Genomic DNA, 48,141 nt, shown 5'->3' on the forward strand with positions numbered 1-48,141 from the left:
CATCGACCGGTACTGGGACCTGACGGCCGAGGTGATCAGCGCTCCCGGCGGCCGTCCCGAGCCGACGCCGGGGTCCGCGCACGACTGGCTTCTGACAGCGTTGGACGCCGAGTTGGAGGAGGTGGGGGCCGACCACGGCGACACGCCGGGCGGGTCCACCGGTGCGGGGCGGGATTCCGCCGCCCCCTCCCCCGTACCGGGCGGGGGACGGGCGGTCTCACCCCGGTGAGCGCGGCCCTTCGCGCTCCGTGACCGCCGTGTGCAGGAACTCCCGCAGGGTCAGGGCCGCCGGGAGCGGCGTATCGGGCAGTGCCACGTGCACGGTCCGGCGCAGGGTGGGGTCGGTCAGGGGGCGCAGGACGAGTTCGCCGGGGACCGCCGGCGCCGCCAGCGAGGGGACCAGGGCCACGCCGAGCCCGGCGGCCGCGTAGCCGAACTTCCCCGCCCACCCGGCGATCCGCATGATCCGTCCCGGGGTGAAGCCCGCGCGTGCGCAGGCGTCGGCGAGCATCGTGGGGCGGTCGCCGTACGCGCTCTGGATCCAGGTCTCGTCGCGGAGTTCGTACAGGTCGACGGCTTCGGCCCCGGCCAGGCGGTGTCGGCGCGGGAGGGCGACGAGCAGTTCGTCCTCGCACAGCACGGTCGTCGTGATCCCGTCGGCCGAGGGCAGACCGTACGGGTAGTCGCTCACGACCGCGAGGTCCAGCGTTCCGTCCGCCAGTTGCCGCATGAGCGTGCCGGTCGGGCTCTCGACGGCCGCCGCATCGATACCCGGCCGGGCGTCCTTGAGGGCTCTCAGCGCGGCCGGCAGGAGTGCGATGTTGGCGGTGGCGAACGCGCCCGTGCGGAGCGGCCCGCCGTCTCCGGCGTGCAGCACGCTCAGGTCCCGCTCGGCCCGGGCCAGGCGGTCGAGCACGTCCACGGCGTGCCGGTGCAGCACCTGCCCCGCGGGGGTGAGCCGTACGCCTCGCGGGAGGCGTACGAACAGCGGCCCGCCCGCCCGGTGTTCCAGCGCGGCGATCCGCCGGGAGACCGCGGACTGCGTGTAGTTGAGCAGGGCCGCCGCCCGTGTGAACGATCCGGTCCCGGCCACGGTGACGAGCAACCGGAGCGATTCGTTCTCCCACATGTCTTCCCCTCCCCTGCTCTTCGTTCTTCTCTCCGCTGCTCTGCTCTGCTCTGCTCTTCGCTGCGGTCTGCCGCCGTGCTTGTCGCCGCCCGGACATCCGCATCTTCGCCGATCGCATTCCTGCCACGCATGGGTTCCATGCGATTCAGTCGCTGGTGTCATGTCGTGGGCAGCCATAGCGTCGTTCACGCGGCGGCGCCGGAGGGAAGGGCGCGCAGCCGTCCGGGCCCGCCGCTCGCTCACCCCGAGGACGCGCGGGGCCGGTGGCCCCGATACCGAGAAGGCGGTTCAGCGTGCGACAGACCCGGAGCGGACCGGAGTTGGGGCAGCGGATCGGCACGTACCACGCCGTCGGGGTCATGGGCGCGCTCGCCCAGGCCGCGCTGCGGACCATCACGCTGCTGGTGGTCGCCCTGATCGTCGCGCTGGTGTGGATCAGGCCGGACTCCGCGCTGCTCAAAGGCATCGTGGCCGCGGCCGTGGTACTCGTGCTGTTCGGCCTGCGGCTGGTGTGGCGGACCGTCGTGGCCCGGCTCGGCGGCAACCAATGCCGGCTGCACAGGGGCGGCGTCGCCGTCACCGGCCCGTTCGGCGGGGTGCGGGACGCGGTGGTGTGGCGGGAGGTGACCGGTCTGCGCAGGACGAGCGGCGCGTCCGTCCTCATGGCCTTCCACCGCGTCGAGCTCGAACGGCGGGGTCGCCCGGCCCTCACCTTCACGGCGCTGGGCCTCGAACCCGCCGTGATCGCGGCCCTGTTGCGGCTGGCCGCACGCAACGGCCTGGAGTAGCGGACCCGGCCCGGCCGCGGTGGCGGACACCGGGCCGGGCCGTCGGGATCGAGGAGAAGGCAGCGTGCTCAGGCGGCGATGACCGCGGCGCCGACGCGCCCCCCGTCGACGTCCACCACCGTGCCGTGCACAAAGGCGGCCTCGTCGCTCGCCAGCCAGACGGCGGCGTGGGCGATGGCCCCGGGTGCCCCGATGTCGCCCGCCGGGGTGCCCTTCATCATGACCTGGCCGGGGTGGGCCCCGCTGTCCCTGACGGCGGGCGCGGCGATCACGCCCGGGGAGACGGCGTTGACCCGTACGCCCCGGGGGCCGAACTCGGCGGCCCAGGCGCGGGTGAGGGTCTCCATCGCGCCCTTGGTGGAGCTGTAGAGGGTGCCGACCGGGATGCCGAGGCGGGCGACCCACGAGCCGAGGTTGATCACGGCCCCGCCGCCCGCCCGCACCATGGCCGGGGCGACGGCCGCGGTCAGGAAGAACGGCGCCTTGACGTTCACCGCGTACACGCGGTCGAAGGTCTCCTCGTCCGTGTCGGTGGTCGTGGAGCCCGGGAAGACACCGGCGTTGTTGACCAGGACGTCGATGCGGCCGCCCAGCACCCGGGTGGCCTCCTCGGCGAGCCGGCCGGAGACCGCGGCGGTGCCGTCGAGGTCCGCCGCCACGAAGTCCGCGCGTCCGCCGGCCGCGCGGATCGACCCGACGACCGCGAGCCCCCGTTCATGGCTGCGGCCCGAGACGACCACGTGGGCTCCTTCGGCGGCGAAGGCTTCGGCGATGGCCTGCCCGATGTTGCTCGTCGAGCCCGTGACGAGCGCCGTCTTTCCCTGAAGTCGTCCGCTCATGGTGCGTCTCCTCATCTCGTGCGTACTCCCGCGTCCGGGGGCCTCGCCCGACCGGCTCCGCGGGGCGGTCCGGCGATCCGGACCACGCGACCGACTGTGCTCCGATGAAAATGGACCGGCAAGTCCAGTCCGGGCCGCCGCCGCGGCCGGCGCCCCGGTAGGCTGGACCCGTCGGTCCAGTCGAGGAGGATGCCGATGTCACGGGCTTCGACCGCGAAGGGGCGCGCCACCCGGGCCCGCATCGTCGAGGGCGCCGCGGAGGTGCTGCGCGAGCAGGGCGTCGCCTTCACCACGCTGGACGACATCCGGGACCGCACCGGCACCAGCAAGAGCCAGCTCTTCCACTACTTCCCCGGCGGCAAGGACGAACTTCTCCTGGCTGTGGCGGAGTTCGAGGCCGGCCGGGTGCTGGCGGACCAGCAGCCGCATCTGGACTGCCTGGATTCCTGGGAGTCCTGGTACCGCTGGCGCGACGCGGTGGTCGAGCGGTACGAGCTGCAGAACGACCAGTGCCCGCTGGGATCCCTGTTCCTCCAGGTGGGCCGTACGGAGCCGGGTGCGCGGGCCATCGTCGCCGAGCTGATGCGTCAGTGGCAGGAGCGCATCGCGGACGGTATCCGCACCCTGCGCGACCGCGAGCTGGTCCCGGCGTCCGTGGACGTCGACCGGAACGCCGCGGCGCTGCTGGCCGGGATCCAGGGCGGTGTTTCGATCATGATGTCCACCGGCAGCTCGGCCCACCTCAAGGCCGCGCTCGACACCGGGATCGACCGACTCCGCTCCACGCCGGCCGACGCCCACTGAGCGCCCCGGTCCGCCTGCCCGGAAAGGCGCTCTCCGGCCCCTCCTGCACAGGCTACGGGCCCGGAGCTCCCCCGGTCAGCCTGCCGTGTGCGGGCCGAAGCGTCCGGGGGCGAGGGTCGCCAGCAGCGAGGTGACCACGAGGTCGGTCGAGGCGGCCATGTCCACGGAGTCCGGCGACAGGAGCCACTGGACCTGGAGGCCGTCCATGACCGCGATGATGGCGTTGGCCGCGTTGTCGGTCAGGTCCGCCCGGTCGGCGGGCAGTTCGCAGGCCTCGCGCAGGGCGTCGGCGACGAAGGCGCGCAGCCCGTGGTAGCGGTCGCGGAAGTAGTCCTGGGCGGGGTGGTCGTCGGTGACGGATTCCGCCGAGAGCACCGCGTACAGCCGGACGATGCCCTCGCGTTCGGCGTTGAGCAACGCGGTGTTCACCAGGTGGCGCAGGAATTCCAGGCCGTGGGGACGGTCGGGGCCGAGGTGCTCGATGTCCTTCTGGTCGCGCAGTTCGAGGACGCTGGTGAGGAGCAGGGCCTTGGAGCGGAAGTAGTGCAGGACCCCTGCCTGGGTGAGGCCGACCCGGTCCGCGATCTCGGCGAGCGAGGCGTTGTTGTAGCCACGGGCGGCGAAGGCGTCCATGGCGATGGCCAGGATGTCCTGCTGTCGCTGCCGTGCTTCCGGGCTGCGCGGCGTGCGGGGCCTGGCCGGAGTGCGTGCCGCTCTGCCCACTGACTGGTTGCTCACCGGTTCAGCTTAAGCCTGCCGGGGGCCCGGCGAAGATCTTCCGGGCAGCGGGGACGACAGCAGGGAGGACAGCGGGGAAGAACACTGGAGCAGACTACTTACTAACCACTTAGTGGGTGTGCTTTCATGCCGTTGTCCCGCCCTCTTGTGACCGGCACGCCCGGAGCGAGGCGTCCGCCGCGCCCTCCGCCGGCCGGGGTGCCACCTGTCAGCAGGTACGAACCCAAGGAGAGCCGCAACCATGCCAAGCTCCACTCCCCCGCGTTTCAGAGCGCGCGCGGCAGGCGCCGCGCTCGTCATGGCCGTCGCCGCACTCGGCGTCCACGGCGCCGTCGGAACCGCGCAGGCGGCCGACCCCGCCGCACAGGTGTGGGTCACCACTCCCGACGGCGCCAAGAAGCTCACCCCGGAGGGGGACGTCCCCTTCGACGGGACCCCGCAGTCGGTAGACATCCGTATCGACGCCGACGACACGGGCCAGAGGTTCACCGGCGCGGGGGCCTCGGTGACGGGCGCCTCCGCCCATCTCCTCCAGAGCCTTCCGCAGGCGCAGCGCACCACGGTGCTGAAGTCGCTCTTCTCCACGGAGGGCGACGGCATCGGGCTCAACTACCTGCGCCAGCCGCTGGGAAGCACCGACTTCGACGCGGACACGGACGCGTACACGTACGAGGACACCCGGGGCGCCTTCTCCATCGACCGGGACCGGAGCCGGATCCTCCCGGTCCTGAAGCAGGCCACCGCCATCAATCCCGCCATCCGTTTCATGGGCTCCCCCTGGTCGCCCCCGGCCTGGATGAAGACCAACGACTCCCTCAACGGCGGCAGTCTCCGCACCGAGCATTACCAGACGTACGCCGACTACCTGGTCAAGGCGATCAAGGCGTACGAGCAGGAGGGCATCACCCTCACCGACCTCACGGCGCAGAACGAGCCGGAGTTCGCGACGAGTTACCCGTCCATGAGCATGACCTCGGCCCAGCAGGCGGACTTCCTGCGGGTGCTGGACCAGGCGCTCACCGCGGCGGGCCTGCCGACCAGCATCCTGGCCTACGACCACAACTGGGACCACCCGAACTACCCGCTCGACGTCTTCGCGCGGACGGGCGGCATCCAGCGGATCATCGGAGCCGCGTTCCACTGCTACGGCGGTGCGCCCGCGGCGCAGAAGCAGATCGCCGACGCCGGGAAGCGGGTCTTCTTCACGGAGTGCTCCGGCACCGACAGCGAGAACCCGGCGACGACGTTCGGCGACACGCTGAGGTGGCACGCCGAGAACCTCGTCGTGCAGAACATGCGCAACGGCGGTGAGACGGTCATCAACTGGAACCTCGCCCTCGATCAGAACGGCGGCCCCCAACAGGGGCACTGCACCAACCGCTGCAACGGCATCGTCGAGATCAACGGCGGCCAGGTGACCCGCAACGCCGAGTTCTACGTCCTGGGCCATGTCTCCAAGTTCGTCCGGGCGGGCGCGGTCCGGATCGGTTCCACCAGCCAGGGCGCGGGAGGGGTGCAGAACGTCGCCTTCCAGAACAGCGACGGCAGCCGCGCGGCCGTCGTCGTCAACACGGCTTCCGGAGCGCAGCGGTTCTCCCTGACGGACAACGGCAGGTCGCTCGCGTACACCCTGCCCGCCGGGGCCGTCGCCACCTTCACGTGGGACGGGAACGGCGGAACGACGGATCCGCCCGCGGGCTCCATCGACCCCGCCGCGTGGTACCAGGTGCGGAACGCCAACAGCGGGGCCTGCCTCGACGCGGCCGACTGGGGTACGGAGAACGGCACCGCGCTGCAGCAGTGGACGTGCGGGGCCGGGGCCAACCAGGGCTGGCAGTTCAGGCCGACCGACGGCGGCCACTACCAGGTGGTGAACCGGCACAACGCGAAGGCCTGGGACGTCGACGGCGGTCCCGGGGCGACCGCGGACGGCACCAGGGTGCACCTGTGGTCGTACGAGGGCGGCGTCAACCAGCAGTGGCGGCCGGAGGCCCTGGCCGGCGGCGGGCAGTACCGCTTCGTCGCCCGCCACAGCGGAAAGTGCCTCGCCGTCGACGGCTCCTCGACGGCCGATGGGGCCGGGCTCTCGCAGCAGCCCTGCTCCGGATCCTCCGCCCAGGCGTTCGCCCTGTCCGGCTGAGGCTCCGGGCGTGCCCGGCCGCAGCGGCTCTCCGGACGTGGGGAGCCGCTGCGGTGCGCGCGCCCGGCGGCTCCCATGTCCGGGGAGGGGGAGCCGCCGGGCGGCGCGGGTCAGGCGTTCCGCGCCAGCCAGTCGGCGTAGCGGGTGGGGGCGATACGGGCGCCGTTCTTCGGGGTGAGGACGTCGCCGTTGACGGCGGCGAACATCCCGGCGGTGTCGTCGGTGGTCACCGAGCGGCTGTCGCCCTTGGCGCGGAGTGTGACGGCGCCCAGTTCGTCCAGCGGGTAGGCGTCGGGCCCGGCGAGGTCGACGGTGCCCCGGAGCGGCTCGCCGACCGCGACCTCGGCGACGGTGGCGGCGACGTCCGCGGCGGCGACCGGCTGGATCCGGGTGCGCGGGAGGCGGACGGTGTCCTCGTCGGCGGTCCAGGAGAGGACGGCGTCCATGAACTCCATGAACTGCGTGGCGCGAACGATGGAGTAGGGCACGGGGCCGGCCTTGAGGATCTCCTCCTGGAGCGTCTTGGCCCGGTAGTAGTCCAGCTCCGGCACCTGGTCGACCCCGACGATCGACAGGACGACGAAGTGGCCGACGTCCGCCTTGCCGGCGGCGGCGACGAGGTGGTCCATCGAGGTCCGGAAGAACGCCGGCGAGGCGTCGTCGAACGTCGGTGAGTTGGTCAGGTTGACGACCACGTCCGCGCCGGCGAGGGCGGCCTCCAGGCCTTCGCCGGTGATCACGTCCACGCCGGTGGACTGGGAGTGGGGTACCGCGCGGTGACCGGCCGCGTCGAGATCCCGCACCACCTGGGATCCGATCAGTCCGGTTCCGCCGATGACGGCAATGTGCATGGCCTTGCCCTTCCTCGATGACGCGTCCCGTCCGGCTTCCGGGGGCTTCGCCGCCACCCGCACACCGAACGCGGACATCTCTTGTCCGAGATTCTACTCGGACATTCACTGTCCGGGTATCCGGGGGCCGTGGATTAGAGTGAAGAAGTGAAAATGTCTGGTGGCGTCGAGTGGGCACTGCACTGCTGCGTCGTGCTGACCTCGACGGAAGAACCCGCGCCGGCCGCGCGCCTGGCGGAGCTGCACGACGTCTCGCCCAGCTATCTCGCCAAGCAGTTGCAGGCCCTGTCGCGGGCCGGACTCGTCCAGTCGGTCCAGGGCAAGGCGGGCGGTTACGTCCTCACCCGCTCCCCCGCGCTCATCACCGTTCTCGACGTCGTCGAGGCGGTCGACGGCCCGGGGCCCGCGTTCGTCTGCACCGAGATCCGGCAGCGCGGCCCGATGGCCACTCCCCCGGAGGCCTGCACCGCACCCTGTGCCATCAGCCGCGCCATGGGCCGGGCCGAGGCCGCCTGGCGCGAGGCCCTCCGCTCGATCACCGTCGCCGACCTCGCCGCCGACGTCACCTCCGACTACGGGCCCGGCGCGCTGGGCAGGATCAGCACCTGGTTGAACCCCGCCGGCGCCTAGTGCTCCAGTGCGGTTTCGTGATCACGTGCGGGTCGACTGCGCCCAGACCTGCAGGAAGCCGGTTGAGTCGAGCCGCAGTTGTAGGCGGCTCGGTGAGCACACATATGGATGGTCGGGCCAGGAACCGAACTACTGGAGCACACGTCTCCCGCACCATGACCTCAAGCGAGCACCAAGAGCACCCGTTTTCCACCAGGCTGGTTTCACCATCCTCGGTATGTGTGGATCCGTCGAAGACCAACGACTACAACAGCTTCGCCGAGGCGTACACGGCCGCGAACGAAACCAACCTGGTCAATGCCTACTATGAGCGTCCCGCGATGCTGGCCCTCGCTGGAGACGTGGCTGGCCGGCGGATCCTCGACGCCGGCTGTGGCTCGGGGGCCTTGTTTGCCGCGCTGCGCGACCGTGGCGCCATGGTGAGTGGCTTCGATTCGAGCGCCGGGATGCTGGGGCTTGCCCGGCAGCGGCTCGGCGACGGTGCGGATCTGCAGGTGGCGGACCTGGGCAGCCCGCTTCCCTACCCTGATGACACGTTCGACGATGTAATGGCGTCCCTGGTGCTGCACTACCTGGAGGACTGGGGGCCAGCGCTGGCCGAACTGCGACGCGTACTCAGGCCCGGCGGTCGGCTGATTGCGTCTGTCGACCATCCCTTTGCCGTAAACCTCATTCACCGCGAGGCCGGTCGCGAGGCCGAGTGCGACTACTTCGACACCACCAAATGGACCGTAGAATGGAGCATGGGCGGCCAGACCACCCTGGTGAGTCGCTGGAACAGGCCGCTGCACGCGATGATCGAGGCTTTCACCGGGGCCGGTTTCCGGATTACGGTCATCAGCGAGCCGGAGCCTGATCCCGCCGCCCGCGAGCTGTTCCCCGAGGCCATCGCGGCCGAACCGCGCTTCCTGTGTTTCCTGTTCTTCGTGCTGCAAGCGGATTAGTACTCCGGTGTGCAGTCTCGCCATGGCCCAGGCGACGACGGCCAGTACGGCAGCGCCTGACGCTGGCGGCCGCCGCGAGATGATCAAGGGTTGTGTGGACTCCTGAAGATCGTGCGGTGGCCGCAGGCCATAGCGTAGACCCTGATTGATGGCGGGCGATGTTCGACCAGGTCATGGCCCGGATCGCGGGCAGGTTCGGGCGCGTTGAGCCCCGGGCGGCGGCCCGTTCCTACCTGCTCGGGCTCATGGCGGGCGTCGAACGGAAGAACTGCTGGCAGGTGGCCGAACGAGCGGGGCATAAGCGGCCGGGGCCCCTGCAGCGTCTGCTGAGGTATGTCCGATGGGACGCCGATGCGGTCCGCGACGACCTGCGTTCCTACGCCGCCGAACACCTCGGCACCGACAATGCTGTTCTCGTCGTCGACGAGACCGGTTTCCTGAAGAAGGGCCGGTCCTCGGCGGGAGTGCAGAGGCAGTACACGGGCACCGCCGGACGCATCGAAAACGCCCAGGTCGGCGTGTTCCTCGCCCTGGCCACCAGCCGGGGCCGGGCCCTGATCGACCGCCGGCTCTACCTGCCCGAGCGTTCCTGGAGCACCGATCCCGAGCGCCGCCGTGAGGCAGGAATACCCGAGAGGTGGAGCTCGCGACCAAGCCCCGTCTGGCCGGGGAGATGATCACCGCCGCGCTGGACGCCGGGATCGCCGCCTCACGGGTGACCGGCGACGAAGCTTACGGCCAGGACCCCCACCTGCGGACTGTCCTGGAAGCACGCGGCGCCGGCTACGTGCTGGCCGTCGCCTGTTCGGCCCTGGTGAGGATCAACCACGGGCGCACCACAGTCCGCGCGGACACCGTCGCCGGGCGCCTGCCCGCCACGGCCTGGCAACGACACAGCGCCGGAAGAGGCGCGAAAGGCTACCGCCACTACGACTGGGCCTGGATCCACATCGGCACCGGAAGCCACCGCCACCTGCTGATCCGCCGCAACCGGACCACCGGCGAACTCGCCTTCCACCTGTGCCGGTCACCCACCACCGCGACACTGGCCGAACTCGTCCGCGTCGCCGGTGTCCGCTGGAGCATCGAGGAGTGCTTTCAGGCCGCCAAGAGCCATGTCGGCCTCGACCACTATCAGGTCAGGCACTGGACATCGTGGCACCGGCACATCACCCTCGCCATGCTCGCCCTGGCCTTCCTGACCGCCGTCGCCGCCGACGCGGCCCCCGGCCGACCCGCCGACCGGAACTTCCCGACTCAGGACAGCGACCCGATCTCCCTGACCGTCCCCGAAATCCGCCATCCGCTCACCGCGGTCTTCGCCCCGCCAGCCGCGACCGCAGCCAGGCTGCTGCACTGGTCCATCTGGCGCAGACGCCACCAGGCAACAGCCCGGCGCAGCCACTACCAACGGCGGTCTCTCGACGAACCTACTGGATAGGCCACGAAACCAGACTGGAGTACTAGGACCCGCCCCCACGCCGAAACCCACGAAGATCGGGCGTGCCGGAGCCTGCCCCTGCCCGACGCACCCCCATATGCTTCGCCTTCTGCGTGTTCGCCCGCTTCAGGAGGTCCCGTGCCGGCCCGCGCCATGTACTGCTACACGTGTGATGCCGACGAGCGGCACCGCTCCCTCACCGCCGCCGAGAAGACCTGGCTCCGGGGCCGGACGGGCCGGCGGAGCGTCGACGAGTTCTTCATGTGCCAGGCGCCGAGTTGCCGCAATGTGCGCAGCGGGTTCAACAAGCACCCCTTCGACCCCGTGATCCGCGTGCCTCTGCCGGACTGACCGGCTGTCGGACCGGCCCCATCGCTCAGGGTGCCTCGACGGCTTCCTTGATGCGCCGTCCGAACGCCGGCGCGTCCTTGCGTGCCGCGCTTCCCGCGAAGCCGACCAGCAACTTGCCGACCCCGTGGCCCTCCAGGACGTTGAAGAGCCTCACCTGCGTGCCGCCGTCCGGCGTGCGCTCGAGGTCGTAGCCGCCCTCGGCCGCGGTGATGAGGTTCTTGGACTGCTCGTGCCAGCGGATACGGGTCGGGGCGGAGAGTTCGCTGATCTCGAAGTCGCGCCGGGTCGTCATGCCCGCGTCCTTGACCGTGCTGTGGAAAACGGTGCCGACGTGGGTCGGCCCGTCCGGTGATTTCTCGATGCGCTGCACCCTCGGGCTGAACTCGGGGTCGTGCGAGCCGTCCGCGAGGTAGGCGAAGACCTCTTCGATGGGCCGGTCGATGTCGACCGTGGCTTCGAAACGTGTGCTCATGGCTCTCTCCGGTGACTCTCCGGTCAACTGGGACGCGGCGACGCGCAGCGGGAGATACGACGGGAACGGTCACCGGTGGAGGGGCCGGGAACGGTCACCGGTGGAGGGGCGACCGCGCTCGGCGCGTCGCCCGGCCCACGCTACCGGAGCCGGGCGGGGTCAGCCTGTCGGCCGTCCGCCGGGCGCGAAAAATCCCCGGACCGTAATTGCGGTCCGGGGATTGTCCCGCGTATATTCGATTCTTCTGCGCACATGCAGAAAGGCCCCGCTCGGGGGCCTTATGATTACGAATATAACTGGCGGGGAGCCGTTTTGTCAAACCGGGAAAGCGACGAATTGCGGGAAGAGCAGGAATTCATCGATCGGCTCCATGCCCGGGTCGACGCCCTGCGCGGAGTCGCGGCCGACGGTGTCGAGCACGCGCTGACGCCGGTCGGGACGGGCCAGCAGGCGCGGCTGGAGCGCGACATCCTGGTGGCGGAGCGCTCGGGTCTGCTCGCCGCGCTCAACGCGGTGGACGGCTCCTTGTGTTTCGGCCGCATCGACCGCTCCGACGGGCTCGCGCACCATATCGGCCGTATCGGTATCCGTGAGGACAACACCGAGCACACTCCTGTTCTGATCGACTGGCGTGCGCCGGTGGCGCGTCCTTTCTATCTCGCCACGGGGCACACGCCGATGGGGCTGCGCCGGCGCCGGCACATCACCACCGAGGGCCGCACGGTCACCGAGCTCCATGACGAGATCCTGGATCTCGGGGACCGCGACCGCACCGGATTCGAGGACCCGAACGGTGACGCCGTGCTGCTCGCGGCGCTCAATTCCGCGCGCACCGGGCGCATGGGCGACATCGTGCGGACCATCCAGGCCGAGCAGGACGGCATCATCCGGGCCCCGCACCGCGGCGTCCTCGTCGTCGAGGGCGGCCCCGGCACCGGCAAGACGGCCGTCGCGCTGCACCGGGCCGCCTTCCTGCTGTACGAGCACCGCGAGCTCCTCGCCAAGCGCGCCGTGCTCATCGTGGGCCCCAACCCGGCGTTCCTGCGCTACATCGCGGAGGTGCTGCCCGCGCTCGGCGAGACCGGGGTGCTGCTCGCCACGCAGGCCGAGCTGTTCCCCGGGGTGCACGCCACCGGTACGGACACCCCGCGCGCCGCCACCGTCAAGGGCGGCGAGCCGATGGCCGAGGCCCTCGCCCTGGCCGTACGCGACCGGCAGCGGCTGCCGGAGCCCGGGGCGGCGATGGTGATCCCGCACGAGGACGGCGGGGATCTGATCCTGGACTGGGAGATCGCCTACGAGGCCCGGCAGGCGGCCCGCGACACCCGTCTGCCGCACAATCTCGCCCGCCCCCACTTCGTCTTCCGGGTGATCGACGCGCTCACCGCGCAGCTCGTCGAGCGCATCGGCGCGGACCCCTACGGCGGGCCCAACTTCCTCGGCCCCGACGACATGGCCCTGCTGGGCCGGGACGTCGCGCTGAGCAAGGAGGTGCACGCGGCGGTGGACGAGCTGTGGCCGCCGCTGACCCCCGAGGCCTTCCTCGCGGACTATCTGGCCGATCCGGTGTACGTACCGGAGGAGGACGCCGAAGCGATCCGCCGGCCGTCCGGCGCCGGGGCGTGGACCCCCGCCGACGTACCGCTGCTCGACGAGGCCGCCGAGCTGCTCGGCGTCGACGACAGCGCGGAGAGGGCGGCGGCCGAGGCGGCCCGTCAGGAGCGGGTCGGCTACGCGCAGGGCGTGCTGGAGCTGTCGCGGGGCTCGGAGAGTTACGAGTTCGAGGACGAGGAGTCCGAGGTCCTCGCCGCCCACGACATCATCGACGCCGAGCGGATGGCCGAGCGGCACGAGGAGGCCGATCACCGGACCGCCGCCGAGCGGGCCGCCGCCGACCGCACCTGGGCGTTCGGGCACATCATCGTCGACGAGGCGCAGGAGCTCTCGCCGATGGCGTGGCGGCTGTTGATGCGCCGGGCGCCGACCCGCTCGCTGACCCTGGTCGGCGACCCGGCGCAGACCTCCGAGGAGGCGGGCGTCGGGTCCTGGGAGAAGATTCTGGGGCCGTACGTCGGGGACCGCTTCGAGCACGTCACGCTGGAGGTCAACTACCGTACGCCCGCGGAGATCATGGAGCTGGCCGCCGGGGTCCTGCGGGAGAAGGACCCGTCGTTCACCGCCCCCGTCTCGGTGCGGTCGACCGGTGAGAAGCCGTGGAAGCGGGAGGCCGAGGGGGATCTGGCGGGCGCGGTGGCCGAGGCCGTCGTGGAGCTGACGCCCCGGGAGGGGCGGCTCGCGGTGATCGCGCCGCGTGCGCTGCACGCGGAGATCGCCGCACCGCTGGACGGCGTCGTGGCAGGCGAGGCACCCGATCTCACGCACCCGGTGGTGCTGCTGGATCCGCGCCAGGCCAAGGGGCTCGAGTTCGACCATGTGCTGGTGGTGGAACCCGCCCGGTTCGGCACGAGCGATCTGTATGTGGCGCTCACCCGTGCCACGCAGCGCCTCGGCATCGTCCACCGGGAGGAACTGCCCCCGGCGTTGCGGTGACGGGACCGGCGGGCCGCCCTCGTCGCGGTCGGCTTCGGCGGGCCCCGGGGGTGGCCGGGACACGGTGATCGAACCCATAGGGTGACGCCATGTCTTCGCCATTGAGTTCGACAAAGACCGCGGCCGCTCTCCGCACGTCGGCACGGGTCTCCGCTGAGCTGCTGCTGGTCCTCGTGGCGGCGGCGGTCTCGCTGTGGGTGCTGGGCCGGATGTGGTCGGTCGTATGGCCGCTGATAGTCGGTCTGTTCCTCACGACGCTGACCTGGCCGCTCGCCCGTTTCCTGCGCCGGCACGGCTGGCGGCCCGCGCTCGCCGCGTCGGCGGTGACGGTGTTCGCCCTGCTCGTGGGGGCGGGCATCGTGGCCCTGATCGCGGTGCCGGTGGCGGACCAGTCCGGGCAACTGGCCGACCGGGTGGTCGAGGGCATCGACAAGCTCCGCGCGTGGGCGGCCGGTCCGCCGCTGAACATCGGCGACGACCAGATCACCGGTGCCCTCGACACCGCGACCGCCAAGCTCCAGGACAGCGTCGGCAGTGTGGTCACCACCGCCGTCACCGGAGTGAGCACCGTGGTCAACGGGCTCGTCACCGCGGTTCTGGCGATCTTCCTGATGTTCTTCTTCCTCAAGGACGGCCCGCGGTTCCTGCCGTGGCTGACCCGTCAGCTTCCCGGCAGGCTCGCCACCGACATCCCCGAGGTGGCCGCCCGCAGTTGGGACACCCTGGGCGCGTTCGTACGGTCCCAGGCGTTCGTCGGTCTGCTGGACGCGGTCTTCATCGGGATCGGCCTGTGGATCCTGGACGTGCCGCTGGTTCTGCCGCTGGCCGTGCTGACCTTCGTCTCCGCGTTCGTGCCGATCGTGGGGGCGCTGTTCGCCGGATTCGTGGCGGTGGTCATCGCGTTGGTCTCGAACGGGCCGATGGACGCCCTGATCGTGCTGGGGATCATCGTCGTGGTGCAGCAGTTGGAGGGCAATGTGTTCCAGCCCATGATCCAGGGCCGCGGGCTGGGTCTGCACGCGGCGACGATCCTGCTCGCGGTGACGCTGGGCGGCAGCCTGGCCGGTGTGGTGGGCAGCCTGCTCGCCGTGCCGGTGGCCGCGCTGCTCGCGGTGGCCTGGAACTACCTGCGCGAGCAGCTCCTGGAGGAGCCGCGGGAGCCGGAGTCCGGGGCCGAGCCCGAGGATCTGCCCGGCGGTTCACCCGTCCCGTCGTAGCCTCCCGCACCGTCCCGTCGGGGGCGGCTCCGGGAGGAGTTCGTCGGACATGCCTGTGCCCACCGGGTCGCGCGAACCGGTGGGCACAGGCGTGCGCGGAGGGGATCTCCGGGCGGGCGAGGGCTCAGATGGTGGCCGTGTCGATGACGAAGCGGTAGCGGACGTCGCTCGCGAGAACCCGCTCGTACGCCTCGTTGACCTGGCTCGCGCCGATCACCTCGATCTCGGCGCCGAGCCCGTGCACGGCGCAGAAGTCCAGCATCTCCTGGGTCTCCTTGATCCCGCCGATCGCCGAGCCCGCGATCGACTTGTTGCCCAGGATCAGGGAGAAGAGGTTCAGCGAGATCGGCTCCTCGGGGGCACCCACGTTGACCAGGGTGCCGTCCGTGCGCAGCAGTCCGAGGTAGGCGCCGAAGTCCAGCGGGGCCGAGACCGTGGAGAGGATGACGTCGAAGGTGCCGGCCAGCTCCTCGAAGGTCCTGGGGTCGCTGGTCGCGTAGTAGTGGTCGGCGCCCAGCTTGAGCCCGTCGTCCTTCTTGCGCAGCGACTGGGAGAGCACCGTGACCTCGGCGCCGAGCGCGTGCGCGATCTTGACGGCCATGTGGCCGAGACCGCCGAGGCCGACGACGGCGACCTTCTTGCCGGGGCCCGCGCCCCAGCGCTTGAGCGGGGAGTACGTGGTGATGCCCGCGCACAGGAGCGGCGCGGCCTCGTCGAGGGCGATGCCCTCGGGGATGGAGACGGCGAACGCCTCGGTCACGACGATGTGCGTCGAGTAGCCGCCGTGGGTGGGCTCGCCACTGCGGTCGAGAGCGTTGTACGTCTGGGTGTTCCCCTCGGCGCAGTGCTGTTCGCGGCCCGTGCGGCAGGCGTCGCACTGTCCGCAGGAGTCGACCATGCAGCCGACGCCGACGCGGTCGCCGACCCGGAACCGGGTGACACCGGAGCCGGTCTCGGCGACGATCCCGGCGATCTCGTGGCCGGGCACCATCGGGAAGATGCCCTCGCCCCAGCCGTCACGGGCCTGGTGGATGTCGGAGTGGCAGATTCCGGCGAACTTGATGTCGATCAGGATGTCGAACTCGCCCACCGGGCGACGCTCGATCGTGGTGCGCTCCAGCGGGGCCTTGGCACGGGGAGCGGCGTAGGCGGCAACGGTGGTCATGCCGGAGGTTCTCCTCTGGTGATGCGGTAGGAACGTCTCCCAGCATCACGCCGCGACGGATGTTTACCCAGGTCACCGCTTTGCCTACGTCCAGCGGTCCTACTACTGACGGGGACAGGCTCCGGTGCGTACGACCGCGGAACACAGGAATAATGGAAAGCATGGATGATCAGCCAGAGGCCGCCGCCCCCGAGCCGCTGGACCGGCGGGCCGAGCTCAGCGAGTTCCTGCGCACCCGGAGGGCCAAGCTCCAGCCGCAGGACGTGGGGCTGCCGGAATTCGGCCGGGCCCGTCGGGTGCCCGGTCTGCGCCGGGAGGAGCTGGCACAGCTGGCCGGGGTGTCCGTGGCGTACTACACGCGCCTGGAGCAGGGCAACGGGCGCAATGTGTCGGCCGAGGTGCTCGACGCGATCGCGCGGGCGCTGCGGCTCACCGACGCCGAGCACGCGCATCTCACCCACCTGGCCAGTCCCGCGCGACACAAGAAGAAGCGCCGGCCGGCCAGGGTGCAGCGGGTGCGGACCGGGCTGTTGTATCTCCTCGACAGCATGGACGGCATCCCCGCGTACGTGACCGGGGCCCGCTCCGACATCCTCGCGTGGAATCCGATGGCGGCCGCGGTGTTCGGCGACTGGGGCGCGCTGCCGCCGGCCGAGCGCAACTGGGCGCGGCTCGTGTTCCTCTCCCCCGGCTACCGGGACCTGTTCGTGAAGTGGGACGCGAAGGCCTCGGACATGGTCAGCTATCTGCGGCTGTACGCGGGCTGCCACCCCGACGACCCGGAGCTGTCGGCGCTGGTGGGCGAACTCTCGGTCAAGAGCGACGAGTTCAGGCAGCTGTGGGCCACGCACAACGTCAAGGAGAAGGGCCACGGCGTCAAGCTGCTGCGGCATCCGCTCGCCGGTGACCTGACCCTGTCGTACGAGACGCTGAACCTCCCGGACGACGAGGAGCAGCATCTGGTGACCTACCACGCGGAGCCGGGCTCGGAGTCGGCCCAGGCCCTGCGTCTGCTGGCGAGCTGGGGAGCCGACGCGGGCCGGGCGGATGTGATCAGCGGCGTGGTGCGGGGTCCGGCCGACGAGCGGTGAAGACGGGGTTTCCGGCCGGAATCGCCGGGTGGCGTCGGAGGGCTTCCGCTCAGGCGCGTTCGACCGTCATGCGGGCGAACAGTGGGAGAGGGATCCAGGGTGTGCCGGTGACGAGGGTGCGCCGGACGGTGCGACCGGCGAACTCCGGGCGGGCCGCGACGGTCCGGTTGAGCGGCTCGTCGGACGTCGCGCGGAAGTCGTAGATGACGATTCGGCCGCCGGGGCGCAGGACCCGCGCCATTTCGGTGACGGCCTCGGGCACATCGGCCCAGTGGTGCATGCTCAGGGTGGAGACGACGGCGTCGGCGCTGGCGTCGGGGAGCGGTAGCGCGCCGGCCTCGGCGAGGTGGATGGTGACGCGGTCTCCGTAGCCGTGTTCCCGCATGTTGTGCCGGGCCCGCTCGGTCATGGAGGCCGAGACGTCGACGCCGTGCGGACGGAGGTCGGGCCGTCTGCGGGCGATGTCGAGGAGGAGCCGGCCGGGGCCGGTGCCGATGTCGAGGACGAGCGCTCCTTGCGGGGCCCGGCAGACGTCGTCGGCGGCCCGGCGGTAGATGCCGCTGAGCAGCCTTCCGGAGAGCCGGTCGTACGCCTCTCCGCTGATGCCCATCCCTCCGGGGTCGGCCTCGTGGGATCGGTGGTCGTGGCGCTGTCCGGCGAGGCGGTGGAGGCCCCGGTGGGCGGCGTTGAGGAGGATACGCATCAGCATGGCTTTCGGTGTGGAGGAGCGGCGGACGAGAGGACGCGTGGCCTCTCGTCCGCCGGTGGCCGGGTTGTTCAGGCGGCGCCGGGTCGGGTCGCTGTGCCGGCCGGGTCGTGGTCCTCGGTCCCGCCGTCGGTGCTCGGCTGCGGCGCCTGCTGACGCGGCAGCAGGCCGATGAGCAGCGCGAGCACCAGGGCCAGCGGCGCGCCCCAGACGAAGACGTCCGGGATGGCCGCCGCGGTGGCCTCGGGGGTCACCGGTCCGGCGCCGATCTCACGGCTGAGCAGGCTGCCGAAGAGTGCGACGCCGATCGCCATGCCCAGGCCGCGGATGGAGAGGTTGGCGGCGGTGGTGGCGGCCAGGTCGGGCGGTGCGGCGGCGTTCTGGGAGACCACCACGAGGTTCTGCATCAGCAGACCGAACCCGATGCCGAGGACGGCCATGGCCACGGCGACCAGGAGGTACGGGCTGTCGATGTCGAGCAGGCCGAGCCCCAGGAACGCGATGCCGAGCACCACGGCGCCGGTCAGGAGATAGGGCTTGAACCGGCCGCTGGCGCCCGCCTTTCCGCCGGTGACGGCGGAGACGACGAGGAAGGGGATGAAGTACGGGTTGAGCGCGAGGCCGGCTTCGGTGGCGCTCATGCCGTACGCCGCCTGGAGGAAGGTCGGCATGTACACCACGGACCCGTAGAGCAGCATGCCGAGGATGAGCGTGGCGGGCAGGACGAGCCGCAGTGAGGGGTTGGTGAACAGCCTCATCGGCAGCAGCGGATTCTCGGCCCGGCCCTCCCACCACACGAAGAGCGCGAACAGAGCGAGGCAGGCCGCGATCAGGCCGAGGATCGTGCCGGAGGCCCAAGCGTGGTCGCGGCCGCCCCACTGGGTGATCAGGAGCAGGCTGACCACGCCGCCGATGAGCAGCGCGGAGCCGGCCAGGTCGACCTTGCCCCCGGCGACCGGCTTCGGCACCCGCAGCGCGAACATGCACAGAAGGATGGACAGGATGCCCAGCGGAACGTTGATGTAGAAGATCCACCGCCATCCGAAGCCGTCCGTGATCGCGCCGCCCACCAGCGGGCCGCCGAGGCTCGCGAGGGCGAAGACGCCGCCGGTGAGGCCCTGCACCCTGCCGCGCAGATGCGTCGGGTAGAGCTCGGAGAGTGTGACGGTCGGGATGACGAAGAGCGCTCCGGCACCGATGCCCTGGAGCACCCGTGCGGCGATGAGCTGCGGCATGGACTGGGCCATGCCGCACAGCAGCGAGGCGACGACGAAGAGGACGACGGCGACGACGAAGACGCCGCGCCGTCCGTAGCGGTCGCTCAGCCGGCCGTAGAGCGTCCCGGTCGCGGTCGAGGCGAGTACATACGCGGTGACGACCCAGCCGGAGGAGCTCGCTCCGCCGATGTCGGAGGCGATGTCCGGCAGGGCGATGGCGACGACGGTCTGGTCGAGTACGGAGAGCAGCATTCCGAGCACGAGTCCGGCCGAGGCCAGCGGGACGTTGCTGCGGTGGGACGGTGTCTCGGAGCCGGCGCCGCCCGGACGGTGGGCGGGTGTTTCGGCAGTGGTGCCTTCGGACATGGTGAGTCACGCCCTCCCGGACGCAAACGGGTTGGGAAGTTTGAAGTCGACGCCGACGAGGTCCTGGTCGATGACGCTCCCGGCGACGGTTCCGCTGGCGGCGGCCACGACGGCGGCCAGGGGTATCGGCACGGTGGCGCGCCGGGCCATGTCGCCGGCGGCGTAGACGCCGGCGACGCTGGTCTGCGCGAACTCGTTCACCTCGACGCAGCCGTCGGGGAAGTCGTCGCAGCCGAGCCGCTCGGCGAAGTCGGCCCGCTGGTGGAGGGTCGTCTTGATGAAGACGGCGTCCCTCCCGATCGAGGAGCCGTCGTCGAAGACGATCCGGCGCAGCCGGGTGTCCTCGTGCTCCAGCCGGGCGAGCGGGGCGCAGTGCACGGCGACGCCGTTGGCCTCGAGGACGCTCTGCATGACGGGTTCGAGCGAGGCTCCGCCGGTGCACAGGGCTATGTCGTCGGTGAAGCGGCTGAGGTGGAGTGCCAGCCTGACCCGGTCCGGCGCGGCGCCGAGGACGGCGATGCGGCTGCCGCTGGCCTCGAAGCCGTGGCAGTAGGGGCAGTGGAAGGCGCTCTTGCCCCACAGCGCGTCCACGCCCTGGAGGTCGGGGAGTTCGTCGCGGAGGCCGGTGGCGAGCAGCAGCCGGCGTGATTCGACGAGCTCGCCGTCGGCCAGGGCGACCTCGAAGTGGTCGTCGGCGAGGCGGCGGACCGAGTCCACGGTGGTGGCGGCGGTCCGGACCGTCGGATAGTGCCGCAGGTTCTCGTGACCGAGGTCGCGCAGGGTCTGCGGTGGCGTGCCGTCGTGGGTGATGAAGTTGTGCACGGCGTCCGCGGGTGCGTTCCGGCCCTCTCCGCTGTCGATGAGCAGCACCGTGCGGTGGGCTCGTCCCAGGGTCAGCGCGGCGGACATTCCGGCGGGTCCGCCGCCGACGATGATCACATCGAGCATGATTCCTCCTGCCTCGGCGGGGACGGGGAGCGTCCCCTTGACCTGGGACCAACTCTGCAAGTTAATGTCAACATGAAGTCAAGTACCGATGAGACATCCATGACCATCGGCGAGCTGGCCGACCGTTTCGCGCTGCGCACGCATGTGCTGCGCCACTGGGAGGCGACGGGCCTGCTGTCCCCGGCGGAGCGGGTGAACGGCCGCCGTCGCTACAGCTCACGTCATATCGCGCGGGTCGCGATGATCGTCCGCGGCAAGGCCGCCGGCTTCAGCCTCGACCAGCTGCGCGGCGTGCTGGACGCCACGGACGCGGCGGAGCGGCGCGTGCTGCTGCTGGAGCAGCGCGCGGAGCTGGACCGGCGTATCCAGGAGATCGAGGCGTCGAAGACGCTCATCGAGCACGCGCTGGAGTGCCGGGCCAAGGACTTCACCGAGTGTCCCGGCTTCCGCAGGCTGGTGGAGCAGCTGGCGGACGGCACCGGGGTCGGACGTCCGGTCGGCTGACCTCTCGGTCAGCCGACCTCTGCCACCTGCGCCGTCTCCTCCGCCTCGCCGGCGGCGAACGCCGCGCGTGCGGGAACCCGGGTCGAGGCCGCCGCACCCGTGCCGGCCGGGTTCAGGAGCGGCAGGGTCTCCGCGGCGGCGAGCCGGGGCAGCAGCAACCGCCAGAAGCCGGTGAGCATGTACGGGGACAGCCACGCGGGATCGTGCCGGCCGAGCACCTCGAACCCGGCCGTCGCGGCGACCGTGGCGGCCGCCGCGTCCTCGCGGGAGACGTCTTCGGCGAGCGTTCCGGCGGCGGCCGCCTCGTCCAGCAGTTCCCGCACCCGGTGGTGCCACTCCAGCCTCAGGTCCGGGGCGGTGGCTCTCTCGCCGTCGCAGCTCAGCCGGAATCCGGCCCGGCTCACCGGGTCCTCGCGCAGGCGTTCGGCGAGAGCGTGCGAGCTGTCGACCAGTGCCTGCAGCGCGCTGTCCGTCCTGCGCCGGATCGCGCCGGACATGTCGCGCAGTCCCCGGGACGCCTCCGCCACCACCGCTTCCGCGACCGCGGCCTTGTTCTCGAAGTGGAAGTGCAGCGCGCCCGTGCTGACGCCCGCGCCGGAACTGATCAGCGTCAGCCGCGCCTGCGCGTAGCCGTGCTGCTCGAAGACGGTGGCGGCGGAGCGGATCAGCGCCTGGCGGGTCCGGGTGGCCCGCTCCTGTTTGGTCACCGGAGCCTCCCCGCGGGGAAGAAGCGGCCGGATACGGGACCGGAAAGGGAGCCGGCTCCGGTCGAGGGCTCCCCGCCGGAGCGGTGGGACGGCGTCATGGAGTTATCAAACCAACTTACCGGTTTCATTTCCAGGGAACGGAAGAATGCGGCGGAGCCGGACCGGAAAAGAAGAAAGGCATACTTTCGCACTTATCCGAGGTCTGTAAGGGGCTGCCGCACCCTACTCGCCCGTGAACACGTCGGCGTGATCGGCCGCCCAGATACGGAACGGCCTCGCCGGACGGCCCGTCAGTTCCCGGACCGTGGGCGCCACGGCCGCCTTCGCGCCCGCCCGCTGCCGCTCGGCGCTCTCCAGAAAGGCCTCCGCGACGGGCCGCGGGTACTTCGCCAGCAGGGCCGTGCGCGCGGCGTCCACGCCCAGTTCCTCGAAGCGCAACGGCCGCCCCAGCAGCCGGGAGAGCTCGGCCGTCTGCTCCCGCGCGGTGATCGCTTCCGGGCCCGACACCGCGTACGCCCTGCCCTCGTGTCCCGTACCGGTGAGAACGGCGACGGCCACCGCCGCGACGTCGCGCGGGTCGACACACGCGACCGGAGCGTCGCCGTACAGGGCGCGCACCACTCCCGCCGACCGGATGCCGGGCGCCCAGGACCGCGTGTTGGACATGAACGTCCTGGGGCGGACGAACGTCCACGGAACCCCGGACTCCCTGACGGCCTGTTCGTTCTCCCGCTGACGCCGGGTGATGAAGTCGTCGGCGCCCGGCTCCTCCACCGCCATCATGGACAGCTTGACCAGATGGCGCACGCCCGCCGCGGCGGCCGCCGCGGCGACCCGCTCGTCGTCGGGCTCCGTGGGGCTGTTCGTCACCAGGAACACCGAGGTGACGTCCCGCAGGGCCCGGTCGAGGGCGGGGCGGTCCCCGTACTCCCCCTCGACGACCTCGACCCCGTCCCCCCGTACCGTCAGCCGCTCGGGACGGCGCGCGAGAATCCGCACGGGGCCCGCCGCCAGTTGTCCGGCGACCTCGCGGCCCACCGCTCCGGTCGCACCCGTCACGAGAATCACTCGAGCAAACCTCTCAGCCGTCGGCCCGCGGGCCGGACAGGACCGTGGAGAACACCGGTTCATCGTCCTGATGGCCTGTCACCTGGACCGTCACCGTATCCTCGGCCGTCCCCGGCAGGACCACCGCCCCGATCCAGCACGGGCTGCCGAACTCGGCGTACCGGTGGAAGCGGGTGCGCGCCTCCGCGGGAACGACTCCGCCGGGCCCCGCCGCCAGGCAGGCCGCCTGGCGGGCCGCCTCCAGCAGCAGCATGCCCGGGACATGGTCGTTGGGGCGCTGGAACAGCGTCGGATGCCGGGTGTCCACGCGCAGTTCCCACAGCGCGTCCCGGCCGGTCTCCGACAGCACCACGTCCTCGGCCCTGCTCCGGCCCGCCCGGGCGGCGGGGACGGGTGTCGCCTCCGGTATCGATATCCCCTCGGTGGGGGCCTCGCCGCGCATCCGCCGGTACACCTTGGGGTTCGTGAAGCGGGTCGCGCCCGTTCCCGTCGCAGCCAGCTCCCCGTCGCGGTACACCGCCCAGCCCACCCGGCCTTGAACGGGCAGTCCGCCCCGCCACTTCAGGTCGGAGCAGAACACCTCCACGTCGATCTCGGTGGGGGCGTCGCCGACGCCCAGGTGGTCCAGGTGGCACACGTAGTCCAGGTCCGCCATCAGGAAGTGGTAGCCCAGCGGGACGCCGTACCCGGCGTGGAAGGAGAGCATGGCCGCCTGCCGCATCGCTTCCGCGACCAGCAGCGGGTCGTGCCGGTCGCCACCCACCGGGGCGAAGAACGGATGGTCGTGCGGCAGGACCGCCGCCACCGAGAACCGATCGTGCGCCAGGCGCACCCAGTTACGCGGAAAGGCGTCCTCCGGCCTGGTCCGGTGCACCATGTCGATCCCCACGGGATGCACCACCTCGGCCTCCGCATCGATAGCCGGCACCGGATCGGTCAAGACTGCTGCTTCGGGCATAACTCCCCCCAGGGGTCATGTGATGGCGAGCCGTTCCTGCGATGCACGTGCGCTGATAAGATACAGACTAAGCGGTTTTTTTTCTATCCCCGGCAGGGCCGTCCCCCCACAGCGTCCCGGCCGTTTCCCGGGCCTTCGCCCAGCAAAGGAGACAGGATGGCCAAGCAGGACCGGGCGATCCGCACCCGCCGGACCATCCTGATGGCAGCGGCGCAGGCCTTCGAGAAATATGGCTACCAAGCCGCGACGATCACCGAAATACTCAAAAGCTCCGGCGTCACCAAAGGAGCTCTCTATTTCCATTTCCCGTCCAAGGAGGATCTCGCGCTGGGTGTTCTCGACGCCCAGGAGCCGCCCCAGGCCATTCCGGACCAGGCGCTCAAACTCCAGCAACTCATCGACCTGGGGATGCTGTTCAGTCACCGCCTGCAAAACAGTCTCCTCACCCGTGCGGGCGTCCGGCTCTCCATGGACCAGGCGGCCCAGGGCCTCGACCGCAGCGGTCCGTTCATCCGCTGGCAGGAAGCCACCCATCACCTCCTGGCCCAGGCCAAACTCCAGGGCGAACTGCTCCCCCACGTCAACCCCACCGAGACGGCGGACCTGTACGTGGCCGCCTTCACGGGTACGCAGGCGGTCTCCCAGACTCTCACCGACTACCGGGACCTGCAGCGCCGCCACATCACGCTGCAGCAGCACATACTCCCCAGTATCGCCACGCCCTCCGTCCTCACCGCCCTCGATCTGACGCCGGAGCGCGCCGAGCGCCTCAGCCTCCTGCATCCCGTCGGCTGAACCGGCCGGGGGCGGCGCACAGGGCGGCGTGCGGTTCCCGCCCGCGGAGCGGGCGCCGGCCGTTCAGGCGTCCAGCGCCAGTTTCGCGCCGAGGCCGATCATCGTCACGGCGACCAGACCGTCCAGCACCCGCCAGGCGGAGGGCCGCGCGAGGACCCCGCTCAGCAGCCGGGCGCCGTACCCGAGCGCGACGAACCAGCACAGGCTGGCCAGGATCGCGCCGAGGCCGAAGGTCCAGCGCAACGGGCCCCGGTCGGCGGCGACGGATCCGAGCAGGAACACGGTGTCGAGGTACACGTGCGGGTTGAGCCAGGTCATCGCCAGGCAGGTCAGCACGACACCCCGACGCGATGTGGCCGGGGCGTCCCCCGCGTGCAGGGCCGAGGGGCGCAGGACGCGGCGTGCGGCGAGGAGCCCGTAGCCGATCAGGAACAGGCCGCCGAGCAGTCCCACCGCCGTCAGCGCCGACGGCCAGGCGACGACGACCGCGCCGACCCCGGCGACCCCCAGCGCGATGAGCACCGCGTCGGACAGGGCGCAGATCCCGACCACCGCGAGCACTCCGTCGCGGCGCACGCCCTGGCGCAGTACCAGGGCGTTCTGGGCGCCGATGGCGACGATGAGGGAGAGGCCGGTGCCGAATCCGGCGGCCGCGGTGGTGAGGGCGTTCGTCATGCGTCCGACGCTACGGAGCGGGACAATATGCTGTCCAGCTAAAGATTCTTACCTATCATTAGCTTTCATGATGTCCGAGCTTCCTCTCGATCAGGTACGGACGCTGCTGGCCGTGGTCGACGAAGGCACGTTCGACGCGGCGGCCAACGTCCTGCGGCTGACGCCGTCAGCGGTCAGCCAGCGCGTGAAGGCACTGGAGCAGCGCACGGGCCGGGTGCTGCTGATGCGCACGAAGCCGGTGCGGCCCACCGAGTCCGGTGAGGTGGTGGTGCGCTTCGCCCGCCAGCTGGCCCGGCTGGAGCGCGATGCGCGAACAGCGCTCGGGATGTCCGGGCCGGACGAGCCGACGCCCCTGTCGATCGCGGTGAACTCCGACTCCCTGGCGACCTGGTTCCTGCCCGCCCTGCGGCGGGTGCCGGAGGAGCTGGGCCTCTGTTACGAGCTGCACCGGGAAGATCAGGACCATACGGCCGCCCTGCTGCGGGAGGGGCTGGTGATGGCGGCGGTGACGTCGTCGCCCGAGGCGGTGACGGGCTGCTCGGTGCGCGGGCTGGGCCGGATGCGGTATCTGCCGGTGGCCAGTCCCGGTTTCGCGGACCGGTGGCTGGGGCGGCGGGAGGGCACCGCGCTGCGGGAGCTGATCGGCGACGCCCCGGTGATCGGTTTCGACCGGCGCGACGATCTCCAGGACGCCTTCCTGCGCCGGCTCGGCCCCGGGCCCCGCGCGAGCGCCCGGCGCCATCTGGTGCCCACGTCGGAGGGGTTCGTGAACGCCGTGGCGGCGGGCATGGGCTGGGGCATGGTGCCCGACGTCCAGGCGGAGCCCTTGCTGGGCGACGGCCGGCTGGTACGGCTCATTCCGGACGACGCACCGAACCGCAGCGTCGACATTCCGTTGTACTGGCAGCAGTGGAAGCTGGACTCACCGGCCCTGGCGACCGTGGCCGAGGCGGTGGCCGCGGGGGCCGCCGAGGCGCTCGACGGCGCGAGGCCCTTCCGCCCGGGTGACCGCACCAACGGGTGATTGCCACCCCACCCGGTGGAGGTTAGGTTTACCTAACTCAAACGAAAGGGGCGGGATATGACGGACAGTCATGACCAGAACTCCGACAACAGCCAGGATGCGACGGCGAGTTGGCAGGCACGGGGGACGGTGGCCCGCCTCGTGCTCGGCCAGATGGCCACCCAAGCACTGGGCACCGCGGTGCGGTTGGGGGTGTTCGACCGGATCGGACCGGGTGAGCTGGACGCCGACGGGCTCGCCGAGTCCCTCGGCACCCACCCGCGATCGACGCTGCGTCTACTGCGCGCCCTGGCCGGACTCCAGCTGCTGTCCGAGCCGGAACCGGGCGTCTTCCGGACCACCGCGGCGGGCGACGCCCTGCGCACCGACACGCCCGGCACGATGGTCGCCATGGCCCGGATGTTCACCGATCCGGTCATGCTGCGGGGCTGGGACCTGCTCGACGAGAGCATCCGTACGGGAGAGACCACGTTCGACACGGTGTTCGGGACGGACTTCTTCGGCCATCTCAAGGAACAGCCCGAGCTGTCCGCCGCGTTCAACGAGGCGATGAGCCAGGGCACCCGGCTGACCGCCGCGAACGTGCCGCACCACTACGACTTCGGGCGCTTCGAGACCCTCGTGGACATCGGCGGCGGCGACGGCACGCTGCTGGCCTCGGTCCTGCGCGCACACCCGAAGCTGCGGGGCGTCCTGTTCGACACGGCCGAGGGGCTCGCGCAGGCTCCCCGGCGGCTGGCCGACGAGGGCCTGACCGGGCGTGTGGCCCTGGAGACCGGCGACTTCTTCGCCTCGGCCCCGGCCGGCGGCGACCTCTATCTGCTCAAGAGCATCATCCACGACTGGGACGACGAGAGGTGCGCGGCGATCCTGCGGCACATCCGGGACGTCATCCCCGCCCACGGGTCCCTGCTGATCGTCGAACCGGTGCTGCCCGCCACCGTGCCGCCGGACCCGTCGGGGGGCGTGTACCTCAGCGATCTCAACATGCTCGTCAACGTCGGAGGCCGGGAACGGACCGCGGACGACTTCGCCGCCCTGTGCACGGCGGCCGGCTTCGCCCTCCGGAGCGTGACGCCGTTGCCCGCGCCCGACATCTTCCGGATCATCGAGGCCTCCCCCGTCTGACAGCCTCACCGGCCGCCTCGGGGCGGGTTCCCTGGACGCCTTAGGATGGCGGGTCTCTCCCCCTGGAACGACATCGGAGGCGTCCTCACCGTGCGTGTGCTGCTGGTGGAGGACGACGACGACCTGCGGGAGGTGATCGCGTCCGGGCTGCGGGACGGGGGCTTCGCCGTGGACTGCGCGGCGGACTGGCCGGAGGCGGACGTACTGCTGCACGTCACCGCGTACGACTGTGTGGTGCTGGACCGGATGCTGCCCTCCGGCGACACTCTCGTCCCGTTGGAGGCCAGGCGCCGGGCCGGCTGGTCGGTGCCCGTGCTGTGCCTCACCGCCCTGGACTCCCTGCCCGAGCGGCTGCGGGGACTGGAGAGCGGGGCGGACGACTACCTGGCCAAGCCGTTCGCGATGCGCGAGCTGGTGCTGCGGGTCCGGGGGCTGAGCCGGCGGGCGCCGGCCCGCCTCCCCGCCTTCCTGGACTGTGCGGACGTGGTCATGGACGTGGCACGGCACGAGGTGCGGCGTGGCGGCGTGCTGCTGTCGCTGAGCCCGAAGGAGTACGCCGTGCTCCAGCAGCTCCTCGTCCACCGGGATGCCGTCGTCACCCGTACCGGGCTGCTGGAGCACTGCTGGGACGAGATGGCCGACCCGGTCTCCAACGTGGTGGACGCCGTCGTCGCGGGCCTGCGGCGCAAGCTCGGCTCCCCCGGCCTCGTGCACACCGTGCGCGGTCAGGGGTTCCTGCTGTCGGCGGAGCCGGGGCCGGGGCCGGCCTGATGGCGAGGCCCGTACGGCGGCACCGCTCCCCGGCCCGGAGGCGGCTGCACCGGCTGCGGCTGCGGCTGACCGCCGCGTACACGCTGATCACCGTCGTCGGGCTGGCCTGCCTGTCCTGGCTGGTGATCCGTACCGACGACCGGGCGCGGCAGGACGCCGAGTACGACGAGATGCGCCGCCGGGCGTCGGTCGCGGCCTCGCTCGTCTACTACGAGGACGACCGCATCCGGCTGGACGGCCTCGACGACGACGAGGCGACCTCGGGCACCCCGCAGATCCTGGTGCTGGAGAGACGGCCCGGCGGGGAGCCGGTGACCGTGTTCCGGGGCCGTACCGAGCAGTTCGCCATAGCGGCCGGGGTGGTCCGGGCGGTGACCCGGTCGGCGATGGACGAGGAGGGGCCGGTGCGGGCCGAGGCGCGCGACCGCACGGGAGAGCCCGTGCATCTGCTGGCCGTGCCCTTCTACCACGACGCCACCGACGAGGTGGCGGGCGCGGCCGTCGCGGTCGGGGATCCGGAGCGCGGCGCGGCCGGGCATCGCAGTCTGGTCCTCTCCCTCGTCGTCGGGGCCGGTGCGCTGACGGCGCTGGCCGCGCTGACCGGGCATGTGCTCTCCGGGCGGAGCCTGCGGCCGGCCTGGCAGGCGCTGGAACAGCAGGAACGGCTGCTGGCCGACGCGGCGCACGAGTTGCGGACCCCGGTCGCGGTGATGCGCGGATCGGTGGAGGTGGCCGCAGGCTCCCCGGGTGGGCTGGAGGCCCACCTGCCGCGGATCCGGCGGGCGGCGGACCGGATGGCCGACGTCGTGGAGAACCTGCTGACCCGGGGGCGGTTGGAGGCCGACGTGGACGGCGTACGGGCGGAGCCGCTGCGGCTGGACCAGCTCGTCGAGGAGGTGTGCGCGGAGCTGCCGGAGAACGGCCACCGCCTGGAGCTGCGGCTGGAGGAGTCGGTGGCCGAAGCCGACGCGGGCCTGGTGCGGGTGGCCGTGCGCAACCTGCTGGACAACGCCGTACGGCACGGCCGGACGCCCGACGTGCCGGACCGGGCCGATCTGCTGGTGACCGTGCGCGGTCCCGAGGTGTGGGTCGCCGACCGGGGTCCGGGCGTGGATCCGGCCCGGCTGCCGGAGCTGATGGAGCGGTTCAGCTCGCCGGGCGGGGGAACGGGCATCGGTCTCTCGCTGGTACGGCGGGTCGCGGAGGCCCACCGGGGAACCCTCACGGTCCGCGACCGCCCCGGCGGCGGCGCGGAGTTCGTCCTGCGGCTCGCCCCCGCCGGGTCGCGGCGGGAGCGCCGGCGTGGCACGGTGCGGACGCTCACGATTCGCTCATGATCGGTCGTCCATGATGCGGGGGCAGGTTCCGAAGTCCACCCACGGGAGTCACGTATGCCCCAGCACGCCGTCCCTCCGTTCCTCCGCCGACGTAGCACGCTCGCCGCTCTGGCCTGCGGGGTCGCGGTCGCGACGGGAGCGGGGCTGCTCCTGTCCCACGCCTCCGCCACGGGATCGACGGCCGGGGCCGCGCCTGAGGTCGTGCCGCCCACGGCGCATGTGCGCTTCGACTACCAGATCGGCGGCGCGTACACCCCGCCCGCCGGGGTCGGGGCCGTATCGCGGGACCGCGGCGACCGGCCGGCCGAGGGCCTGTACAACGTCTGTTACGTCAACGCCTTCCAGACCCAGCCCGACGCGCTGGACCAGTGGCAGAAGGACCACCCCGATCTGCTGCTGCGGGACGGCGACGGGGAGTTGGTCAGTGACGAGGCCTGGGACGAGGTACTGCTCGACACCTCGACCGCGGGCAAGCGCGCCCGGCTGGCGGAGATCGTCGGGGACTGGATCGACGGTTGCGCGGAATCCGGCTTCCAGGCGGTGGAGCCGGACAACCTGGACTCCTTCGAGCGCTCCGACGGCCTGCTGACCAGCGCGCACAACGCGGCGTTCGCGAAGCTTCTGGCCGACCGCGCGCACACCGCCGGGCTGGCGATCGGCCAGAAGAACACCACCGATCTGCTGGACCAGCGCGAGGAGATCGGGTTCGATTTCGCCGTCGCCGAGGAGTGCGGCCGGTACGACGAATGCGCCGACTACGCCTCCGCGTACGACGACAGGGTGTTCGTCGTCGAGTACACCGACAGCGACTTCACGAAGGCGTGTTCGTCCGTGGGGGCGACGGTGTCGGTGGTGCGCCGGGACCTCGACGTCCGGCCGGCCGGAGAGCCGGGGTACGTGTTCCGTACCTGTTGAGGATCCTTCGGGGGCGGGCAGGCCTCAGGGGGCGTCCGGCGGGTGGGCGCAGACCGTGAAGATGCCGCCGTCGGGGTCCCTGATCACCACTTCGGTTCCGTCGGCGGGCGAGTCCACCGGCGGTCCGGCCGCTCCGCCCGCCGCGCGCGCCGCCGCGGTGACCGCTTCCAGATCCGCGACCTGGAAACGGACGTGCCAGCGCGGGCGCAGCCGGGGGTCGGGGGACGACGCGTCCCCGCCTCCGCGCAGGGTGGCCACGGTGCGGCCGCCCTGCCGTACGACGACCGCGTCCTGCTGGTACGCGTAGCCGACCTCGCAGCCGCCGGGTTCCTCGTCGGCCCAGCCGAACACCCCGGCGTAGAAGATCGCGGAGTCGAAGGCGTGGCTGGTGCGCAGTTCGAGGGAGGCCGGCACGTTGTCGCGGCCGAACGACCAGGGCGGGGTCCGGCCTTCCCAGAAACCGAATCCGGCCCCTTCGCGGTCGGCGGCCACGGCTCCCCGGCCGGGGCCCAGCCGGATCGGGCCGACGGCGATGGTGCCGCCCCGTTCCCGGACCCGGGATGCGGCGGTGTCGACGTCCGCGACGGCGAAGTACGGGGTCCAGGAGACGGACGTCGGCAGACCGGGGGCGATCTGTCCGATCCCGGCGACGGGCAGGGCGTCGACGTGGGCGACGGTGAAGCCCTCACCGAGGGTTCCGGAGCGGAAGGTCCACCCGAGAACGGTCCCGTAGAAGTCCTGGGTGGCCCGCAGGTCCCGGGTCATGAGGCTGACCCAGCACGGAATCCCGTGCACCGGGGTGCTCTGCTCTGCCGCGGTCATCGGGATCCGTCTCCTCGTCCCCGGTGGTGAGCCGCCGGACACGGGCGCCGGTCCGGCGGGTGGGCCATGTGGTCACCGGCCGTTCGCAGGCCGGTGCGCTCCGTGGCGTCATGCGTCCTCCGGAGCGGCACGCCTCCATACCTACGCCGCCGGGGTCGCCGCCGCCACCCGGGCCGGGTCCCGGACCGGACGGAGTACGACGTCCGCCGCTCCCCGACGCCGACCGGCACGAATCTCCTCGGCGAGGCGGGGGCGGCGGGGTAGCCGCTCCTCCGGGGGCACGCCGCCCGTTCAGGGTCCGGTGAGCGCCGCGGGTTCGCCGAGGTGGTGCGCGGCGGTGCGCCAGGCGGCGGTGACGGCTTCGCGGGCCGTGGCGGTCGCCGCGCCGACCTCCGGCGGGAGGTGCAGCGGGGTGCCGATGTGTACGTGGAGCCGGGGGCGGCGGGCCGGAGCGGTGAGGAGCCCGGAGATCTGTTTGACGCACGGGCCCGAGGTCACCCGGCGGGCGCCCGCCTGGCCGAGCGGTACGACGGGCGCCCCGGAGGCGTGCGCGAGGCGGGCGAGGCCGCTGCGGAAGCTTTCCGGCGGTGCCTCCGCGGCGTCCGTGCGGCCGGGCAGTCGTCCTTCGCCGTAGATGAGCAGATGGCGGCCGTCTCCGAGCGCGGCGGCCGCCGCGTCGAGGGCGGCCGCCGCCCGGGGGGTGTCGCGGTGGACGGGCACATGGCCGCCGCGCTCCAGGAGGCGGCCGAGGACCGGGATGCGCCACAGGCCCGCGGTGGCCATGACGACGGGTTCGACGCCGAGGCGCCGGAGCGCGGCGAGGACGATGCCCGGGTCGGCCAGGGAGGTGTGGTTGGCGACGATGATGCTGCCGGCGGCCGGGGCCGTGGCGTGGTCGGAGGTGACCGTGAGGCGTCCGAGCGAGGGGACGACAGTGGCGGCGATGCGGCTGAGCACGGTTCTCCCGGGGTCCGGCGGGCGTGGCCGTCCCGGTGGACGGCGGTGCGGTCGGGCCCGCCTTCCTCGGCCCGGCCCGCCACGCCCTCATCGTCGCGGCGGCCGGGGCGCGGGGCCTGAGTGCGGGTACTCAGGCCCTCCTGCGCCGATCGCCCCACGTCGTGGCGCTCCTGGGGTGGCACCGGCTCCCCCGGGCGGTGAGCCGGTCACGTACGGTGGACTACCTTGTTGCACATAGGTTGCAATTGACTCTGGATGGCAAGGAGGCTCCCGTGGGCTCTCCCGTGGTGCTCGGTATCGAATCGTCGTGCGACGAGACCGGGGCGGGGCTGGTGCGGGACGGGCGGCTGCTCGGGCACGCGCTCGCGTCCAGCATGGACGAGCACGCCCGGTTCGGCGGTGTGGTGCCCGAGATCGCGGCGCGGGCCCATGTGCACGCGTTCGGCCCGGTCGTCCGGCAGGCGCTGGAGAGCGCCGGGCTGCGCATGGCGGACATCGGCGCGGTGGCCGTGACCACCGGACCTGGGCTGTCCGGGGCGCTCCAGGTGGGGCTGGCCGGGGCGAAGGGCCTGGCGTACGCGCTCGGCGTTCCGCTGTACGGGGTGCATCACCTGGCGGGCCATGTCGCCGCCGACACCCTGGAGCACGGGCCGCTGCCCGACCCCTGCGTGGTGCTGATCGTCTCCGGCGGCCACACCTCGCTGCTGCTCGTACGGGATCTGGCCCGCGACCCGATCGTGCACCTCGGGGACACCGTGGACGACGCCGCCGGGGAGTGCTTCGACAAGGTCGCCCGGGTGTTCGGGCTCCCCTATCCGGGCGGTCCGGCCATCGACCGGGCGGCGCGGGAGGGCGACCGGCGTGCGGTGGCGTTCCCGCGTCCGATGACGGGCGCGCGGGACGCCCCGTACGCCTTCTCCTTCTCCGGGCTCAAGACGGCGGCCGCCCGGTGGGCCGAGCAGCAGCGGATCGCGGGCCGGGAGCTGCCGCTGGCGGACGGTTCCGCGTCGCTCCAGGAGGCGGTGGCCGATGTGCTGACCCGTAAGGCGGTGGCGGCGTGCCGTGATCACGGGGTGGGCACGCTGGTGGTGGTCGGCGGGGTGGCCGCCAACTCGCGGGTGCGGGAGCTGGCGGAGCGCCGGTGCCGGGCGGCCGGGATCACGCTGCGGGTGCCGCCGCTGAAGCTGTGCACGGACAACGGCGCGATGATCGCGGCCGTCGGGGATCTGCTGGTGCGGGCCGGTGCGGAGCCCGCTCCGCTGGAGGTGTCGATCGACCCTTCGGCGCCCCTGGAGTACGCGGCGCTGCACCCGGTGGCGCGGCGCGCGGGCCTGGCCGCCTGAGGCTCGGTCCCCCGGGTTCTCCCGGTTCCGGACGCCGGGGGGCGTCCGGAACCGGGCTTTTCCAGGTGTCGCACCGCGGAGTTCTGGACGTTCGAGGTTCCTGCGGTCAGCGCCGCAGCCACACCGCGGTGTCGGACGGCAGGCAGCCGTCGGCGTCCAGTGGCCCGCTCGCCAGCAACTGTTCTTTGTGTACGGGCAGTTCGACGCTGTGGTCGAGCAGGTTCACCACGCACACCAGGCCGTCGGTGCGGGCGAAGGAGAGCACCCCGTCCTGGGAGGGCAGCCAGGTCATCGGGCCGTCGCCGAAGCCGGCGGTCTCGCGGCGCAGGCGCAGGGCCGCGCGGTACAGGCTGAGCATCGAGTCGGGGTCGGCGTTCTGCCGGTCGACGGCGTACGTCGGCCAGTCGGCGGGCTGGGGCAGCCAGGGTTCGGTGGTGGAGCCGAAGCCGCCGTACGGTTCGGCCGCCGCCCAGGGCAGCGGGACGCGGCAGCCGTCGCGGCCGGGGTCGGTGCCGCCGGAGCGGGAGTGCATCGGGTCCTCGATGCGGTCGAGGGGGATGTCCGCCTCGGGCAGGCCCAGCTCCTCGCCCTGGTAGAGGTAGACCGAGCCGGGCAGGGCGAGGGTCAAAAGCGCCGCGGCGCGGGCGCGGCGGGTCCCGAGCTCCAGGTCGGCGGGGGTGCCGAACGCCTTCGTGGCGAAGTCGAAGGCGGTGTCCGTGCGGCCGTAGCGGGTGACCGTGCGGGTCACGTCGTGGTTGCACAGGACCCAGGTGGCGGGGGCCCGGACGGGTGCGTGCTCGGCGAGGGTGTCATCGATGGTGCGGCGCAGGCGCTCGGGGTCCCAGGGACAGGCGAGGAAGGTGAAGTTGAAGGCGGTGTGCAGTTCGTCGGGGCGCAGATAGCGGGCGAAGCGCTCGGAGTCGGGGAGCCAGACCTCGCCGACGAACACGCCGTCGTACTCGTCGGCTATCGCCCGCCAGGAGCGGTAGATGTCGTGGATCTCGTCCTGGTCGATGTACGGGTGCGGGTCGACGCCCTCGGTGAAGTCGGGCAGGTCGGGGTGTTTGGTGAGCAGGGCCGCGGAGTCGATCCGGACGCCGGACACGCCGCGTTCGAACCAGAACCGCAGGACGTCCTCGTGTTCGCGGCGGACGGCGGGATGGGACCAGTTGAGGTCGGGCTGTTCGGGGGCGAACAGGTGCAGGTACCACTCCCCGTCGGGGACCCGGGTCCAGGTGTCGCCGGAGAACTGGGAGGGCCAGTTGTTCGGGGGCAGTTCACCGTTCTCGCCGCGGCCCGGGCGGAAGTGGAAGAGCTCGCGCTCCGGGCTGCCGGGTCCGGCCTCGAGGGCGGCCCGGAACCAGACGTGCTGGTCGGAGAGGTGGTTGGGGACGATGTCGACGATGACCTTGATACCGAGGTCAGCGGCTTCCGAGATCAGCTTCTCGGCCTCGTCGAGGGTGCCGAAGGCCGGGTCGATGGTGCGGTAGTCGGCCACGTCGTACCCGCCGTCGACGAGCGGCGACAGATACCACGGGGTGAACCAGACGGCGTCCACGCCGAGCGCGGCGAGATACGGCAGGTTCGCCCGGACCCCCGCGAGGTCCCCGGTGCCGTCGCCGTCTCCGTCCGCGAAGCTGCGGGGGTAGATCTGGTAGATGACGGCGTCTCGCCACCATGTGTCGGTTCGGGAGAGGGGCACAGCTGCCACGTGACGGTCCTTTCGGGCAGGTGGGGACTCCGCCGCCGGTCGCGGCGGGGCATGGATGACGTGACCGGCGGCGGAGAGCGTGTCGATGGTGGGGCGGAAGAGAGGTGAGGGGTGCGGATCAGCCCTTGAGGCTTCCGGCGGTGAGGCCGGCCATGATGCTCCGCTGGAAGAAGAAGAACACGATGATCATCGGGATGCTCGCGATCACCAGACCCGCCATGATCTGGTTCTGTGTGACGGCTCCCGCGGTCTGCGAAAGCCCCACGCTGATCGTCATCTTCTCGCTGTCCGGCAGGACGAGCAGCGGCCAGACGAAGTCCTTGAAGACCAGGACGACGGTGAAGATGGAGACCACACCGAGGATGGGCCGCGAGATCGGCAGGATGATCGAGACCAGGACGCGCCACGGGGGTACGCCGTCGATCTCGGCCGCTTCGAGGATCTCGTCGGGTATCGAGTCGAAGAACCGTTTGAGCAGGAAGATGTTGAAGCCGTTGGCGGCCACCGGGAACCAGATCGCCCAGGGCGAGTTGAGCAGCTGCCAGCCGAAGATCGGCACATCGGTGACCGTGATGTAGGCCGGAATCATCACGACGATCGGCGGGATCATCAAGGTGGCCAGCATCGCGCCGAGGATCACGTTGCCGAACATCGGGCGCAGTTTGGACAGCGCGTAGGCCGCGGTGACATCGACGGCGAGGGCGAACAGCCAGGCGCCGACCGCGTAGAAGAGGGTGTTCTTCAGCAGCAGCCCGATGTCGAAGAGCTCCCAGGCGTCCGAGAACACCGAGAAGTCCGGGGTCTCGGGCCACAGCGTGGGCGGCATCTGGGCTATCTCCTCGCCCGACTTCATCGCCCCGGTGACCATCCAGTACAGCGGGAAGACGAAGACCAGGGTGAAGACGAGCAGGATGGCCACGAGGACCGTCCAGTAGATGCGGCTGCCCCAGCGGGACTTGAGTTCCAGGGGCGAGACGATGGTCCGGGCGTGACCGTCGGCCCACGCGGCGCGGCGCCGCTTCTTCCTGTCGTGCGACGGCGGTGGTGTCACCGTGCGGTTCTCTCCCGCCGTATCGGAGTGGGCTGTTGTGTGGACTGCGTTGGCCACGGGACTACCTCTTCTCGTCACGGGTCAGCCGGAGCTGCACCGCGGCGACCGCAAGGAGAACGATCATGAGCATGAGGCCGAGCGCGCTGCCGGCCCCGTAGTTGCCGCCGTACACGAAGGCGTACTGGTACATGAGGTACGCGACGGTGACCGTCGCGTTCTCCGGTCCACCGCCGGTGAGCATGTACGGCTCGATGAACACCTGCATCGTGGCGACGATCTGCAGCATCAGCATCAGGAGCAGAATCAGCCGGGTCTGCGGGACGGTGACGTTCCAGATCCGTTTGAAGATCCCGGCTCCGTCCAGCTCCGCGGCCTCGTACAGATCGCCCGGGATGTTCTGCAGGGCGGCGAGGTAGATCAGGACGCCGGACCCCATGTTCATCCAGGTGGAGACGATCACCAGGGAGATCAGCGCGGTGTCCGAGGAGTCGAGCCAGGACAGTGCCGGCAGGCCGACGACGTCCAGGACCTGGTTGAACAGGCCCGGTCCGGGATCGTAGAACCAGCGGAAGAGCAGCACCGAGACGATCGGCGGCAGCATCACCGGCAGATAGACCACGAAGCGCAGGTAGCCGCGGGCGTGCCGCAGTTCATTGAGCACGATCGCCACCGCGAACGGGATCACATAGCCGCAGACCAGGGCGAGCAGGGTGAAGACGACGGTGTTCGTCCAGGCCTGTCCGAAGGCCGGGTCCGCCACCACCGTACGGAAGTTGTCCAGGCCCACCCAGGTGGGCTCGTCGACGAGGTTGGTCTCCTGGAAGGAGAGGACGACCTGCCTGATGATCGGCCACCAGGCGAACATGGCGAAGCAGAACAGCGCGGCGCACAGGAAGCCGTACGCGGTGATATTGGCCTGGACCGCCCGTTTCCGCTTGCCCGCCGGTCTGCGGGGCGGCCTGGATGGCCGCTTCGGTTCGATGGTGCGTGTGTGCATGGTGATCTCCCGTTCCCCGCCTCTCCCGCCGGCCCTGCTCGGGTGCCGCTCTCCCCTCCTGAGCGGCACCCGGGACAGTCGCCGTCAGCCCCTGGCCAGAATTCCGTTGGCCTTGGACTCGGCGTCCTTGAGCAGCTTGCCTATGTCCGCGTTCTGCCGCGTGAGGACCGCGGACATGGGCACGTCGAGCACCGCGTAGAGCTCCTGGGCCTTCGCCGGCTCCAGCTTGAGCTCGACACCCCGGGAGGTGTTCACGTAGGGCTCGTAGTACTCGACCGGCAGGACGGCGTTGGCCTCGCGGTCGTCAGCGATCCGCTGGCCGGTCGGGGAGTCACCCATGTAGTCGTTGTTGGGCACGCCGACGGCCTCGCCGTTGGCCTTGCCGCGGGCGTAGTCGTGCCGGCCCTTGCCCGGGGTGTTGAACTGGAAGTCGATCCATTGCATGGCCGCCTCGGTCTCGGCGGCGTTCGCCTTCGGATCGACCATGTAGGCCTCGCCGCCGGTCAGCGACGCCTCGCCCTCGGGGATGCCGGTGATGCCGTAGTCGTCCTTCTTCCCCTGGAACTTCTGGACCACGTCGGAGATGACGTCCGGGGCTCCGAGCATCATGCCCGTCTTCCCGGCGGCCATCTGCTGCATCAACGTCTCCCAGCCGATCAGCACCTTCTTGCCGACGCTGTCGTCCTTCCAGCGCATGTCGTGCAGCGTCTGCAGCACGGCCTTGCCCTCCGGGCTGTTGAACGCGGCCTTGCCGTCGACGACCATCTCGCCGCCCCGGCTGAAGATGGACTGCGCGAAGTGCCAGCCGCCGACGTTGCCGCCGCCGTACTCGCCGTATCCGACGTAGCCGTCGCCGAGGCCGGCGATCTTCTTCGCCGCGGCACTGACCTCGTCCCACGTCTTCGGCGGGGCGTCGGGGTCGAGACCGGCGTCCTTGAACAGCTTGCGGTTGTAGACCAGGCCGACGCTGTAGCTCACGTTGGGGACGCCGTAGGTCTTGCCGTCCTTGATGACCATGTCCCTGACGTCCTGCTTGATGTCGCCGTAGTTCTTCACCAGGTCGGTGACGGCCGTGATGTCCTTCGCCTGCTTCTTGGAGATCACGTCGGCGTAGTTGGTGACCGGCACCATGAAGACCGTCTCCATCTGTCCGCCGGCGAGCTTCGCGGCAAAGCTCTTCGGGTCGAAGCACGGCTGCTGGTCGGTGCTCTTGACCTTGACCCCCGGGTGCGCCTTCTCGAACGCGGCGACGTCGTCGTTCCACGCCTCGCGCTGCTTCGGTGCGGTCTTCGGTGGCTGACAGGCCACGGTGATCGTCACGCCTCCTCCCGCGTCGGACTCCGAGTCGCTGCCACAGGCAGCGAGGCTCATGACAAGACCTGTGGTCAGCAAGATCGCAAGATTGCGGGGCTTCATTACGGCTCCTCCGGGGTGACGCCCAAGCACTGCCTTGATCGGAGCGTCACGATAGAACGGCAGGCAGACGTACGCAATATTCCGATCCAAATTTGCAAGATTGCGACTGCATCACGCTCTCCGGTACCGATGGGTCGACCTCCGAGCCCGGGCCGATCAACAGCTCGCGATCATCCCCACCGCATGCCGGACCGAAGGGCCCTCACCGCCCGGGACCTGGACAGCGCGATGAACGTCGCCGTAAACCGCAGTCGGGCGATGGTGGCGCCCTGTCGCGCCTGCGGACCGATCGAGAGGCACCTCCGCCGACGCGTGTCCGCAAGATGCCATGACCCTGGCGTAAATCATTGACAGATCGTGCCCTGTCGGGGATCCCTGGAGACGGAGGGAACCGCGGGAGCGGAAGGGGGCACCTGGAGAACCCCGCCGGAGGCCGCTCCGGAAGTCCGGGAGGGGGGAGGTGGGTCCGGGCACCGCGCGGGGCGCCGGACCTGCGGCGTCCGCCCCCGGCGGCCGGCTGGGAGCGCTCTCCACGCGGTTGCGTGGACCGCTCACCGAAGCACGGCCGCCGGGGCGGTCGCGACGGGTGGCCGGGGGCCGCGGTGGCATCGGGCGCCGTGTTCGGACACCCGGCCTACCGCGGCCTCACCCGCTTCCACTGACGACGGCTGTTCAGCAAACCATCGCGCCGCGAACGCAAGAATATGGAAATAGTTGCGGGACATTTATCGTCCCGTGATGGACCTGTCCGCCCCTGGGCGGCCGGGTCCGGGGTTCCGGCTCGTCGCTAGCGGGCCGCGGCGGCCGACCGGACGGCGCCGAAGTCGATGGCGCGGTCGGCCTCGCGCAGGACTTCCTCGGCCACCCGGCGCACTTCGGCGAGCACGTCGCCCTGCTCCTCCACGAGGCCGGCATAGATCGGTGCTTCGGTGCTGTCTGCGGAACTCATACGGTTTTTTCCCCGTCGGTCTGGTGCGAAAAGCCCCGGCCGGTCGGCGGAGGCGGGGGCGAGTGTACGTGGTGGGTGGCGGCGTGGGCGATTCGTTATCAGCTGCCGGGACCACCCCGCACCTGCTGGAACGGTCCCCGCCACGCCGCGGGCGGCCGCTCCGTCACTTCCTGCGGCGGCCCGCGCCGAGGTGCAGCACGGGAAAGCCCGCACGGGCGGCGAGCGCGGTCAGCTCGTCGGCACGGGCCGCCCGCAGGCCCACCACCGGATAGCAGTCGGACTCGATGTCGAGAACGGCCAGCGCCGCGCCGATCTCCCGGTAGCGGCGGCCACAGGCATGCAGGAACCTCTCGGTCGGCAGGAGCATCTCCTCCGCGTCGACGAGCACCCACGGGTCCACGGAGGGCCGTGACTCCAGCTTCCGCAGCCGGCCCCGGATCTCCTGCGCGTCCTCCTTCCAGTCGAACTCCGCGAGCAGACCGTGTGCGTCGAGCGCGTCGATGAGCGCGATCCAGGCGAGGTTGTCCACCGGCTCCTCGATGCCCCGGCCCGCCAGGCGGCCCGCGAAGGCGCTCACGTAGTCGTGCGGGCTGTCGTGGGCGCGCAGCACCTCCTCGGCCACGGCGGGGCGCGCCGGGGCGAGCAGCGAGGCGATCTCGGCCAGGGACGTGCGGATGGCGCCGGTGTCGTGCGGGTCGGACATGTCGAGCTCTCCTCCTGCGGCCGGGTGGCCGGGGTACGGGGTTGTGGGGCTGGGGCTGGGGGGGGGTGCGGTGGGGGGCGGGGCGGGGCGGCGAGCCCGGCATGATCCGGACGACAGGCCCTAGGCTCGTCGCCGCCGGGCCGCGGGCAGGGGCCGGTGGCCCTCGGTCCACTCGTTGACCCAGCCGCAGCCCGAACAGGCGTACCGCCCGTCGAGGCCCGCGATCAGGGTGCCGCACCGCGCGCATCCGATGTACGTGATCTCCGGGTGCTCCGTGGCCGCTCCGTCCCGGGACCGCCGCTCCGGGCCGGGCGGCGGGGTCGGCATCGTCACGCGTCCTTTCCCGCGGCGTCCAGCAGGATCCCGGCGAGCTCACGCGGCTGCGAGAACATCGGCCAGTGGCCGGTGTCCATGGTGACCAGCCGCCACCGCTCGCTCGTCAGCAACTCGGCCACCACGGGGCTCGGCTCGGGCCAGTCGAGCAGGCACTTGACGTACGTCGCGGGCAGCAGGCCCAGGGGGCGGGTCAGGGCGGCGGGCTCGGTGAGGGTGGCGCCGGGGTGGGGTGTCGAGCCGGCGAGGAACCGGGCGAGCTGTTCGTCGGTGAGGCCCTGGTCCGCGCAGTCGGCGGCGGCCGGCGGCGGCCAGAAGCCCCCGTTGGCGGCGATGGCGGCCCGCACGCCGGCCCCGCCGTCCGGCTGGGCGGAGACGAAGGACCCGCCGTCGGCCGGGACGTTGGAGTCGACGAACACGACGTGGGCGAGCCGGTCGCCGATCCGCTCGGCCGCCTGCCCGACCGGGATGCCCGCGTAACTGTGTCCGGCCAGCACCACATCGCGCAGGCCGAGGCGCTCGATCTCCTCGACGATGTCCTGGACGTGCGTCTGCTGCCCCGCCGCCGCTCCCTGCTTCTCGGCGAGGCCCGACAGCGTCAGCGGGTGGACCCCGTGACCGGCCTCGCGCAGGACGGGCTCCACGTCGCGCCACGCCCACGAGCCGAGCCAGGCCCCTGCCACCAGTACGAATTGCGTCATGCCAGCAACGTAGTGCAGGGGTCTGACAGCGCCTCCCCGCAGCCGTGGCCGCCCTGCCCTCCGCGCCGCCCGCCGTACCGCCGTCCCGCCCGCCGCCCGCCGTCCCGCCCGCCGCCGGTGCTTCGCTATCTTCGCCGGACACGGAACGGTGCGGCGGGCCCGGTTGATCGCCGTCGCCCGGCCGCCGACCGAAGGAGAACACCTGTGCGCTCCCCCGCCACCGCCCCGACCGTGGGCGTCCTGCTGCCGCGCGACCTGCCCGCCGACCGGATCCTGCCGTACGCACGCCGGGCCGAGGAGCTGGGGTTCGGCGCCGTGTGGGTGGTCGAGGACCTCGGCTTCCGTGGCGGGATCGCCCAGGCGGCCGCCGTGCTGGCCTCCACCGACCGCCTCCGGGTCGGCATCGGGCTGCTGCCCGCCGGGGCCCGCAACGTGGCGTTCGCGGCGCTGGAGGTCGCGTCCCTGGCGCAGTTGTTCCCGGGCCGGGTCGACGTCGCCGTGGGGCACGGCATGCCCCACTGGATGCGCAGCGTCGGCCAGTGGCCCAGGAGCCCGCTCGCCTTCCTCCGCGAGTACGTCGACGCCCTGCGGGCCCTGCTGCGCGGCGAACTCACGCAACGGCGCGGCCAGTACGTGCACCTCGACGGCGTTCGGCTCGACCCCAGCGCGCTGCCCGACGTCGTGCCCGACATCCTGGCGGGCGTCCGGGGCCCCAAGTCCCTGGCCGTGTCCGGTGAGGTGGCCGACGGGACGGTCCTCGCGGAGCCGGTCGCCCCCGAGTACGCGCGGGCGGCGCTCGGGCACATCGCCGCGGACCGCCCCCACCGGCTGGTCGCGTACAACATCGGGTCCGTCGACACCGATCCGCAGGCCGCGCTGGCCGCCGCCCGCCCGGGGCTGGAGTGGATCGGCGAGCCCGACTGGCACGCGCACATCGCCCCGCTCCCGTTCGCCGGCGAGCTGGTGGAGCTGCGGGCCGGGTGCGCGAGCCGCGAGGAGTTCGTCCGGCGCATGCCCGACGACTGGGTCGCGCGGCTCGCCGTGGCCGGGACTCCGCAGGAGGCCCGTGCCCGCCTCGCCGGGCTGCGGGCGGCGGGCGTCACCGACACCGTCCTCGCGCCGGTGGGCCCCGATCCGGTGGGGGCCCTGGAGTCACTGGCCGGCGTTCTCGACGTCTAGGGCACGCCAGGGGGGGCCTGGGCACACCATCGGCTTCCGGTTCACGATCGGCTTCCGGTTCACGCCGCTTGCCGATCGAACAGGATGCATTGTCGGCCGTTTCTGACTGCTTTTCGCTATGAACGGAGGCGGTGGGCCACGGCGAGGCAGGATGTCCCCGTGATGGGCAACCTCCCCGTCGTGACGACCAGTTTCGTGGGCCGCGACAGCGAACTGGTCAGCGTCGAACGGGCACTTCGAGATCATCGGCTGGTCACGCTCACCGGCCCCGGCGGGGTCGGCAAGAGCCGGCTGGCCCTGCGCACCGCCGAGCGTGCGCGGGACCGCTACGCCGACGGCGTCTGGTGGGCCGATCTTTCCCATCTGCACGACGAGCAACTGCTCGCCACGACGGTCTGCGACGGCGTCGGGCTCCTGGACCACAGCCCCCGCCGGCCGGTGGCCGCGCTCGGTGAGTGGCTGTCCGAACGGCGTCTCCTGCTCGTCCTCGACTGCTGCGAGCGGATCGTCGGCCCCTGCGGGCAGCTCGTCGCCGAACTGCTCGCCGCGGCCCCGGGGCTGACGGTCCTGACCACCAGCAGGGAGCCGCTGGGCGCGGCGGACGAGCTGTGTGTCGAGGTGCCCCCGCTGTCCGCGGGCGACGACGGCGACGAGGCGGTCCGGCTCTTCCACGAGCGCGCGGCCGCCGTCGCCCCGGGAGCCCCGCTCGACGACCCCGCGGGCGCGGCGGCCGTCGCCGAGATCTGCCGTCGGCTCGACGGCATACCGCTCGCCGTCGAACTGGCCTGCGCCCAGCTCCGCGAGAGCAGCCCGCAGGAGATCACCGGGCGGCTGGCCTCCCGGATGGAGAACCTCACCGACGACACCCTCTGGCCCCGCCGCCACCGTGCCCTGCGCACCACGATCGGCTGGAGCCACGAGCTCTGCGCACCGCTGGAGCGGCTGCTGTGGGCGCGGCTCTCCGTCTTCCGCGGCGTCATCACGGTCCCGGACGCGGAGGCAGTGTGCGCGGGCGGGCCGCTGGAGGCCGGGGCCATCGCCCCCGCCCTGGAACGCCTGGCCGACCAGTCCGTGCTCCGGCGGACCGGGGACGGCTACCGGATGCTGGACACACTGCGCGAGTACGGGGCGATGTGGCTGGCCGAGCTGGCGGAGGACGTGCTCCTGGCGGACCGGCACGCCCGGCACTTCGCCCATGTCGCCGTCCAGGCGTACGCGGGCTGGCTGGGACCGTCGCAGGTCCTCTGGTACCACCGGATCGCCGACACCCACGCGGACCTGTGCGCGGCCCTGGACCATCTGCTGGCCGAGGACCCGGAGATGGCGATGGAGATGGCCGGGTGCGCCGGTCTCTTCTGGAGCTGCTGCGGCCATCTGCACCAGGCCCGTACGTATCTGCGACGGGTGCTCGCCCTGCCGCTCTCCGCCGGTCCGCACCGCACCCGGGCGCTCTGGGCCCTGGGCATCACGCTGACCCTCCAGGGCGACCACGAGGCGGCCCGCCGCGTCGGCGAGGAGTGCCGGCACGCGGCCCGCCGCGACGAGGACCCCGAGGCCATGCTCCTGGCGGCCCACTCCATGAGCTTCACGTATCTGATGATGGGCCGGCCGCTCACCGCGCACTCCGTCAGCGACCGCGCGCTGCGCCACCACGCGGGCGACCCGGCGGACGCGCCCTCGCAGCTGCGCTGCCGGGTGATACGGCTGTTCGCCCTGTCCGCGCTCGGCCGGCTCGACGAGGCGTACGAGGAGGCCATGCGGCTCCAGCGGATCAGTCTGCGCTTCGGCGAGCACTGGGCACGGGCCTACGCCGATCATCAACTGGCCCTCATCCACCTGCTCCAGGGGCGTCCCCGGCACGCCGAGAGCCATGCGCGCGCGATGCTCGCGAGCAAGCACGAGCTCCATGACAGCCTCGGCATAGCGCTCGGCCTCGATCTCCTCGCCGGAGCCATCGCCGCCCAGGGGAACGGGGTGGCCGCGGCCCGTGCCTCCGGTACGGGACACACGTACTGGCGCATGATCGGCCACCCGCACCGGGGCACCCCGGAGCTCGGGGCGATCCGCGAGCAGTGGGAGCTCCGGGCCCGGCAGGCGGCGGGCGACTCGGCGTACGAGCGGGCCTACCGGCACGCCTCGGCCGACGACGCCGAACGCGGCCTGGCCCACGCGCTGGAGCGCGGGCAGCCCGGATAGCCGGGGCCGCGGTCCCGGCGCTCCGGCGGCCGCTCGCCGGACACCCGGGGAGACACCGCCTAGCATCCCGGTATGACGTCCATCAGCCGGCTCCGTCCCGACCACGCCGAGGCTCTGCTCGCCTTCGAGCGGGAGAACCGGGCCTATTTCGCCGCGTCCATCTCCGACCGGGGCGACGACTACTTCGCCGCGTTCGCCGAACGCCACCGCGAGCTGCTCGCCGAGCAGGACGCGGGGCTCCACCACTTCCACCTCATCGAGGACGACAGCGGCGGCGTCCTCGGCCGGATCAACCTCATCGGGGTGCGGGACGGTTCGGCCGAGCTGGGCTACCGGATAGCGGAGAAGGCGGCGGGGCGGGGGCTGGCCACCTGGGCGGTCCAGCAGGTCTGCGTTCTGGCGGTCCAGGAGTACGGACTCACCGCGCTGCGCGCCGAGACGACGCTGGACAACACGGGATCCCGCGCGGTGCTGGCGCGTACGGGGTTCGAGCCGCTGGAGGACGTCATGTTCGGCGACCGCCCCGGGCGGCGCTACGTCCTGGATCTGAGCGGGGGTGCTCCCCCGGCGCACTGACCGGCCCGGTGCCGGAAGACACGAGCACGGGCATTGGCACGGGCACGAGCGCGGCGGATTGACCGGAGCGCGGCCCGCCGGCGGTATGGCGGTGATCGGCCGGATGGTCCACCTCGGGGGCAAGCCCCGTCCGGCCGCCCGATGCTGGGGCTCGCGGGAGCGGACCGTACCGCTCCGGCCACCGACGCCCACCGCCTTCAGGAGGCCCCCGTGCCCGCACGTCCCGTTCCGGACGCCCCGCTCCCCCGCAGGAGACCTCTGCGGCGAAGAGCCGTCGTCGCGGCCCTGGCGGCCGCATCGCTCGCCGGTCCGATGACCGGCCCGGCCCACGCGGGCGGCGCGACGGGCGGGAGCGGGGGCGACGGCACGCACGGCACCATCGACCGCACGCTGGAGCGAAGGCTCCAGGCGCTCGTCGACACCCCGGGTGGGCCGCCCGGTGCCATCGCCGTCCTCACGGCGGGCGGCAGCAGCGAGGTGTACCGGGCCGGCACGTCGCAGCTCGGCACGGACCGCCCGCCCCGGACCACCGACCACATGCGGATCGCCAGCACGGCGAAGGCCTTCAGCGGCTCGGTCGCCCTGCAACTGGCCGAGCGGGGCGCGCTCGGCCTGGACGACACCCTCGGCCGGCGGCTGCCCCGGCTGCCCGCCGCCTGGCACCGGGTGACGCTCCGCCAGCTCCTGAACCACACGAGCGGGCTCCCCGACTACACGGAGGACCCCACGTTCATCGCCGAGCTGACGGCCGACCCGCGTCGGCACTTCGACTCCCGGCGGCTGCTGGACTACGTCGCCGGGGACCCCCTGCGGTTCCGGCCGGGCTCGGCGTACCGCTACTCCAACTCCGACAACATCGCCGTGGCGCTGATGGCCGAGGCGGCGACGGGACAGCGGTACGAGAAGCTCCTCGCCGAACTCGTCTACCGGCCGCTCGGCCTGCGCGACACCACCCTCCCGCAGGGCTACCGGCTGCCCGAGCCCTATCTGCACGGCTACGCGGTGGACCCGCCGAACGCACCGGAGGACGTCAGCACGGCGCTCGGCGCCTCGGGGGTGTGGGCGTCGGGCGGCATCGTCTCCACGCCCCGGGACCTGGGGGCCTTCATGCGCGGTTACGCCGGGGGGCTGGGGCTCGGCCCGGCGGTCCGCCGGCAGCAGCTGTCCTTCGTGACGGGCAGCTCCGAACCCGCCGGTCCCGGACGCAACAGCGCCGGGCTCGCGGTGTTCTCGTACGCGACGCGCTGCGGCACCGTGTACGGCCACACCGGCAACTTCCCCGGGTACACACAGCTGGCGGCGGGGACCAAGGACGGCAAGCGGTCGCTGACCGTCTCCCTCACCTCCCAGGTGAACAGCGCGACGAATCCACGGCTGCTGGCCACCCTCCGCGAGCTCCAGGAAGACTTCGTCTGCCGGCTGCTCGATCCCGAAAGGCCCGGCGGTGCGTACCGGTAGCCGGTAGTCGGTAGCCGGCAGCATGGAGAAGGGGTACGCCGGACTTCCGGCGTACCCCTTCTCCCTGTCGGTGGGGCGGTCAGTCGTTGTCGGTCTCCTCGCGGACGATGGTGTCGTTCTTGGCGTCCACGTCGAAGGTCGTCTTCTTCCAGTCGGAGCCGACCACGTCGACCTGCCAGATGACGCCGTTGCCCTCGTTGTCGTCGAGGCTGACGGAGGTGACCGTCCCCTTCTTCTTCTCCGTGGCGACCTTGGCCGCCTGCTGCGGGGTCTGGGTGGCCTGGGCGAGCCGGTCGGCCGTCTCCTTCTTGTCGTCCGCGTCCTGATCCGCGTCGACACGGGCCTCGATCACCTTGCCGTCGACCGCGTTGATGCGGACGGTGTGGATCGTGCCGTCCTTCTCCGCGACCTCCGCGACCCAGACCGGTCCCTCGGCACCCGGGCTCGCGCTCGGGGAGCCGGTCGGGGAGCCGGTCGGGCTCGCGGTTCCGGTGGGACTGGCCGTCCCGGTGGGGCTGGCCGTGCCCGTCGGGCTCCCGGTCCCGGTCGGGCTGGGGCTCTCGTCGCGGTCGTCGTCGTCGACACCCTCCAGGTCGATGTCGACCAGCTTGCTCCCGGCGACCTCGCCGGTGGCGGTGGTGGCCGCGTCGTCGAAGGTGACCTTCGTGGCGTCGAGTACCTGCTTGCGCTCCTGCTGGTCCTCGGTCAGCTCGGCGGTGGCCGAGGGCGACGTCGTCTGCTTCTGCGGGACGACCTTCGCGGCCTCGGAGGTGGCCGCGCTCGTCGCACTGTCCGAGCTCTGACCGCATCCGGTCATCAGCATGGCCGTGGCGGCGGCCAGGCCGAGGGCACCGACCGCCTTGAGGGTGCGGGAACGGGAGGAGGCACTGTTCATTCGTCGAGGCTCAAGTCTCATGCACGCATGCCTAGCCCTCCAGACCACCGGTCATGTTGTCCTACCGGGCGGAGTCACCCGATCGACCGGGCGGCTCCGCCCGTTGGCTTCGCTCCCCGGGCGGCGCGCGCCCGGGTGCGAAACAATGGCGGCAGGGCCGTATTCTCCGCGCCCGGCCGGGAGGCCGTCATGGATCACATGGTGCACACCGAGCGTTACGAACTCATCTTCCAGATGTCCGGCGCCGCGGACGACGTGGTCTCCGTCCGGATGACCGACCGGCTGGGGGCGGGCGGATCCCCGGTGTACGAGGACGAGACGGGGATCGTGCGCGCCGAGATCAGCGACCGGGGCGAGGTCCGCATGCTCGCCAGCGGCGGCCATCAGGTACCGGGGGCTCCCCTGCTGGCCCGCCCCCTGAGCGCGGGCGCACCCGGAACGCCGTAGCCGGACCCGGTACGCAGTGACCGGACCCGCCGGGGGGGGGGGCCCCGGCCGGGGGGGGCCCCCCCCCCCGGGGGGGGGCCGGGGGCGCCGCCCCCCCCCCCCCCCCCCCCATGGCCCCAACGCCCCCCAAATTGTTTT

47 protein-coding genes and 1 pseudogene (1 of these 48 only partly in view) are annotated in these 48,141 nt (G+C 71.8%); 24 read left to right on the plus strand and 24 right to left on the minus strand.

Features of this window, described 5'->3' with window-relative positions:
- Positions 1-229, plus strand: the end of a protein-coding gene (locus tag ACIQPT_RS33000) for a MerR family transcriptional regulator (protein ID WP_401161432.1). The gene continues 857 nt to the left of window position 1, outside the view; only the last 229 of its 1,086 coding nucleotides appear in the window; the start codon falls outside the window, past its left edge; the stop codon is at positions 227-229.
- On the opposite strand, the gene ACIQPT_RS33005 is transcribed toward ACIQPT_RS33000, so the two are convergent.
- Positions 218-1,129, minus strand: coding sequence for a LysR family transcriptional regulator (locus ACIQPT_RS33005; RefSeq protein ID WP_401161345.1), 912 nt, complete (start codon positions 1,127-1,129; stop codon positions 218-220). The genes ACIQPT_RS33000 and ACIQPT_RS33005 overlap by 12 nt on opposite strands.
- A 293-nt stretch (positions 1,130-1,422) precedes the next feature.
- Between ACIQPT_RS33005 and ACIQPT_RS33010 the strand changes: the two genes are divergently transcribed.
- Positions 1,423-1,917, plus strand: a complete 495-nt coding sequence (locus ACIQPT_RS33010) for a hypothetical protein (protein WP_401161347.1) — start codon at positions 1,423-1,425, stop codon at positions 1,915-1,917.
- A gap of 68 nt (positions 1,918-1,985) precedes the next feature.
- Here the strand turns inward: ACIQPT_RS33010 and ACIQPT_RS33015 are convergent, their stop codons facing one another.
- Complete coding sequence (locus ACIQPT_RS33015) at positions 1,986-2,756, minus strand: SDR family NAD(P)-dependent oxidoreductase (RefSeq protein ID WP_401161349.1); 771 nt, start codon at positions 2,754-2,756, stop codon at positions 1,986-1,988.
- Between the two features lie 195 nt (positions 2,757-2,951).
- Here ACIQPT_RS33015 and ACIQPT_RS33020 point away from each other — a divergent pair, with 195 nt between their 5' ends.
- Positions 2,952-3,560, plus strand: coding sequence for a TetR/AcrR family transcriptional regulator (locus tag ACIQPT_RS33020; protein WP_401161351.1), 609 nt, complete (start codon positions 2,952-2,954; stop codon positions 3,558-3,560).
- A gap of 75 nt (positions 3,561-3,635) precedes the next feature.
- Here ACIQPT_RS33020 and ACIQPT_RS33025 read toward each other — a convergent pair whose 3' ends face one another.
- Positions 3,636-4,298: a TetR/AcrR family transcriptional regulator gene (locus ACIQPT_RS33025; RefSeq protein ID WP_401161352.1), complete on the minus strand. Its 663-nt coding sequence runs from the start codon at positions 4,296-4,298 to the stop codon at positions 3,636-3,638.
- 241 nt (positions 4,299-4,539) lie between these two features.
- Here ACIQPT_RS33025 and ACIQPT_RS33030 point away from each other — a divergent pair, with 241 nt between their 5' ends.
- Entirely contained in the window at positions 4,540-6,438 is a 1,899-nt protein-coding gene (locus ACIQPT_RS33030; RefSeq protein WP_401161354.1) for an RICIN domain-containing protein, read from the plus strand.
- 110 nt (positions 6,439-6,548) lie between these two features.
- Here ACIQPT_RS33030 and ACIQPT_RS33035 read toward each other — a convergent pair whose 3' ends face one another.
- Complete coding sequence (locus tag ACIQPT_RS33035) at positions 6,549-7,289, minus strand: SDR family oxidoreductase (RefSeq protein ID WP_401161356.1); 741 nt, start codon at positions 7,287-7,289, stop codon at positions 6,549-6,551.
- 153 nt (positions 7,290-7,442) lie between these two features.
- On the opposite strand from ACIQPT_RS33035, the gene ACIQPT_RS33040 reads away from it, so the two are divergent.
- The 4 genes and pseudogenes from ACIQPT_RS33040 to ACIQPT_RS33055 all read left to right on the plus strand — a co-directional run bounded on the left by ACIQPT_RS33040 (position 7,443) and on the right by ACIQPT_RS33055 (position 10,655).
- The gene (locus ACIQPT_RS33040) at positions 7,443-7,919 is read left to right on the plus strand and encodes an RrF2 family transcriptional regulator (protein WP_401161434.1); all 477 of its coding nucleotides are present in this window, start codon (positions 7,443-7,445) and stop codon (positions 7,917-7,919) included.
- 155 nt (positions 7,920-8,074) lie between these two features.
- The gene (locus ACIQPT_RS33045) at positions 8,075-8,863 is read left to right on the plus strand and encodes a class I SAM-dependent methyltransferase (protein WP_401161358.1); all 789 of its coding nucleotides are present in this window, start codon (positions 8,075-8,077) and stop codon (positions 8,861-8,863) included.
- Positions 8,864-9,021: 158 nt separating this feature from the next.
- Positions 9,022-10,094, plus strand: a pseudogene (locus ACIQPT_RS33050) (IS701 family transposase); the annotation flags it as partial.
- Between the two features lie 348 nt (positions 10,095-10,442).
- Entirely contained in the window at positions 10,443-10,655 is a 213-nt protein-coding gene (locus ACIQPT_RS33055) for a hypothetical protein (RefSeq protein ID WP_401161360.1), read from the plus strand.
- Positions 10,656-10,680: 25 nt separating this feature from the next.
- Here the strand turns inward: ACIQPT_RS33055 and ACIQPT_RS33060 are convergent, their stop codons facing one another.
- The gene (locus ACIQPT_RS33060; protein WP_401161362.1) at positions 10,681-11,127 is read right to left on the minus strand and encodes an SRPBCC family protein; all 447 of its coding nucleotides are present in this window, start codon (positions 11,125-11,127) and stop codon (positions 10,681-10,683) included.
- 336 nt (positions 11,128-11,463) lie between these two features.
- On the opposite strand from ACIQPT_RS33060, the gene ACIQPT_RS33065 reads away from it, so the two are divergent.
- Together ACIQPT_RS33065 and ACIQPT_RS33070 are read left to right on the plus strand one after the other, a co-directional pair.
- The gene (locus tag ACIQPT_RS33065; RefSeq protein WP_401161435.1) at positions 11,464-13,677 is read left to right on the plus strand and encodes a HelD family protein; all 2,214 of its coding nucleotides are present in this window, start codon (positions 11,464-11,466) and stop codon (positions 13,675-13,677) included.
- Between the two features lie 89 nt (positions 13,678-13,766).
- Positions 13,767-14,894: an AI-2E family transporter gene (locus ACIQPT_RS33070; protein WP_401161363.1), complete on the plus strand. Its 1,128-nt coding sequence runs from the start codon at positions 13,767-13,769 to the stop codon at positions 14,892-14,894.
- A 124-nt stretch (positions 14,895-15,018) separates the two neighbouring features.
- Here the strand turns inward: ACIQPT_RS33070 and ACIQPT_RS33075 are convergent, their stop codons facing one another.
- The gene (locus ACIQPT_RS33075; RefSeq protein ID WP_401161365.1) at positions 15,019-16,059 is read right to left on the minus strand and encodes an NAD(P)-dependent alcohol dehydrogenase; all 1,041 of its coding nucleotides are present in this window, start codon (positions 16,057-16,059) and stop codon (positions 15,019-15,021) included.
- A gap of 161 nt (positions 16,060-16,220) precedes the next feature.
- Here ACIQPT_RS33075 and ACIQPT_RS33080 point away from each other — a divergent pair, with 161 nt between their 5' ends.
- Entirely contained in the window at positions 16,221-17,150 is a 930-nt protein-coding gene (locus tag ACIQPT_RS33080) for a helix-turn-helix domain-containing protein (protein WP_401161367.1), read from the plus strand.
- Between the two features lie 49 nt (positions 17,151-17,199).
- Here ACIQPT_RS33080 and ACIQPT_RS33085 read toward each other — a convergent pair whose 3' ends face one another.
- From ACIQPT_RS33085 to ACIQPT_RS33095, 3 genes are all read right to left on the minus strand, one after another.
- Positions 17,200-17,859, minus strand: coding sequence for a class I SAM-dependent methyltransferase (locus ACIQPT_RS33085; RefSeq protein ID WP_401161369.1), 660 nt, complete (start codon positions 17,857-17,859; stop codon positions 17,200-17,202).
- Positions 17,860-17,927: 68 nt separating this feature from the next.
- Positions 17,928-19,439: an MDR family MFS transporter gene (locus tag ACIQPT_RS33090; protein ID WP_401161371.1), complete on the minus strand. Its 1,512-nt coding sequence runs from the start codon at positions 19,437-19,439 to the stop codon at positions 17,928-17,930.
- Positions 19,440-19,445: 6 nt separating this feature from the next.
- Positions 19,446-20,387, minus strand: coding sequence for an NAD(P)/FAD-dependent oxidoreductase (locus ACIQPT_RS33095; RefSeq protein WP_401161373.1), 942 nt, complete (start codon positions 20,385-20,387; stop codon positions 19,446-19,448).
- Positions 20,388-20,486: 99 nt separating this feature from the next.
- Here ACIQPT_RS33095 and ACIQPT_RS33100 point away from each other — a divergent pair, with 99 nt between their 5' ends.
- Positions 20,487-20,891 (plus strand): MerR family transcriptional regulator, encoded by a 405-nt coding sequence (locus ACIQPT_RS33100; RefSeq protein WP_401161375.1) that lies wholly within the window; start codon positions 20,487-20,489, stop codon positions 20,889-20,891.
- A gap of 8 nt (positions 20,892-20,899) precedes the next feature.
- Here the strand turns inward: ACIQPT_RS33100 and ACIQPT_RS33105 are convergent, their stop codons facing one another.
- From ACIQPT_RS33105 to ACIQPT_RS33115, 3 genes are all read right to left on the minus strand, one after another.
- The gene (locus ACIQPT_RS33105) at positions 20,900-21,598 is read right to left on the minus strand and encodes a ScbR family autoregulator-binding transcription factor (RefSeq protein ID WP_401161376.1); all 699 of its coding nucleotides are present in this window, start codon (positions 21,596-21,598) and stop codon (positions 20,900-20,902) included.
- Between the two features lie 222 nt (positions 21,599-21,820).
- Positions 21,821-22,666 carry an NAD(P)H-binding protein gene (locus ACIQPT_RS33110; protein ID WP_401161378.1) on the minus strand — a complete coding sequence of 282 codons (846 nt, stop codon included), beginning with the start codon at positions 22,664-22,666 and terminating at the stop codon, positions 21,821-21,823.
- 13 nt (positions 22,667-22,679) lie between these two features.
- Positions 22,680-23,624 (minus strand): ScbA/BarX family gamma-butyrolactone biosynthesis protein, encoded by a 945-nt coding sequence (locus tag ACIQPT_RS33115; protein ID WP_401161380.1) that lies wholly within the window; start codon positions 23,622-23,624, stop codon positions 22,680-22,682.
- A 156-nt stretch (positions 23,625-23,780) separates the two neighbouring features.
- On the opposite strand from ACIQPT_RS33115, the gene ACIQPT_RS33120 reads away from it, so the two are divergent.
- Positions 23,781-24,419, plus strand: coding sequence for a ScbR family autoregulator-binding transcription factor (locus tag ACIQPT_RS33120; RefSeq protein WP_401161382.1), 639 nt, complete (start codon positions 23,781-23,783; stop codon positions 24,417-24,419).
- A gap of 63 nt (positions 24,420-24,482) precedes the next feature.
- Here ACIQPT_RS33120 and ACIQPT_RS33125 read toward each other — a convergent pair whose 3' ends face one another.
- Positions 24,483-25,094 carry a LysE/ArgO family amino acid transporter gene (locus tag ACIQPT_RS33125; RefSeq protein WP_401161384.1) on the minus strand — a complete coding sequence of 204 codons (612 nt, stop codon included), beginning with the start codon at positions 25,092-25,094 and terminating at the stop codon, positions 24,483-24,485.
- A 67-nt stretch (positions 25,095-25,161) separates the two neighbouring features.
- Between ACIQPT_RS33125 and ACIQPT_RS33130 the strand changes: the two genes are divergently transcribed.
- From ACIQPT_RS33130 to ACIQPT_RS33150, 5 genes are all read left to right on the plus strand, one after another.
- Positions 25,162-26,118: a LysR family transcriptional regulator ArgP gene (locus tag ACIQPT_RS33130; protein WP_401161386.1), complete on the plus strand. Its 957-nt coding sequence runs from the start codon at positions 25,162-25,164 to the stop codon at positions 26,116-26,118.
- A 57-nt stretch (positions 26,119-26,175) separates the two neighbouring features.
- The gene (locus tag ACIQPT_RS33135) at positions 26,176-27,246 is read left to right on the plus strand and encodes a methyltransferase (protein ID WP_401161388.1); all 1,071 of its coding nucleotides are present in this window, start codon (positions 26,176-26,178) and stop codon (positions 27,244-27,246) included.
- A 90-nt stretch (positions 27,247-27,336) separates the two neighbouring features.
- Complete coding sequence (locus ACIQPT_RS33140) at positions 27,337-28,017, plus strand: response regulator transcription factor (RefSeq protein ID WP_401161437.1); 681 nt, start codon at positions 27,337-27,339, stop codon at positions 28,015-28,017.
- Positions 28,017-29,354: a sensor histidine kinase gene (locus ACIQPT_RS33145; RefSeq protein WP_401161390.1), complete on the plus strand. Its 1,338-nt coding sequence runs from the start codon at positions 28,017-28,019 to the stop codon at positions 29,352-29,354. The genes ACIQPT_RS33140 and ACIQPT_RS33145 overlap by 1 nt, the downstream gene beginning before the upstream one ends.
- A gap of 54 nt (positions 29,355-29,408) precedes the next feature.
- Positions 29,409-30,269 carry an endo alpha-1,4 polygalactosaminidase gene (locus ACIQPT_RS33150; protein ID WP_401161392.1) on the plus strand — a complete coding sequence of 287 codons (861 nt, stop codon included), beginning with the start codon at positions 29,409-29,411 and terminating at the stop codon, positions 30,267-30,269.
- A 24-nt stretch (positions 30,270-30,293) separates the two neighbouring features.
- Here ACIQPT_RS33150 and ACIQPT_RS33155 read toward each other — a convergent pair whose 3' ends face one another.
- Together ACIQPT_RS33155 and ACIQPT_RS33160 are read right to left on the minus strand one after the other, a co-directional pair.
- A complete protein-coding gene (locus tag ACIQPT_RS33155; protein WP_401161393.1) occupies positions 30,294-31,091 on the minus strand; it encodes a VOC family protein in 798 nt (265 codons plus the stop codon).
- 291 nt (positions 31,092-31,382) lie between these two features.
- The gene (locus tag ACIQPT_RS33160; RefSeq protein ID WP_401161395.1) at positions 31,383-32,048 is read right to left on the minus strand and encodes a lysophospholipid acyltransferase family protein; all 666 of its coding nucleotides are present in this window, start codon (positions 32,046-32,048) and stop codon (positions 31,383-31,385) included.
- Positions 32,049-32,320: 272 nt separating this feature from the next.
- Between ACIQPT_RS33160 and tsaD the strand changes: the two genes are divergently transcribed.
- Complete coding sequence (gene tsaD, locus ACIQPT_RS33165; protein WP_401161397.1) at positions 32,321-33,391, plus strand: tRNA (adenosine(37)-N6)-threonylcarbamoyltransferase complex transferase subunit TsaD; 1,071 nt, start codon at positions 32,321-32,323, stop codon at positions 33,389-33,391.
- A 106-nt stretch (positions 33,392-33,497) separates the two neighbouring features.
- Here tsaD and ACIQPT_RS33170 read toward each other — a convergent pair whose 3' ends face one another.
- The 8 genes from ACIQPT_RS33170 to ACIQPT_RS33205 form a co-directional block, all read right to left on the minus strand.
- Complete coding sequence (locus ACIQPT_RS33170; RefSeq protein ID WP_401161398.1) at positions 33,498-35,102, minus strand: glycoside hydrolase family 13 protein; 1,605 nt, start codon at positions 35,100-35,102, stop codon at positions 33,498-33,500.
- Positions 35,103-35,220: 118 nt separating this feature from the next.
- Positions 35,221-36,210 carry a carbohydrate ABC transporter permease gene (locus ACIQPT_RS33175; RefSeq protein WP_401161400.1) on the minus strand — a complete coding sequence of 330 codons (990 nt, stop codon included), beginning with the start codon at positions 36,208-36,210 and terminating at the stop codon, positions 35,221-35,223.
- Positions 36,211-36,214: 4 nt separating this feature from the next.
- Positions 36,215-37,150, minus strand: coding sequence for a carbohydrate ABC transporter permease (locus ACIQPT_RS33180; protein ID WP_401161402.1), 936 nt, complete (start codon positions 37,148-37,150; stop codon positions 36,215-36,217).
- An 84-nt stretch (positions 37,151-37,234) separates the two neighbouring features.
- The gene (locus ACIQPT_RS33185; protein ID WP_401161404.1) at positions 37,235-38,470 is read right to left on the minus strand and encodes an extracellular solute-binding protein; all 1,236 of its coding nucleotides are present in this window, start codon (positions 38,468-38,470) and stop codon (positions 37,235-37,237) included.
- A gap of 883 nt (positions 38,471-39,353) precedes the next feature.
- The gene (locus tag ACIQPT_RS33190) at positions 39,354-39,515 is read right to left on the minus strand and encodes a hypothetical protein (RefSeq protein WP_401161406.1); all 162 of its coding nucleotides are present in this window, start codon (positions 39,513-39,515) and stop codon (positions 39,354-39,356) included.
- Positions 39,516-39,678: 163 nt separating this feature from the next.
- Positions 39,679-40,218: a DUF6630 family protein gene (locus ACIQPT_RS33195; protein ID WP_401161408.1), complete on the minus strand. Its 540-nt coding sequence runs from the start codon at positions 40,216-40,218 to the stop codon at positions 39,679-39,681.
- 120 nt (positions 40,219-40,338) lie between these two features.
- Positions 40,339-40,545: a hypothetical protein gene (locus tag ACIQPT_RS33200; RefSeq protein ID WP_401161438.1), complete on the minus strand. Its 207-nt coding sequence runs from the start codon at positions 40,543-40,545 to the stop codon at positions 40,339-40,341.
- Positions 40,546-40,547: 2 nt separating this feature from the next.
- Positions 40,548-41,252: an alpha/beta fold hydrolase gene (locus tag ACIQPT_RS33205; RefSeq protein WP_401161410.1), complete on the minus strand. Its 705-nt coding sequence runs from the start codon at positions 41,250-41,252 to the stop codon at positions 40,548-40,550.
- Between the two features lie 204 nt (positions 41,253-41,456).
- Between ACIQPT_RS33205 and ACIQPT_RS33210 the strand changes: the two genes are divergently transcribed.
- The 4 genes from ACIQPT_RS33210 to ACIQPT_RS33225 all read left to right on the plus strand — a co-directional run bounded on the left by ACIQPT_RS33210 (position 41,457) and on the right by ACIQPT_RS33225 (position 46,661).
- Positions 41,457-42,431, plus strand: a complete 975-nt coding sequence (locus ACIQPT_RS33210) for an LLM class flavin-dependent oxidoreductase (RefSeq protein WP_401161412.1) — start codon at positions 41,457-41,459, stop codon at positions 42,429-42,431.
- 162 nt (positions 42,432-42,593) lie between these two features.
- Positions 42,594-44,627: an ATP-binding protein gene (locus ACIQPT_RS33215; protein ID WP_401161414.1), complete on the plus strand. Its 2,034-nt coding sequence runs from the start codon at positions 42,594-42,596 to the stop codon at positions 44,625-44,627.
- A 72-nt stretch (positions 44,628-44,699) separates the two neighbouring features.
- The gene (locus tag ACIQPT_RS33220; protein ID WP_401161415.1) at positions 44,700-45,203 is read left to right on the plus strand and encodes a GNAT family N-acetyltransferase; all 504 of its coding nucleotides are present in this window, start codon (positions 44,700-44,702) and stop codon (positions 45,201-45,203) included.
- Positions 45,204-45,344: 141 nt separating this feature from the next.
- Entirely contained in the window at positions 45,345-46,661 is a 1,317-nt protein-coding gene (locus ACIQPT_RS33225; RefSeq protein WP_401161416.1) for a serine hydrolase domain-containing protein, read from the plus strand.
- Between the two features lie 79 nt (positions 46,662-46,740).
- Here ACIQPT_RS33225 and ACIQPT_RS33230 read toward each other — a convergent pair whose 3' ends face one another.
- Entirely contained in the window at positions 46,741-47,556 is an 816-nt protein-coding gene (locus tag ACIQPT_RS33230; RefSeq protein WP_401161418.1) for a PepSY domain-containing protein, read from the minus strand.
- 198 nt (positions 47,557-47,754) lie between these two features.
- Between ACIQPT_RS33230 and ACIQPT_RS33235 the strand changes: the two genes are divergently transcribed.
- Positions 47,755-48,003, plus strand: coding sequence for a DUF6296 family protein (locus tag ACIQPT_RS33235; RefSeq protein WP_401161439.1), 249 nt, complete (start codon positions 47,755-47,757; stop codon positions 48,001-48,003).
- The last annotated feature ends 138 nt before the right edge of the window (positions 48,004-48,141 follow it).

It is taken from the genome of Streptomyces sp. NPDC091289 (assembly GCF_044757365.1).
Lineage (GTDB): Bacteria > Actinomycetota > Actinomycetes > Streptomycetales > Streptomycetaceae > Streptomyces.

What these genes read in the sequence shown, in the direction of transcription:
- ACIQPT_RS33090 (WP_401161371.1), bottom strand. Translation starts at nt 19,439, where the DNA reads ATGTCCGAAGGCACCACTGCCGAAACACCCGCCCACCGTCCGGGCGGC.
- ACIQPT_RS33135 (WP_401161388.1), top strand. Translation starts at nt 26,176, where the DNA reads ATGACGGACAGTCATGACCAGAACTCCGACAACAGCCAGGATGCGACG.
- ACIQPT_RS33005 (WP_401161345.1), bottom strand. Translation starts at nt 1,129, where the DNA reads ATGTGGGAGAACGAATCGCTCCGGTTGCTCGTCACCGTGGCCGGGACC.
- ACIQPT_RS33215 (WP_401161414.1), top strand. Translation starts at nt 42,594, where the DNA reads ATGGGCAACCTCCCCGTCGTGACGACCAGTTTCGTGGGCCGCGACAGC.
- ACIQPT_RS33070 (WP_401161363.1), top strand. Translation starts at nt 13,767, where the DNA reads ATGTCTTCGCCATTGAGTTCGACAAAGACCGCGGCCGCTCTCCGCACG.
- ACIQPT_RS33225 (WP_401161416.1), top strand. Translation starts at nt 45,345, where the DNA reads ATGCTGGGGCTCGCGGGAGCGGACCGTACCGCTCCGGCCACCGACGCC.
- ACIQPT_RS33085 (WP_401161369.1), bottom strand. Translation starts at nt 17,859, where the DNA reads ATGCTGATGCGTATCCTCCTCAACGCCGCCCACCGGGGCCTCCACCGC.
- ACIQPT_RS33095 (WP_401161373.1), bottom strand. Translation starts at nt 20,387, where the DNA reads ATGCTCGATGTGATCATCGTCGGCGGCGGACCCGCCGGAATGTCCGCC.
- ACIQPT_RS33125 (WP_401161384.1), bottom strand. Translation starts at nt 25,094, where the DNA reads ATGACGAACGCCCTCACCACCGCGGCCGCCGGATTCGGCACCGGCCTC.
- ACIQPT_RS33040 (WP_401161434.1), top strand. Translation starts at nt 7,443, where the DNA reads ATGTCTGGTGGCGTCGAGTGGGCACTGCACTGCTGCGTCGTGCTGACC.
- ACIQPT_RS33020 (WP_401161351.1), top strand. Translation starts at nt 2,952, where the DNA reads ATGTCACGGGCTTCGACCGCGAAGGGGCGCGCCACCCGGGCCCGCATC.
- ACIQPT_RS33200 (WP_401161438.1), bottom strand. Translation starts at nt 40,545, where the DNA reads ATGCCGACCCCGCCGCCCGGCCCGGAGCGGCGGTCCCGGGACGGAGCG.
- ACIQPT_RS33180 (WP_401161402.1), bottom strand. Translation starts at nt 37,150, where the DNA reads ATGCACACACGCACCATCGAACCGAAGCGGCCATCCAGGCCGCCCCGC.
- ACIQPT_RS33220 (WP_401161415.1), top strand. Translation starts at nt 44,700, where the DNA reads ATGACGTCCATCAGCCGGCTCCGTCCCGACCACGCCGAGGCTCTGCTC.
- ACIQPT_RS33235 (WP_401161439.1), top strand. Translation starts at nt 47,755, where the DNA reads ATGGTGCACACCGAGCGTTACGAACTCATCTTCCAGATGTCCGGCGCC.
- ACIQPT_RS33230 (WP_401161418.1), bottom strand. Translation starts at nt 47,556, where the DNA reads ATGAACAGTGCCTCCTCCCGTTCCCGCACCCTCAAGGCGGTCGGTGCC.
- ACIQPT_RS33130 (WP_401161386.1), top strand. Translation starts at nt 25,162, where the DNA reads ATGATGTCCGAGCTTCCTCTCGATCAGGTACGGACGCTGCTGGCCGTG.
- ACIQPT_RS33115 (WP_401161380.1), bottom strand. Translation starts at nt 23,624, where the DNA reads ATGCCCGAAGCAGCAGTCTTGACCGATCCGGTGCCGGCTATCGATGCG.
- ACIQPT_RS33045 (WP_401161358.1), top strand. Translation starts at nt 8,075, where the DNA reads ATGACCTCAAGCGAGCACCAAGAGCACCCGTTTTCCACCAGGCTGGTT.
- ACIQPT_RS33060 (WP_401161362.1), bottom strand. Translation starts at nt 11,127, where the DNA reads ATGAGCACACGTTTCGAAGCCACGGTCGACATCGACCGGCCCATCGAA.
- ACIQPT_RS33100 (WP_401161375.1), top strand. Translation starts at nt 20,487, where the DNA reads ATGACCATCGGCGAGCTGGCCGACCGTTTCGCGCTGCGCACGCATGTG.
- ACIQPT_RS33075 (WP_401161365.1), bottom strand. Translation starts at nt 16,059, where the DNA reads ATGACCACCGTTGCCGCCTACGCCGCTCCCCGTGCCAAGGCCCCGCTG.
- ACIQPT_RS33120 (WP_401161382.1), top strand. Translation starts at nt 23,781, where the DNA reads ATGGCCAAGCAGGACCGGGCGATCCGCACCCGCCGGACCATCCTGATG.
- ACIQPT_RS33190 (WP_401161406.1), bottom strand. Translation starts at nt 39,515, where the DNA reads ATGAGTTCCGCAGACAGCACCGAAGCACCGATCTATGCCGGCCTCGTG.
- ACIQPT_RS33195 (WP_401161408.1), bottom strand. Translation starts at nt 40,218, where the DNA reads ATGTCCGACCCGCACGACACCGGCGCCATCCGCACGTCCCTGGCCGAG.
- ACIQPT_RS33030 (WP_401161354.1), top strand. Translation starts at nt 4,540, where the DNA reads ATGCCAAGCTCCACTCCCCCGCGTTTCAGAGCGCGCGCGGCAGGCGCC.
- ACIQPT_RS33080 (WP_401161367.1), top strand. Translation starts at nt 16,221, where the DNA reads ATGGATGATCAGCCAGAGGCCGCCGCCCCCGAGCCGCTGGACCGGCGG.
- ACIQPT_RS33205 (WP_401161410.1), bottom strand. Translation starts at nt 41,252, where the DNA reads ATGACGCAATTCGTACTGGTGGCAGGGGCCTGGCTCGGCTCGTGGGCG.
- ACIQPT_RS33155 (WP_401161393.1), bottom strand. Translation starts at nt 31,091, where the DNA reads ATGACCGCGGCAGAGCAGAGCACCCCGGTGCACGGGATTCCGTGCTGG.
- ACIQPT_RS33145 (WP_401161390.1), top strand. Translation starts at nt 28,017, where the DNA reads ATGGCGAGGCCCGTACGGCGGCACCGCTCCCCGGCCCGGAGGCGGCTG.
- ACIQPT_RS33150 (WP_401161392.1), top strand. Translation starts at nt 29,409, where the DNA reads ATGCCCCAGCACGCCGTCCCTCCGTTCCTCCGCCGACGTAGCACGCTC.
- ACIQPT_RS33035 (WP_401161356.1), bottom strand. Translation starts at nt 7,289, where the DNA reads ATGCACATTGCCGTCATCGGCGGAACCGGACTGATCGGATCCCAGGTG.
- ACIQPT_RS33015 (WP_401161349.1), bottom strand. Translation starts at nt 2,756, where the DNA reads ATGAGCGGACGACTTCAGGGAAAGACGGCGCTCGTCACGGGCTCGACG.